Annotated in this window: 50 protein-coding genes (1 of these 50 running past the window's edge); 27 read left to right on the forward strand and 23 right to left on the reverse strand. The window is 44.9% G+C overall.

Translation table 11 applies throughout. The annotated features are described in order from the left end of the window. Nucleotides 1-133 precede the first annotated feature (133 nt). Entirely contained in the window at nt 134-994 is an 861-nt protein-coding gene (locus VGD82_RS10235) for an AraC family transcriptional regulator (protein ID WP_331020293.1), read from the forward strand. Nucleotides 995-1,301: 307 nt separating this feature from the next. Here VGD82_RS10235 and VGD82_RS10240 read toward each other — a convergent pair whose 3' ends face one another. From VGD82_RS10240 to VGD82_RS10255, 4 genes are all read right to left on the reverse strand, one after another. After that, nucleotides 1,302-1,820 carry an SRPBCC family protein gene (locus VGD82_RS10240; protein WP_331020294.1) on the reverse strand — a complete coding sequence of 173 codons (519 nt, stop codon included), beginning with the start codon at nt 1,818-1,820 and terminating at the stop codon, nt 1,302-1,304. Nucleotides 1,821-1,892: 72 nt separating this feature from the next. Beyond that, on the reverse strand, nt 1,893-2,612 hold the full coding sequence (locus tag VGD82_RS10245) for a GNAT family protein (RefSeq protein WP_331020295.1): 720 nt from the start codon (nt 2,610-2,612) through the stop codon (nt 1,893-1,895). A 117-nt stretch (nt 2,613-2,729) separates the two neighbouring features. Further along, entirely contained in the window at nt 2,730-3,770 is a 1,041-nt protein-coding gene (locus VGD82_RS10250) for an MBL fold metallo-hydrolase (protein ID WP_331020296.1), read from the reverse strand. Between the two features lie 8 nt (nt 3,771-3,778). Next, nucleotides 3,779-4,390: a TetR/AcrR family transcriptional regulator gene (locus tag VGD82_RS10255; RefSeq protein WP_331020297.1), complete on the reverse strand. Its 612-nt coding sequence runs from the start codon at nt 4,388-4,390 to the stop codon at nt 3,779-3,781. A 119-nt stretch (nt 4,391-4,509) separates the two neighbouring features. On the opposite strand from VGD82_RS10255, the gene VGD82_RS10260 reads away from it, so the two are divergent. The 5 genes from VGD82_RS10260 (at nt 4,510) to VGD82_RS10280 (ending at nt 9,863) form a co-directional block, all read left to right on the forward strand. After that, nucleotides 4,510-5,415 (forward strand): alpha/beta hydrolase, encoded by a 906-nt coding sequence (locus VGD82_RS10260; RefSeq protein ID WP_331020298.1) that lies wholly within the window; start codon nt 4,510-4,512, stop codon nt 5,413-5,415. Between the two features lie 71 nt (nt 5,416-5,486). Next, nucleotides 5,487-6,899 carry an MFS transporter gene (locus VGD82_RS10265; RefSeq protein WP_331020299.1) on the forward strand — a complete coding sequence of 471 codons (1,413 nt, stop codon included), beginning with the start codon at nt 5,487-5,489 and terminating at the stop codon, nt 6,897-6,899. Between the two features lie 22 nt (nt 6,900-6,921). Further along, complete coding sequence (fabF, locus tag VGD82_RS10270; protein WP_331020300.1) at nt 6,922-8,193, forward strand: beta-ketoacyl-ACP synthase II; 1,272 nt, start codon at nt 6,922-6,924, stop codon at nt 8,191-8,193. A gap of 84 nt (nt 8,194-8,277) precedes the next feature. After that, nucleotides 8,278-9,150, forward strand: coding sequence for an alpha/beta hydrolase (locus tag VGD82_RS10275; protein ID WP_331020301.1), 873 nt, complete (start codon nt 8,278-8,280; stop codon nt 9,148-9,150). 269 nt (nt 9,151-9,419) lie between these two features. Next, a complete protein-coding gene (locus tag VGD82_RS10280) occupies nt 9,420-9,863 on the forward strand; it encodes a YiiD C-terminal domain-containing protein (protein WP_331020302.1) in 444 nt (147 codons plus the stop codon). Nucleotides 9,864-10,020: 157 nt separating this feature from the next. Here VGD82_RS10280 and VGD82_RS10285 read toward each other — a convergent pair whose 3' ends face one another. From VGD82_RS10285 to VGD82_RS10310, 6 genes are all read right to left on the reverse strand, one after another. Then, complete coding sequence (locus tag VGD82_RS10285) at nt 10,021-10,644, reverse strand: tyrosine-type recombinase/integrase (protein WP_294838577.1); 624 nt, start codon at nt 10,642-10,644, stop codon at nt 10,021-10,023. 86 nt (nt 10,645-10,730) lie between these two features. Next, nucleotides 10,731-12,605, reverse strand: coding sequence for a potassium transporter Kup (locus tag VGD82_RS10290; protein ID WP_294838568.1), 1,875 nt, complete (start codon nt 12,603-12,605; stop codon nt 10,731-10,733). An 8-nt stretch (nt 12,606-12,613) separates the two neighbouring features. Then, nucleotides 12,614-13,297, reverse strand: a complete 684-nt coding sequence (gene kdpE / locus VGD82_RS10295) for a two-component system response regulator KdpE (protein WP_294838571.1) — start codon at nt 13,295-13,297, stop codon at nt 12,614-12,616. Next, entirely contained in the window at nt 13,294-14,787 is a 1,494-nt protein-coding gene (locus VGD82_RS10300) for a DUF4118 domain-containing protein (RefSeq protein ID WP_294838574.1), read from the reverse strand. Before VGD82_RS10300 ends, kdpE begins: the two co-directional genes overlap by 4 nt. Before the next feature lie 221 nt (nt 14,788-15,008). Beyond that, the gene (locus VGD82_RS10305; protein ID WP_331020303.1) at nt 15,009-15,464 is read right to left on the reverse strand and encodes a nuclear transport factor 2 family protein; all 456 of its coding nucleotides are present in this window, start codon (nt 15,462-15,464) and stop codon (nt 15,009-15,011) included. A gap of 151 nt (nt 15,465-15,615) precedes the next feature. After that, nucleotides 15,616-17,133: a TolC family protein gene (locus tag VGD82_RS10310; RefSeq protein ID WP_331020304.1), complete on the reverse strand. Its 1,518-nt coding sequence runs from the start codon at nt 17,131-17,133 to the stop codon at nt 15,616-15,618. A 92-nt stretch (nt 17,134-17,225) separates the two neighbouring features. On the opposite strand from VGD82_RS10310, the gene VGD82_RS10315 reads away from it, so the two are divergent. From VGD82_RS10315 to VGD82_RS10325, 3 genes are all read left to right on the forward strand, one after another. After that, nucleotides 17,226-17,837: a TetR/AcrR family transcriptional regulator gene (locus VGD82_RS10315; protein ID WP_331020305.1), complete on the forward strand. Its 612-nt coding sequence runs from the start codon at nt 17,226-17,228 to the stop codon at nt 17,835-17,837. 84 nt (nt 17,838-17,921) lie between these two features. After that, a complete protein-coding gene (locus tag VGD82_RS10320) occupies nt 17,922-19,043 on the forward strand; it encodes an efflux RND transporter periplasmic adaptor subunit (protein WP_331020306.1) in 1,122 nt (373 codons plus the stop codon). After that, nucleotides 19,040-22,135: an efflux RND transporter permease subunit gene (locus VGD82_RS10325; protein WP_331020307.1), complete on the forward strand. Its 3,096-nt coding sequence runs from the start codon at nt 19,040-19,042 to the stop codon at nt 22,133-22,135. Before VGD82_RS10320 ends, VGD82_RS10325 begins: the two co-directional genes overlap by 4 nt. A gap of 203 nt (nt 22,136-22,338) precedes the next feature. On the opposite strand, the gene VGD82_RS10330 is transcribed toward VGD82_RS10325, so the two are convergent. Beyond that, nucleotides 22,339-22,977 (reverse strand): FMN-binding negative transcriptional regulator, encoded by a 639-nt coding sequence (locus VGD82_RS10330; protein WP_331020308.1) that lies wholly within the window; start codon nt 22,975-22,977, stop codon nt 22,339-22,341. Nucleotides 22,978-23,027: 50 nt separating this feature from the next. Continuing rightward, nucleotides 23,028-23,261 (reverse strand): hypothetical protein, encoded by a 234-nt coding sequence (locus tag VGD82_RS10335; RefSeq protein WP_331020309.1) that lies wholly within the window; start codon nt 23,259-23,261, stop codon nt 23,028-23,030. Nucleotides 23,262-23,368: 107 nt separating this feature from the next. On the opposite strand from VGD82_RS10335, the gene VGD82_RS10340 reads away from it, so the two are divergent. From VGD82_RS10340 to VGD82_RS10360, 5 genes are all read left to right on the forward strand, one after another. Beyond that, the gene (locus VGD82_RS10340) at nt 23,369-24,784 is read left to right on the forward strand and encodes a PLP-dependent aminotransferase family protein (protein WP_331020310.1); all 1,416 of its coding nucleotides are present in this window, start codon (nt 23,369-23,371) and stop codon (nt 24,782-24,784) included. Between the two features lie 126 nt (nt 24,785-24,910). Then, nucleotides 24,911-25,600 carry a 2-C-methyl-D-erythritol 4-phosphate cytidylyltransferase gene (ispD, locus tag VGD82_RS10345; protein ID WP_331020311.1) on the forward strand — a complete coding sequence of 230 codons (690 nt, stop codon included), beginning with the start codon at nt 24,911-24,913 and terminating at the stop codon, nt 25,598-25,600. After that, complete coding sequence (ispF, locus tag VGD82_RS10350) at nt 25,600-26,073, forward strand: 2-C-methyl-D-erythritol 2,4-cyclodiphosphate synthase (protein ID WP_331020312.1); 474 nt, start codon at nt 25,600-25,602, stop codon at nt 26,071-26,073. Before ispD ends, ispF begins: the two co-directional genes overlap by 1 nt. Before the next feature lie 21 nt (nt 26,074-26,094). After that, nucleotides 26,095-27,918 (forward strand): ABC transporter ATP-binding protein, encoded by a 1,824-nt coding sequence (locus VGD82_RS10355; protein WP_331020313.1) that lies wholly within the window; start codon nt 26,095-26,097, stop codon nt 27,916-27,918. A 60-nt stretch (nt 27,919-27,978) separates the two neighbouring features. Then, on the forward strand, nt 27,979-28,458 hold the full coding sequence (locus tag VGD82_RS10360) for a nuclear transport factor 2 family protein (RefSeq protein WP_331020314.1): 480 nt from the start codon (nt 27,979-27,981) through the stop codon (nt 28,456-28,458). Between the two features lie 160 nt (nt 28,459-28,618). Here the strand turns inward: VGD82_RS10360 and VGD82_RS10365 are convergent, their stop codons facing one another. Next, the gene (locus VGD82_RS10365) at nt 28,619-28,999 is read right to left on the reverse strand and encodes a flagellar protein FlaG (protein WP_331020315.1); all 381 of its coding nucleotides are present in this window, start codon (nt 28,997-28,999) and stop codon (nt 28,619-28,621) included. A 382-nt stretch (nt 29,000-29,381) separates the two neighbouring features. Between VGD82_RS10365 and VGD82_RS10370 the strand changes: the two genes are divergently transcribed. The 4 genes from VGD82_RS10370 to ccoG all read left to right on the forward strand — a co-directional run bounded on the left by VGD82_RS10370 (nt 29,382) and on the right by ccoG (nt 34,710). Beyond that, nucleotides 29,382-30,812, forward strand: a complete 1,431-nt coding sequence (locus VGD82_RS10370; protein WP_331020316.1) for a PLP-dependent aminotransferase family protein — start codon at nt 29,382-29,384, stop codon at nt 30,810-30,812. A 130-nt stretch (nt 30,813-30,942) separates the two neighbouring features. Further along, the gene (locus VGD82_RS10375; protein WP_331020317.1) at nt 30,943-32,685 is read left to right on the forward strand and encodes a nitrite/sulfite reductase; all 1,743 of its coding nucleotides are present in this window, start codon (nt 30,943-30,945) and stop codon (nt 32,683-32,685) included. Beyond that, nucleotides 32,678-33,211 carry a DUF934 domain-containing protein gene (locus tag VGD82_RS10380; protein ID WP_331020318.1) on the forward strand — a complete coding sequence of 178 codons (534 nt, stop codon included), beginning with the start codon at nt 32,678-32,680 and terminating at the stop codon, nt 33,209-33,211. The genes VGD82_RS10375 and VGD82_RS10380 overlap by 8 nt, the downstream gene beginning before the upstream one ends. Nucleotides 33,212-33,279: 68 nt before the next feature. Further along, nucleotides 33,280-34,710 (forward strand): cytochrome c oxidase accessory protein CcoG, encoded by a 1,431-nt coding sequence (gene ccoG / locus VGD82_RS10385; RefSeq protein WP_331020319.1) that lies wholly within the window; start codon nt 33,280-33,282, stop codon nt 34,708-34,710. A 102-nt stretch (nt 34,711-34,812) separates the two neighbouring features. On the opposite strand, the gene VGD82_RS10390 is transcribed toward ccoG, so the two are convergent. The 3 genes from VGD82_RS10390 to VGD82_RS10400 all read right to left on the reverse strand — a co-directional run bounded on the left by VGD82_RS10390 (nt 34,813) and on the right by VGD82_RS10400 (nt 36,999). Further along, a complete protein-coding gene (locus VGD82_RS10390; RefSeq protein ID WP_135276343.1) occupies nt 34,813-35,346 on the reverse strand; it encodes a Smr/MutS family protein in 534 nt (177 codons plus the stop codon). A gap of 65 nt (nt 35,347-35,411) precedes the next feature. Beyond that, on the reverse strand, nt 35,412-36,362 hold the full coding sequence (gene trxB, locus VGD82_RS10395) for a thioredoxin-disulfide reductase (RefSeq protein WP_331020320.1): 951 nt from the start codon (nt 36,360-36,362) through the stop codon (nt 35,412-35,414). Nucleotides 36,363-36,534: 172 nt separating this feature from the next. Next, complete coding sequence (locus VGD82_RS10400) at nt 36,535-36,999, reverse strand: Dps family protein (protein ID WP_331020321.1); 465 nt, start codon at nt 36,997-36,999, stop codon at nt 36,535-36,537. Between the two features lie 138 nt (nt 37,000-37,137). Between VGD82_RS10400 and VGD82_RS10405 the strand changes: the two genes are divergently transcribed. From VGD82_RS10405 to VGD82_RS10425, 5 genes are all read left to right on the forward strand, one after another. Further along, nucleotides 37,138-39,453 (forward strand): DNA translocase FtsK, encoded by a 2,316-nt coding sequence (locus VGD82_RS10405; protein ID WP_414684500.1) that lies wholly within the window; start codon nt 37,138-37,140, stop codon nt 39,451-39,453. Nucleotides 39,454-39,479: 26 nt separating this feature from the next. Further along, a complete protein-coding gene (gene lolA / locus VGD82_RS10410; RefSeq protein WP_331020322.1) occupies nt 39,480-40,130 on the forward strand; it encodes an outer membrane lipoprotein chaperone LolA in 651 nt (216 codons plus the stop codon). 26 nt (nt 40,131-40,156) lie between these two features. Further along, nucleotides 40,157-41,479 (forward strand): replication-associated recombination protein A, encoded by a 1,323-nt coding sequence (locus tag VGD82_RS10415; protein WP_331020323.1) that lies wholly within the window; start codon nt 40,157-40,159, stop codon nt 41,477-41,479. Between the two features lie 107 nt (nt 41,480-41,586). Beyond that, nucleotides 41,587-42,861, forward strand: a complete 1,275-nt coding sequence (gene serS / locus VGD82_RS10420; protein WP_331020324.1) for a serine--tRNA ligase — start codon at nt 41,587-41,589, stop codon at nt 42,859-42,861. A gap of 40 nt (nt 42,862-42,901) precedes the next feature. Beyond that, the gene (locus VGD82_RS10425) at nt 42,902-43,771 is read left to right on the forward strand and encodes a DMT family transporter (RefSeq protein WP_331020325.1); all 870 of its coding nucleotides are present in this window, start codon (nt 42,902-42,904) and stop codon (nt 43,769-43,771) included. A gap of 92 nt (nt 43,772-43,863) precedes the next feature. Here the strand turns inward: VGD82_RS10425 and mltF are convergent, their stop codons facing one another. From mltF to VGD82_RS10460, 7 genes are all read right to left on the reverse strand, one after another. Beyond that, nucleotides 43,864-45,291: a membrane-bound lytic murein transglycosylase MltF gene (gene mltF, locus VGD82_RS10430; RefSeq protein WP_331020326.1), complete on the reverse strand. Its 1,428-nt coding sequence runs from the start codon at nt 45,289-45,291 to the stop codon at nt 43,864-43,866. 2 nt (nt 45,292-45,293) lie between these two features. After that, on the reverse strand, nt 45,294-45,965 hold the full coding sequence (gene rpiA / locus VGD82_RS10435) for a ribose-5-phosphate isomerase RpiA (RefSeq protein WP_331020327.1): 672 nt from the start codon (nt 45,963-45,965) through the stop codon (nt 45,294-45,296). Nucleotides 45,966-46,095: 130 nt separating this feature from the next. After that, nucleotides 46,096-46,656 (reverse strand): elongation factor P, encoded by a 561-nt coding sequence (gene efp, locus VGD82_RS10440; RefSeq protein WP_135276351.1) that lies wholly within the window; start codon nt 46,654-46,656, stop codon nt 46,096-46,098. A gap of 36 nt (nt 46,657-46,692) precedes the next feature. Beyond that, the gene (gene earP, locus VGD82_RS10445; RefSeq protein WP_331020328.1) at nt 46,693-47,841 is read right to left on the reverse strand and encodes an elongation factor P maturation arginine rhamnosyltransferase EarP; all 1,149 of its coding nucleotides are present in this window, start codon (nt 47,839-47,841) and stop codon (nt 46,693-46,695) included. 6 nt (nt 47,842-47,847) lie between these two features. After that, on the reverse strand, nt 47,848-48,198 hold the full coding sequence (locus tag VGD82_RS10450; protein ID WP_331020329.1) for a DUF3147 family protein: 351 nt from the start codon (nt 48,196-48,198) through the stop codon (nt 47,848-47,850). A gap of 5 nt (nt 48,199-48,203) precedes the next feature. Continuing rightward, a complete protein-coding gene (gene greB, locus VGD82_RS10455; protein WP_331020330.1) occupies nt 48,204-48,689 on the reverse strand; it encodes a transcription elongation factor GreB in 486 nt (161 codons plus the stop codon). Nucleotides 48,690-48,695: 6 nt separating this feature from the next. Beyond that, nucleotides 48,696-49,088, reverse strand: a complete 393-nt coding sequence (locus tag VGD82_RS10460; RefSeq protein WP_331020331.1) for a hypothetical protein — start codon at nt 49,086-49,088, stop codon at nt 48,696-48,698. A 75-nt stretch (nt 49,089-49,163) separates the two neighbouring features. Between VGD82_RS10460 and VGD82_RS10465 the strand changes: the two genes are divergently transcribed. The 4 genes from VGD82_RS10465 to hflX all read left to right on the forward strand — a co-directional run. After that, nucleotides 49,164-51,860, forward strand: coding sequence for a PD-(D/E)XK nuclease family protein (locus VGD82_RS10465; RefSeq protein WP_331020332.1), 2,697 nt, complete (start codon nt 49,164-49,166; stop codon nt 51,858-51,860). After that, a complete protein-coding gene (locus VGD82_RS10470; protein WP_331020333.1) occupies nt 51,857-55,219 on the forward strand; it encodes a UvrD-helicase domain-containing protein in 3,363 nt (1,120 codons plus the stop codon). The genes VGD82_RS10465 and VGD82_RS10470 overlap by 4 nt, the downstream gene beginning before the upstream one ends. A 90-nt stretch (nt 55,220-55,309) precedes the next feature. Continuing rightward, nucleotides 55,310-56,425, forward strand: coding sequence for an alanine dehydrogenase (gene ald / locus VGD82_RS10475; RefSeq protein ID WP_331020334.1), 1,116 nt, complete (start codon nt 55,310-55,312; stop codon nt 56,423-56,425). Nucleotides 56,426-56,573: 148 nt separating this feature from the next. After that, nucleotides 56,574-57,671, forward strand: the 5' portion of a protein-coding gene (gene hflX, locus VGD82_RS10480) for a GTPase HflX (RefSeq protein WP_331020335.1). Its footprint extends 246 nt past the window's final position; the window shows 1,098 of its 1,344 coding nt (coding positions 1-1,098); it begins with the start codon at nt 56,574-56,576; its stop codon lies off the right edge, out of view.

A 57,671-nucleotide genomic window follows, 5' to 3' on the forward strand; every position in this document is an offset into this window, starting at 1 on the left:
TCGGCCCTAACCGGTCATTCGTATCCTCAATCGAGGATTCAACGTAGGTAAAATAGAAAGCGCAATCTCAGTCAGGACATGCACTTTGCGACAGCGTATAGTTTCGTCTCATTCATGGATGCACGGAGAGAATATGTCGAAGGCAAGCGCTTACGAGACAAGGTTCAACAGGGTTTTCGATTACATCGACAAACACCTTGGTGAGGTACTGACCTTGGAGTCGGTGAGCCAAGTAGCGAGTTTCTCAAAATATCACTTTCACAGGCAGTTTTCCGAATACACCGGAATAAGCGTCTTTAGATATATCCAGTTGATGCGGCTCAAACGGGCGTCCTATCGACTTGCTTTCAACAAGATAGAGATGATTACTGACATTGCATTGGATGCCGGTTTTGAAAATCCAGAATCGTTTTCCCGCGCATTCAAGAACGCTTTTGGGCAAACCCCTTCTGGATTTCGACGAAGCCCTGCATGGGAGCCATGGAACGAACGATATCAATTACCCAATAGAGAAAGGAAACAAAACATGGAAGTCAATATCATCGAGTTTGAAGAAACCAAGGTGGCCGTTCTGGAGCATCGAGGCACTCCCGCATTGATCAATGATTCGGTCGGAATATTCATAGAGTGGCGCAAGGCAAGCGGTTTTTCTCCAGTTAAGTCCAGTGAGAATTTCGGAATTGCTTATGACAACCCCGACACGACGGATCCAGAGCAATTCCGTTTCGATATCTGTGGTTCGGTATCGGAAGATGTGCCTAACAACCCACAAGGAGTGGTCAACAAGATAATCCCGCGTGGCCGATGCGCGGTTATACGCTACCATGGCTCACACGACAGGATAGGGACCTGCGCCTATTACTTGTATCGGGACTGGTTGCCAGAGAGTGGGGAGGAGTTACGCGATTTCCCGCTGTATTTCCACTATCTGAACTTGCTACCAGATACCTCTGAACACGAGTTGATTACGGATATATATTTACCTTTGAAATAAAGGTTGAATGAGTGAATGGGAGATATGTCGCCATTGACAGGTTCTGGCATAGGGTACTCATTCATCTTTGCGATGTGCTTACTTAATAGCCGTCATACGCTCGGAGATAATGGTGATACATCTAAGCAGACGCTGACAATTGGGGCTTACGGCCCAAAGCAGCCATATGGAACACGATAAAGCTAGTTAACGAGCTTTAATGCAAATCTATTTATTCTTCCTCATCCATTCCACTAGTTATGGAACAAAAGTCGAACTTCTGTCTTGAATCTGCCAGTAGACCAGTCAGTATCGGCATTGTGCACTTCTAAAATTGCTTAGCTAAATCTTTTAATAAAAGCACATAAATGTTGTTCATAAATTCGACAGCTTCTGCTCCATTCGAGTCCCAAGATCCTGTCCATTCTACAAAGGTTTTTCCTTCTGAGGTTAGTGAAAGTAAATGTAAATCACCTACATAATTTTTGATTTCGGTAGGTGAAATTGGAGACGGTCCATCATCAATCGAATATTGAATACGATGCTCTGCAGCGCAATATCCTATTAAAATATCCAAAAATTGACCATTCAACAACCTCTTTGCTCCAATTGACTTACCATCTTTAGTTCCAACATTTTCATTCTTCTTGACTATGGTTGGTGCCCACGTGAAATCGTGAAAGTCCTTAATACGCTCCCAGACCACTTCAATCGGCGCATCAACAATTATTGAGCTGTAAACTCTATGATGTATATTCCCTTTAGAATTCATTTCGCTCCACACCAATTTACACTCAGCTACCGCCAATGAACTGAACAAAAAAAACATCAAACCAACTATTCCCATATTTTTTTCATACTATATCTTCTCCTGTATTTTTGAATTAGGTGTATTAATATCGACGCTTAGTACAGTTGGTTAACAGCTTAACGATTGCCTGATAGAAATAAGACTCTGGATTTGTGATTGATTTTCATCGAAATTACTTTTAGAAAGCCAGCTTTGGAAAGCTTGCTTTAGCACTGGCCACTCCTTATCTATAATTGAATGCCAAGCTGTATCACGACTGCGTCCCTTGTAAACGAGTGCTTGCCGAAAAATACCTTCAAAGCTAAACCCCAAACGCTCAGCGGCTTTACGCGAGGGGGCATTGAGGCTATCGCACTTCCATTCATAACGCCTATATTTAAGATCATCAAAAACGTATGCCATGAGCAGAAATTGGGCTTCAGTTGCAGCAGTTTGTTGTTTCAGTAATGGGGAGAATGCTACATGCCCAACTTCGATTACTCCATGTAAAGGTTCAACTCTCATCAAAGCTAAGATGCCTACAGCTTTACTAGAATGGTTTGATACAACAGCAAAATGTTTGGGATCAGAAGTTTTAGCAGCAGCTTCAATGTAGTGCCTGTATTCCAATTCATTAGTAAAAGGTCCATTAGGCAGATACGTCCAATCTCGAGAATCAGGGGCTGTTGCATATGCTGCATAGAGATCATCTGCATGACGATTGACACTCAATGGTTCAAGTGTGCAGAAATTACCCTTTAGAATCACATTTCCTGGCATCTCACGAGGCACCCAATCTTCAATTGAATAGCCTATAGGTTGGTCGAATTCATTTTTATTTATGATCATTTTTGAGAGTTTTCAGTTATCTTTAGTTGATAAGTATTGTAGTCAAATCAATGTAAACTTAAGTAGTTGAGCATATAGTAAAGGTTCATTGAAATACCGCTTGAAGTGCGTCAAGGCTTAATCCTGAACTTCAACACCAATCTCTTCCGTCTGCCCAATGGCTATTAATTTGAAATTTTCTACGCGTTGATTTGCAATAGCAGAGGTAAGGTCTGCGCGATTTTCATCTGAGGTCTCATCACCAAGTTGAAATGTCCCCCAATGTATTGCAATAGATTTCATTGGTTTTAGATCTAGATGAGCCTGTACAGCTTCGTCTGGGTTCATATGTTCGAAACGCATTAAATTTCGGGGTTTGTAAGCTCCTATAGGTAAAGCCGCAAAATCGATATGGCCAACTTTTTGTGAAATTTGTTTAAACAGTTCTTCTTCATAAGCTGTATCGCCAGCAAAATAGAATTTCTTATTAGCGTATTCAACTGTCCAGCCTCCCCATAATGTTTCGTTCTTATTTGTGAATGCTCTACCACTTGAATGTTGTGCTGGTACAAATACAAACTCTGCATTACCTAGTTTAATTTCGTCCCACCAATTCAGCTCTTCTACTTTTGCATCAGAAACATTGGCTTCAAACCAAGATTTCAAACCTAGCCCAGTTAAAAATAATGGGCTACCATTTTCTTGGTTGGCTAGTGTTCTTACAGTTTGTAAATCAAGATGATCATAATGATCATGCGATATCAACACAATATCAATATGAGGTAAATCCTTCATATCTAACGGAAGCTGAACTAAACGTTTAGGCCCTAGCGGTGGGGTTGGTGTGGCATATTGACTAAAAACTGGATCTGTTAATATCCACAGTTTTCCAGCTTTAATTAACATCGTAGCATGTCCAAGCCACGTTACAGAAAAGTCATCATGCTCCAATTTCGTCATAGAAACTGATGATTGTTTAATACTATTTTCATCTGCTTTCTTATTGGTTACCTGTACCCAGGCTCGGTGTAGCATATAGCCAACTGAGGCACGTGATTTCGTGTCACTTGGCTGCTCGAACAAATTTTTATAAGGTACTTGCTTCAGGCTTGTATTGTTATTGGCATATACAATCACACTAACTAATAAAATCGCTATAAATAAAATGTATTTGATCATAGAGCTTCTCAATTTGTCCTAGGCCAACTTTTTAAAGCGAACTCGACGATTTCCATGAGCTCTCCATTTGATGCACCGCTAGTTACTTGTACGGACATTCCTTGATGTAATGTGGATAGAAATTTAGCTAAAGTTTCGGCGTTAGCATCAGTAGGTAAGTCGCCTTCTTCTTTTGCTTTCTCAAAACGTTTTGCTAATTGTTGCTCATATGAATATCTATATTTGGTTAATAAATCTTGTACCAAAAGAGAATCTGCACTTACAGATAGTGCGGCTTGTACAATCAAACAGCCTTTTGGATGATTCGTGTCTGTGAAGAACTCTACTGCTTTAGTCAAAAAACTCTGAGCCACTTCATAAGCTGTGGGTTGATTTACTGCCTCTTGGATAAATGCAACTGGGCCAGCAACATATCTTGATAAAGCCTTTTTGAATATCTCTTCTTTATTGCCGAAGGCAGCATATAAACTTGGTTTGTTAATACCCAAAGCTTCTGTTAGCTCAGCTATAGAAGCACCCTCAAAGCCCCTTTTCCAAAAAATTTCCAAAGCTTTATCCAAAGCCTCACCCATATCAAAAACTCTAGGACGGCCCCGTAGTTTCTTAACTTTTTCTAACATAATCTATCTCTTTATTAATTAATATACCGATTGTTACAGAAATGTATTGACAATGCAATATGTAATGAGTTACATTTATGTAACGTTCGGTATTTTATTAATTAGATAAGGAGTTACAAATGAACAAATTCTTAAAATCTTTAGTTTTGATAGCAACAACATTTTCAATAGTTGAGTCAGGCTCGGCGTTAGCTGCAGACAAACTAGAAACAGCACCTACTAAATATGTAGAGGCTAATGGTGTGAAATTTTCATATCGCACATTAGGCCCTAAATCGGGTACACCTTTGATACTTCTGCAACACTTTACGGGCACTATGGATGCCTGGGACCCTGCAGTTGTGAATGCGTTAGCTAAATCTAGAACTGTTGTAGTGTTCAATAATCGTGGGGTTGGTGCTACCAATGGCGTTGTTGCAGACAATGTTTCTGACATGTCATCAGATGCCCATGCCTTCATTCAAGCATTAGGTTTCAAAAAAGTAGATTTGCTTGGGTTCTCAATGGGTGGATTTATTGCACAGCAATTAGCTGCTCAGCATCCGGACTTAGTCAACAAAGTAATTCTGGCTGGCACCACACATCAAGGCGGTGGTAATCATTTGATGCAAGTTTTAAGCGAGGCATTTTCTAGAACAACTGCACCTGACCCACGTGATTACTTATTCTTCTCGCAGTCTGACGCAGGTAAAAAAGCTGGCGGTGAATTTTTATCAAGAGTGTATGCAAGAACGAAAGATCGTGACCCGGAAAGCAGCAAAGAAATTGCCGATGCTCACGGTAAGGCGCTGATTGTGTTTACCAGCACACCAGACCCAGAATACAAAACCCTCAAAGCCATCCATCAACCTGTATTAGTTGTAACTGGTAACAATGACACCATGCTTCCTACTGAGGGTTCGATTACTTTATACAAGGAATTAAGCAACGCTCAATTGATTTTATATCCTGACTCAAATCATGGCTCAATTTTTCAATATCACGACTCATTTGTTAATTCGGCTAATTTCTTCTTAAGTCATTAAAGTTAAGTTAGCCACAACCTAAGGGCTGTGGCTAATACCAATTAATAAATAATCTGAAAGTGATAAACAAAATGAAATCACTAACCCAAACGTACGTACCAGTTGTAAAAATCGCCCCCAGTGCATGGCAAGTATTTGCAGTTGCCAGTATCGCTATTTTTATGGCATCTCTAGATAGCACCATTCTCTATGCAGGGTTCAATAATATTTTGAATAGCTTTCCAAATTCTAAGGCTACTGACTTATCTTGGGCTATGACTGGATATTCGATTGTATATGCTGCAATGCTAATTCCTGCTGGTGGAGTAGCAGACAAATATGGCAGAAAAAAGATCTTTATGCTGGGTACACTTTTGTTTATTTCAGCTTCATTTGCATGTGGAGCATCGCCCAGCGTTTTTTGGTTAATTGTAGCAAGAGTATTTCAATCAATTGGTGCTTGCTTGCTCACACCTGCGGCACTGGCCTTGGTGCTCGATGCATTCCCTAAAGAGAAGCGCATGATTGCAATGGGTGCATGGGGAGCCGTGGGCGCTTTAGCAGCTGCCTTAGGACCTGGCATCGGGTCATACATTATCGATGTCGGTGGTTGGGAGTGGGCATTTTTCATCAATGTTCCCATTGGATTACTTTGTATTTGGCAAAGCTCAAAAATATTACACGAATCAACTCAGCCCAGAGACAAAATGCGCATGGATTGGATTGGCATGTTCCAGCTGATTATCGGTGTTGGTGCTATTGCTTTTGGTATTGTTGAAATGAAGTCGGCAGATTGGGATCATTTAGAGCTCATTGGAATAATAGTTTTAGGATTTGCAATCATTTTAAGTTACATCCCTTGGGCAAAATTTAATCCTGAACCACTGTTCGAGCTCAGTCTGTTTAAAAACAAAACATTTATGTATGCAAACCTGGCTGGAATTACTTTTGCGATCGCATTTTCTATCATGTTCTTTTCATTCTTTTTTTGGATGAAAAATATATGGCATTTAAATCAGACTTTAGCTGGTGCAGCAATTATGCCAGGACCACTAACGGTTGTGCCTACAGCAATATTATCAGGAAGAATTGTTTCTAAAATAGGCCATCGACCACTATTGGTCACTGGTTCATTTTTATTTGCTTTGAGCGGTCTATGGTTTTTATTAATTCCTGATGCAAATCCTAATTATCTAAGAGACTGGTTGCCAGGATTACTTCTTAATGGCATTTCTATTGGATTGGTGATGCCATCATTATCTTCTGCGGCAGTATATGGTTTGCCTCCGAAAGACTATGCAGTTGGCTCAGCAATCAATCAAGCCATGCGGCAAATAGGAACAGTAATAGGTGTGTCAATAGCTGTACTTTTTCTAGCAAAGTCTCAACTCCAAATAGCAGACTTTAAACCAACGTATTTAATTCATATTGGATTAGCTTTAATGACTGCCATGCTGTGCATTCCAATTAACACACATCCTAAACAGTCATCCAAGGCTAAATAGCGCAATATAAAAGGTCAATCATATGAAAAGAATTGTTATCACTGGAATGGGTGTTGTAAGCCCGCTTGGGACTGGCGTTGCATTAGCGTGGAAACATCTATTAGAAGGTAAGTCTGGTATTTCAAAACTACCTAACACATTGGAGGAAGGCAGCCCTGTTAAATTTGCAGGTTGGATAAGGTCTAAAGAAGATGATCCTATCTTTGGCACCGATTTATTGAAAAGCATTAGCCAGAAGGAACTGCGGAGAATAGATAGATTTATACAATTTGCGTTGATTGCATCTGAAGAGGCCATCAATCAAGCAGGCTGGCAGCCCCAAAATGATAGGCAAAGAGAGCGCACTGCCACTATTATTGCTTCTGGCATAGGAGGTTTTCCAGCGATAGCTAATGCTGTTCGTAAAGGCGAGCTTGAGGGCGTTGATAGGCTATCACCTTTTACTATTCCATCATTTCTAGTCAATCTTGCTGCGGGCCAGGTTGCACTTAAACATCAATTTAAGGGGCCACTTGGAGCGCCTGTAACAGCATGTGCAGCAGGTGTTCAAGCAATTGGCGACGCTGCCAGACTAATACAGTCAGGTGAAGCTGATATTGCTATTTGCGGCGGTGCAGAGGCCTGTATTGACAAAGTAAGTCTAGGCGGCTTTGCTGCTGCTAAAGCACTCAGTACGAATTATTCAGATTCACCTGAATTAGCCTCAAGACCCTTTGATATTGGGCGTGATGGTTTTGTAATGGGAGAAGGCGCTGGCGTATTGGTAATTGAATCCTATGACCACGCTATGGCTAGAGGTGCTATTCCATTGGCAGAGTTAGTTGGCTACGGAACAACATCAGATGCCTACCATATTACATCAAGCCCAGAAGATGGTTCAGGTGCAGCGAGAGCGATGTCGATAGCACTGAATCAAGCTGGGTTAAATCCTGATGCGATTGACCATATTAACGCGCACGCAACCTCTACTCCAGTGGGCGATGCGGGGGAGCTGGCAGCAATTAAACGTGTTTTTGGCACTCAAAATTCTAAACTTGCTATAAGCGCGACTAAATCTTCAACAGGTCATCTGCTTGGCGCGGCTGGTGGGCTTGAAGCGATATTTACAATTATGGCTATTCAAGATCAATGTTGTCCGCCCACAATTAATCTAACGCAAGCGGATGAACGAGCAAATGGACTCATGATTGTGGGTAAAAATCCACTGCCCAAAAAGATTGAATATGCTTTATCTAATGGGTTTGGGTTTGGTGGGGTCAATGCTTCAGTAATTTTCAAACAATTCAAACCTTGAATGAAACGTAATAATGAAGTAGCAAAAAAGCAATCTGATTCGTCATTAAACAAATGTTATTAATAACCTGATTAGGAGAGTGAAATGGGAAATGCACCAAAAGATTTGAAATTTAATGGAAATGAGCTTTTTGTAAAGCTTACCGATGGAGAAACTGTTAGGGTGATTAAAACTGGGCAAGGCGACCCGCTTTTACTCATGCACACCATTAGAACGCAAATTGAGTTCTTTAGTGAAATGATTCCATTTTATGCAAAAAAATATACGGTTTATGCTGTCGATTTGCCTGGGCATGGGCAATCGTCTATCAACAAGAATATTAATTATGATGAACCGTATTTAAGAAAATCTATCATTGATTTGATTAATAAATTAGGACTAGAAAACATCACTTTAGTCGGCGAATCAATTGGTGCGACTCTCTCATTAACGATTGCAGCCACTATTCCAAATAAAATTAAACAGGTTATTGCTGTCAATACCTACGACTATGAAACCCGTTATGCTGACGGAATTAGAAGAGGTAATTTTATTGCTAACTTTATGATGTGGAATTATTCAATCCCATTTAATGGGGCCATATTCGCAGCTTTAGAAAATCGATTTTTCTTAAGCCTAGTAATGAATGGCGGAGTAACTAATATTAAAAAAATACCTACTTGGTTAATGAAACTTTTTGATCAAACAGGACATAGACCTGGATATGGCTATTTAGGAAGAAATATATTAAAAAATTGGAGAAGTTGGGCAAAAGCTTCTACTAATTATCAACAGATTGGTAGTCCTGTCACATTGGTATATGGCGAAAATGATTGGTCTACTAAAGAAGAAAGATCGCGTACTTTCAATAAAGTAGCGAATGCTAAATTTGAAACGATTGCTAACTCTGGTCACTTTCTAAGTGTGGATAATCCTAATGCACTAAAACAGGTTGTTAATAAGCACTTAATTGCCTAATGGAAGAAAACAAGATGAAGCAAACCTAGTTCATAATGACATTGATCAGCAAAAGAGGAAAGATTAAACACTTTAAGAATAATATCTAATGTCTAAATAGATAACATCCTAAACTCTGGCCACTTTCTTAGTTTTGATAATTCTAGTGAATTAAACAGATTATTAAATATATAAATATTTAAGTTATTAACATAGTCGACATAAAAGACCATTATGGTCTTTTATGTTTGTAAAATGTATTGTTTAAGAATGATTGAATTGGATACTTCATGAATGCAGCCGAATTCGAAAATTATTTATTTCATTATGTGCCAATTGCACAATCACTAGGTATTAAATTAACAGAAGTAAATTCAAATCATATAACAACATTAACTCCGATTGTGCTAAATAAAAACCATCTCAATACAGTGTTTGGCGGCAGTTCATCTATGGTTTGTATATTGACAGCTTGGTCATTACTACAAAATCGAGTTCTGTCTGAACATATAGATGGGAAGGTTGTGATTCGCAAGCAAACAGTAAATTACCTTAAACCCATTACTTCGGATTTTTTGTGTAAAGCTTATTTTCATGAAGACATAGATTGGAATTCGTTTTTAGATAAATTTTATAAAGTCGGTAAATCAAGGCTAAATATTTCAGCCAGTATTTATCAAGATGATGAACTTGCGGTGGAGTTTGAAGGAGTTTTTGTTTTACTTAAAAATTGAATGTTCCTCGCAATGTTAGAGAAAACCGAAATTAGTTTTAAAAATTCGATTTATACATTAGAGACGCTAATGAGTAATTAAAATTCAACGACTGCTTTGGGCCGTATATCGACCTTTCATATAAATCGAGGTATGAATACCTCGACCTATATTTTCATTAAACCTCCGTTTGCTCAGCAATTTCCAAAGCATCATCCACTTCAATACCAAGGTAACGCACTGTGCTTTCCAGTTTAGTATGTCCAAGTAATAACTGAACTGCTCGTAGGTTTTTTGTTCGTCGGTAGATTAATGATGCTTTAGTTCTTCGCATTGTATGAGTGCCATAATTGCTTGGATCTAGCCCAATCAGTTTTACCCATTTATGAACTATCCGAGCATATTGTCTGGTCGATAAATGTAGCGAATCATGAATTCGACTTGAGAATAAATAGCTATCACTACTAAGATGCGCATGATCAATCCACCGAGCTATTGAGTTACGAGTTTGCTCTGTGATTTCAAACTGTACTGGACGACTCGTTTTCTGCTGCATGACAATGGCTCTTGTATAGATGCGGTCGCCATGTGATATGTCACGGACCTTAAGTTTTAACAAATCACAACCTCGTAGCTTACTATCCAAAGCTAGATTGAAAAGTGCTAAGTCTCGTGTGCATTGAGATAACTCTAAACGAATTCTGATTGCCCAAATCTCCTTTAGCTTCAAAGGAGCCTTTTGTCCTACTAATTTACCTTTATTCCAGGACTGGGTTTTATGATTTCCCAAGAAGGATTCCATGATGATCTCCTATATGTATCAGGGATCAATAGTGTGCGCTTTATTGGATGAGCAGTTGTCGGCCCAAAGCAGTCATTGGACATATTTTACAACACAACCTGTGCCCCAAGTTCTACCACGCGATTAGGCGGCAATTTGAAGTAAGCAGCTGCGCTACCAGCATTTCTAAACATAGTCACAAATAACTTTCCTCTCCAAGAAGTCATAGCTGACCCAATTCTAGGAATAAGTGTTTCTCGACCAAGGAAAAAGGTAGTGCTCATTAAGTCTAATTCCATGCCTTGTAAATGGCATAGTTCTAAAGCTTTGGGTAAATCCGGCTGATCCATGAATCCATACTTAACTTTCATGCGATAAAACCTTTGATCTATTGTTTGAATCGCAATGTGTTGATCGTGTTCAACATACGGGACATCTAATGTTTCAACTGTCAGAATAATTACTCGTTCGTGAAGGCACTTGTAATGCTTCAAGCTATGCAATAGGGCATGAGGGATAACATTCGCATCCTGTGTCAGGAAAATAGCAGTGCCAGGTATCGTCACCATATCCAAATGCTCCAGACTTTTGACGAACGGATCAACAGAAATCGCCTCGGCAGATATACGGACGTGTAATAATTCGCGACCTTTCTTCCAAGTAGTCATCAACACAAAAATAGCAATACCAAATAACAGTGGGAACCAGCCACCTTCGTGAATTTTTAAGGCATTGGCAGCAAAGTAAAGCAGGTCTACAGCAAGAAATCCACCCACAACAATAAGGCTGAATGGAAGACTCCATTTCCAAATTTTGCGTACTACAATAAATGAAAGGAGAGTCGTGATGACCATTGTGCCAGTAACCGCAATACCATATGCTGCAGCTAGATTAGAGGATGAGCCAAACCCGATAATAAGCAAGGCAACGGCAATCATTAAACACCAGTTAATGACCGGAAGATAAATCTGTCCGATTTCTGCATGTGAAGTATGCTGGATCTCCATGCGAGGTGAATAACCAAGTTGCATCGCTTGCCGAGTAATTGAATATGTTCCGGATATGACTGCCTGTGAGGCAATAATGGTTGCTAAAGTAGCTAGGCCGACCATGGGCAACAGCATCCAGTCAGGTGCTAAGTGATAAAACGGATTTACGATAGCCTCAGGGTTCTTTAACAATAATGCACCTTGTCCATAATAATTAAGCACTAGTGCTGGAAGCACCAAGCCAAACCATGCTAGTTGTACAGGTTTGCGTCCAAAATGTCCCATATCGGCATAAAGCGCTTCGCCACCGGTTAATGCCAATACAGCAGCGCCTAGTGAAAAGAATCCAAGCACGGGGTCTATCAGGAAATAATGAAAGGCATGCGAAGGATTCAATGCCGACAGAACGCTAAGGTTTTGGCTGATACTCAAAATGCCAAGAGCGCCGAGGGTAATAAACCACAGCACCATAATAGGTCCGAATAGACTGCCAATTCTGGATGTGCCATGCTTTTGTACTACGAACAATCCAACAATCACGGCTAATGAGATTGGAAGGATATAGGGCTTGAATGCAGGAGTGACTATTTCAAGACCTTCTACGGCAGACAGCACTGAAATTGCTGGCGTGATTACACTGTCACCATAAAAAAGTGCTGCGCCGAATAAGCCTAGAAGCATTACTCCATTGGCATATGGCTTATCAGCAATGCCTCTAAGTACTAGCGCCATGAGTGCCATGATACCTCCTTCGCCACGGTTATCTGCACGCATTACAAAAACGACGTATTTTAGTGCCACAACAATTACCAGTGACCAAAAGATGACTGAGAGTACGCCTAGAATATGCTCTGGCGTAATGGGCACAGCATGATGCGCACCATTGAATACCTCTTTCATGGTATATAAAGGACTAGTGCCAATATCTCCGTAAACTACCCCCAGAGCTGCAAGCGCTAGAGTTGAAGTCTTGGTTTTTATTTTTTCTGACATGTTAATTCCTAAGGCTCGAAACGGTAACCAACGCCTATTTCGGTGAGTAAATGTTCTGGTTGTGCAGGATCGTTTTCAAGTTTCCGTCTGAGATGGCTCATATATATACGCAGATAATGGCTGCTCTCGGTGTGATTGGGTCCCCAAACCTCTTTCATCAAGCGACTTTGGCTGAGAATTTTGCTAGGGTTGGAAAGTAGAATAACTAGTAAACGATATTCGATTGGAGTGAGGTGTACAACTTGCCCTTCGCGATGCACTGAATGTTGAGATAAATCAATTTCTACGCTGCCAAAACTAACAATTGCAGGCATGTCTGCTGCTTGAAACCTTCTTCTGGTGACAGCACGTACACGGGCCAAGAGCTCACCAATACCAAATGGCTTGGTAAGATAATCGTCGGCGCCTGCATCTAAAGCTATTATTTTCGTTGCTTCTTCAGTTCTAGCAGACAGAATTAGTATCGGAACTGTAGACCAATTACGGAACTCTTGGATTACGTTGACGCCATCTATATCCGGTAACCCCAAATCTACTATAAGTAAATCTGGCTTGCGACATCCAGACTCAATGAGCCCTCGTTTTCCATTCTCTGCTTCAAATACAACCCAACCCTCAGCCTCCAATGCCTCTTTCACGAAATGTCGAATCTGAGGCTCATCTTCAACGATGACGACATTTTTGCTATTCATTCTTCGCTCTCTGTCTCTGGCTTGAATTCAGGCGGGGTACCAATCGGAAAGGTAATGGTGACAATAGCACCATCATCCTTTGATGAGTTTATTTCAACGGTCCCTTGGTGTGCATCCATGATGGCCTTACATATAGCCAACCCCATGCCAACGCCAGGCAAATTCGACTCTGTATCGCCCCGAGTGAACATCTGTAACAATGTATTTTGGTCGTCTGGGAAGCCTGCTCCGTGGTCACTTACTGAAATACAAGCGGCTCCAGAATCTACAAAACAACGAATTTCAATGATTGTTCCTGCAGGTGAGTATTTGGACGCATTTTCTATTAAGTTACACAATACGCGCTCAATTAAAACCGCATCAAAATTAACTAATGGTAAATTTGGCTCTAGCTGAACAGCAATACGATGATTTGTTAATGCCGGTTTTAATAATTGAATGGATGCACCAATAACGTCTTCGAACAACTGCCATTCTTTTTGTAGCTCTATTTTCCCTGCATGTAGCCTTGCCATATCTAGTAAATTACTAAGCAAGTTATTCATCGTTCGCGCCTGATCACATATTGCAGAAGCCGCGTCATGGATTTTTATATCTTTTGCTTTTGTTAGTATTGCGAGCGAATCAGACATGCCCACCAGTCCAGTCAATGGAGTTCTGAGATCATGTGATAACGCTGAGAGAATGGAGCCTCTTAGCCTTTCTGAGGCTGCTTCAAGTTGAGTTTCTTGGACCAGTTCAACATAGTGGAGACGTTCCATCGTAATTGAAACCAGATCGGATATGGCTACTAACAGTCGAATATTCACTTGCTCACTGTTTTCAGACATATCGCCTTGTACCATTAATACCCCAAATGCTTTTTGCGTAGATTTGATAGGCACAATAAAACCTTGGGTGTTATTGCTGGATAGCTGGCTGATATTAACGGTTGAGGATTGCTGAATGGCAGATAGCGCCAGATCATGCACCAAAACTTCATATTTCAATGATGGGAAGTTGCCGTGAATATCTATTGCATGCAAGGCAGACTGAAATCCTATGCCTGATAAGTATTTTTTTACCGCTTCAGATATAAATTTATGTGTAGTTGCACCTGCTAATTCTCTGGCCAATTTGTATAGGCTATTTGTATCGTGTTCTCTTTTGATAGCCTCTTCAGATTTCTGTTGCAGCATCGCAGTAAGATGGGCGGTGATCAAGCTTACGCAGAGCATTACCAGAAATGTCACTACGTATTGCAGATCATGAACTTGAAAGGAGAATCTTGGCGGTACAAAGAAAAAGTCAAACAAAGCTACAGCAAATATTGCTGACAGAATTGCTGGGCCGCGACCAAGCTTAAAGGCAATCAGAAAAACTGCCAGCAAGAAGATCATCACTATGTTCGCAAGATCCAGAAGCTGATATAGAGGCGCGGAGCCCAACGCTATTAGCGTAAGTATCAGTATTGCTAAAATATAAGAGCCGAATTTATTATTGTTTTGCATCACATCAACAATTTGGATTACCGGAATTAATTAATGACAATAATGCGCTTTTTGATGTAAAAAAAGTGTAAAAACTTCGAATGGCTGCTATGGGCCGTTTAGTGTCGCAGTATTCGGCCCAAAGCCGATGTTAACTACTAATCTGAGGAATCGCTTGATAGCGCGTATACCTCAAAATGATTTGTTAAAAATGTAAAGCAATCGCCATCACTATTGTTCAGCTAGCTTACAATTTGGTCGGCGACAGCTTCCTTTAGTCCAGCTGTCGCTTGTACAGACAAAGCATTAGCAGTTGATTGTGAATCTTGAAATTCTTCAAGCGCATGAACTTTACCCCACTTAAGTGTGAACACATGTAGACCACGGTTAATATATGCATCCCCGTTCAGCAAAGTTGAGGTGCCATCCCACTCGACAAATACATTAGTATTCCACGGCCAACCCACTACCCAAACGTTATTGACCTTGATATGGAGTTTAGGCTGAACACGACCGAGGCGTTCAAACCATTGGCGTACTGATGCTTTATCGTGGCGCTCACCGCCAAGCGCGTGCGTACCTGAAACGCGATGATGAACATTTGGCACGACTGCTTCTACTGCCTCATCAATGCGATGATTATTAACGTGGTCGAAAGTTTGACGGATTTTTTTCTCAACAATGTAACTGTATAACATGAGTGCTTCTCCTATTATTTGGTCTTACATTACCAGTGGCTCTCCTTGACCTGTTTTAATCACTCTTACTGATTGCCCATCAGCAATATTGATAAAATATTCAGTGCCGCTAATTTTTATATCTTTTGAACTCATATTGCTCTTCTTGTAATTATTGCTGCTTAGTTAATGTGTCTGAATTCGCTATGCTTAATACCTTAGAAAAGTGCAAAGTCACGTTACTCTCTTCCCAGCCACCGCCCAGTGTCTTAAATGCAGCAACAGCAGATCGGGCAGATTCGGTTTGTGCTTGCGCTTTTGCATCAGACGTTTTCAACAGATTTTCGTCTGCGTGTAATACCTCAATTAAGCTAACGACGCCTTTTTGATAAGCCATAAAAGAAGATTTTCGCGCCTGGGTAAGTGATTGCTCGCCTTGTAACAATGCATTTGTCTGCTCTTCACGTTTAACCAAGGCAGAAATGGCATTTTCCACATCTTCTGTCGCACGCAGCGCTGATTGTCGATAGGCTGCCAAAGCTTCTGCTTCCTGACCTTTTGCTTGATCAATCTGTGCATTAATGCGTGCGAAGTCAAACAAGCGCCAGCGTAAACCTACTACGCCCGCTGCCTGGTTCGCAGCACTGCTGAATAGATTTCCCCCTGATATGGCTGTAGCACTACCAATCAATAGGCTCAGAGCGAGCTTTGGATAATATTCAGAAACTGCCACGCCAATTTTTGCATTTGCTACAGCTAGTCGACGTTCCGCCACGATTAGGTCTGGCCTGCGACGCAGTAAATCTGCAGGGGATCCGATTGAAGATATTTGCGGCGCAACAGGAATTGGGCTGACTTTACCCAGTTCGGCTCTGTAAGTGCCAGGTGCAGCTCCAAGCATCACATCAAGTCCGTTCATGGAAATATCAAGTGCACTTTCTAGCACAGGTATAACCGCTTTAACCTGCGCAACAGCGCCTTCTACTTGCTGCACTTGAAGTCGAGGAGCTAGACCTTTGGAATACAGTAAATTTACTTTTGATAGAAGATGCTGTTGCGTCTCAAGTTGTTTTCTTGAAATATCAAGCCGAGACTGTAAACCACGAATGGTGATATAAATATCTGAGGTTTGTGCAGCAACAGCTAGACGAGTGGCAATCGCTCCCGCTTTGGCCGCTTGGTATTCCGCCACTGCAGCTTCTTGATCGCGGCGCAATCCTCCAAATATATCCAGCTCCCAACTTGCGTTTAGATTGGCTTCATAAAGATTTGCATTCCTGTCATAGCTAGGTACCGAGTTAAGAACTTGTCCAAGAGGCGATTCCAGCGACTGGTGATTTCTTATCGCTTGCACATTTACATTAGCTGAAGGCAATAATGCAGCTTGTGCAGATCCAAGACCTGATTTAGCTTGTGCGATGCGTGCAGTAGCTTGCGCTATATCCAAATTTTGCTCTAACGCTAATCGCACGTACCGACTTAATAGCGCATCTCCAAATCCATCCCACCAAGTTGCAAGATCAGCATTCGCAAAGTCAGGATTAGATAGTTCATTGCGTTTTTCAAGTTGAGCTTCGCCAAAATATTTATTGGAGAATGCTAGGTCTGGCTTTCTGTAATCTGGGCCAACGGCACAGCCGGCTATTAACCCTGCACTTAAAAAAACAACGATAGGACGAGAAATTAACATGACGTTCCTTGAACTTATTTAATTTAATAAGTGACTATATTACAATATGGTCACCATTTGTCAATCCCCCAAAGTCAAGGTATGCTATTAGAATGATTAAGAAACCACAACCCATCCCAAGAGGCCCTTCTGAGCACAATGTTCGTGATCAGATCGTAGAAGCAGCAGCTGAATATTTCAGTCGTTATGGCTACGAGAAAACAACCGTTTCCGACCTGGCTAAAGAAATTGGCTTTTCCAAAGCCTACATCTATAAATTCTTTGCTACAAAGCAGGCGATTGGTGAGGTGATCTGCTCCAATACTTTAAGCGCTATATTGAATGCGATTAATAAAGGGATGGTAGACGCTCCCACAGCTTCAGAACGATTTCGGCGTATGTTTAAAGCCGCTGTAGCAGAAAGCTCAAATCTTTTTTTTCAAGATCGTAAGCTCTATGATATTGCATCGTCTGCCGCGAGTGAGCAATGGCAATCTACGGTAAATTATCAAATTGAAATCAAAAAAATCATCTTGCAGATTATTCTCGAAGGGCGCGATACAGGGGAGTTTGAACGGAAAACACCAATAGATGAAACGGTCAATGCCATCTATTTGGTGATGCAACCTTATACCAATCCGTTGTTGCTTCAGCACAATCTTAACCTTGCTGAACAGGCGCCCATGATTCTTTCTAGTCTTATATTGCGAAGTTTAGCTCCATAAACAACTAATATATTGTAGTGACTATTGACTTAATTGGTCACTAGATGTGAGAATGCAGGTTACTACTTTAAAAAGGTGACCTTCATGTTTAGTCGTAAACTTAGTTCAACGATTGTTATTGGCCTTTTCCCACTGGCATTTGTTGCATGCACTGAAAAAGCGTCAATTGACCCCCGTACACAAATTCCACTTGTTAAAACTGGAGGTGTTCAAGCAGCTTCTGATTCATCACGTTCATTCACTGGAACCGTCGCTGCTAGGGTTCAAAGTGACCTTGGGTTTCGTGTTTCAGGCAAAGTGCTTGAGCGTTTAGTCGATACAGGCCAAATCGTCAAACATGGTCAACCACTCATGCGCATCGACCCTATCGATCTGAAGTTGGCTGCAAATGGACAGCATGAAGCAGTAATGGCCGCAAAGGCCCGTGCCAATCAAACAGCAGAAGATGAAATTAGGCATCGTGGGCTAGTTGAGGCTGGTGCTATTTCCGCTTCAACTTATGATCAAATCAAAGCGGCAGCTGATTCAGCCAAAGCGCAACTCAAAGCAGCTGAAGCTCAAGCTGATGTGGCAAAGAATGCATCCAGCTATGCGGTATTACTCGCTGATGCGGATGGTGTAGTAGTAGATACGCTGGCCGAACCAGGTCAAGTCGTCAGCGCTGGTCAGACGGTCTTGCGAATAGCACACTCAGGAAAGCGCGAAGCTATCGTACATCTACCGGAAACCTTGCGCCCTTCGCTAGGTTCTATTGCACAGGCTAATCTTTTCGGAAAAGATAATGTGGCCGTGCCTGCAAAATTGAGGCAGCTTTCGGAGTCAGCTGATGGGGTGTCTCGCACGTTTGAAGCAAGATATGTATTAGGTCAAGCTTTAGCTAATGCTCCTCTTGGCGCGACTGTTACTATTCAAATCAAGCAAAGCGGCTCTTCGACTAAATCTAGTTTAGAAGTGCCGCTTGGAGCAATTTTCGACTCCGGCAAAGGTTCAGGAGTTTGGGTGCTTGAGGGAAGTCCAATATACGTAACTTGGCGCCCAGTAAAAATTATAAGTCTAAGTGATGATGCCGCACGTGTAGAAGGCAATCTCAAGGTGAATGATCAAATCATCACGCTTGGTGCTCACCTTCTTCACGAAGGCGAAAAAGTCAAAGTCGCTAATAATGACTCAAGTACCTCAGTTTTAAACAATGGGGAAGTAAAATGAGCGGCTTTAATCTTTCTGCGCTTGCAGTTCGTGAGCGCTCAATCACCCTGTTTCTAATCCTTCTGATCACCATTGCTGGCACCATCGCCTTTTTCAAGATGGGCAGGGCCGAAGATCCTCCATTTACCATAAAGATAATGACTGTGATTACAGCTTGGCCAGGGGCGACAGCTCAGGAAATGCAGGATCAAGTTGCGGAGAAAATAGAAAAGCGCATGCAGGAATTGCGCTGGTACGACCGTACGGAAACCTTCACCCGTCCTGGTCTGGCTTTTACCACAGTGACCTTGCTCGACAGCACGCCACCATCGGAAGTTAAAGAAGAGTTCTACCAAGCGCGAAAGAAAATAAGCGACGAATCAAAAAATCTACCGGCTGGGGTCATCGGCCCTATGGTGAATGACGAATATGCGGACGTTACCTTTGCTCTATTTGCATTAAAAGCAAAAGGAGAGCCTCAAAGACTATTGGTTAGAGATGCCGAAAAAATGCGTCAGCGTCTGCTGCATGTGGCTGGCGTTAAAAAAGTGAATATAATCGGCGAGCAACCAGAGCGCATTTACGTAGGTTTTTCCCATGACCGTCTCGCGACACTGGGTATTTCACCGCAGGAAATTTTTTCCGCACTAAATAACCAAAATGTATTAACGCCAGCAGGCTCGATTGACACCAAAGGTACAAAAGTATTTATACGAATTGAAGGCGCTTTTGACCAACTGCAGAAAATCCGTGACACACCGATATCGGCTAAAGGTCGAATACTGAAGCTATCGGATGTGGCGACAGTAGAACGTGGTTACGAAGACCCATCGACATTTTTCGTCCGCAATAATGGCGAACCAGCACTACTGCTCGGCATAGTAATGCGTGAGGGGTGGAATGGCCTAGATCTGGGAACAGCATTAGATACGGAAGTCGCATCTATAAGTGCTGATTTACCATTGGGTATGAGCTTAACTAAAGTAACTGACCAAGCTGTAAATATCGATACATCGGTCGATGAATTCATGGTTAAATTCTTCGTTGCTCTTCTCGTGGTTATGCTGGTGAGCTTCCTGAGCATGGGTTGGCGCGTCGGTCTTGTCGTTGCGGCGGCTGTGCCACTGACACTGGCCATCGTGTTTGTAGTCATGACAGCCACAGGCAAAAATTTCGATCGCATCACATTAGGGTCTCTGATTCTAGCGCTTGGTCTACTGGTTGACGATGCAATTATCGCAATCGAAATGATGGTTGTGAAAATGGAGGAAGGCTACAGTCGCATAGCTGCATCAGCTTATGCCTGGAGCCATACAGCAGCACCAATGTTATCCGGCACTCTAGTAACTGCCATCGGTTTTATGCCCAATGGTTTTGCACAGTCCACTGCTGGGGAATACACCAGTAATATGTTCTGGGTCGTTGGCACTGCGTTAATTGCATCCTGGATCGTTGCCGTAGTATTCACCCCCTATTTAGGTGTAAAGATGCTTCCGGAGCTCAAGAAGATCGAGGGTGGTCACGATGCAATCTATAGTAGCCCTAATTACAAACGTTTTCGCTCGTTGTTGGGAAAAGTCATTCAACATAAGTGGATTGTTGCTGCCATTGTTATAGGCGCTTTTGTAGTGTCTATTCTTGGCATGGCTATTGTGAAGAAGCAGTTTTTCCCAACCTCTGACCGCCCTGAGGTGTTGGTCGAGGTTCAAATGCCTTACGGAACCTCTATTGCGCAGACTAGTGCCGCCACGGCCAAGCTTGAAGCTTGGCTGGCGAGACAAAAGGAAGCGAAAATTGTGACGTCCTATATTGGCCAAGGTGCTCCACGCTTCTATCTCGCCATGTCGCCCGAACTGCCTGATCCGTCCTTTGCTAAACTTGTAGTGCGAACAGACAATCAAGAGGAGCGTGAGGTTCTGAAACTAAGATTACGTCAGGCCATTGCAGATGGATTGGCTCCGGAAGCCCGCGTACGTGTTACACAACTGGTATTCGGACCGTATTCCCCCTATCCAGTGGCTTTTCGAGTTGCTGGGCAGGACCCAGAAAAACTACGCACAATTGCAGCCGAAGTACGTCAAGTGATAGACGCAAGTCCGATGATGCGAACCGTCAATGCTGATTGGGATGCACGGGTTCCAGCACTGCATTTCACTATTCAGCAGGACAGGCTTCAGGCTGTAGGACTCACTTCCAACAGTGTCGCACAGCAACTTCAGTTTCTGCTGAGCGGCGTGCCAGTCACGGAAGTTCGTGAGGATATTCGCTCGGTACAGGTTGTTGGTCGGGCAGCAGAAAACATGCGCCTAGATCCTGAGAAAATATCCGGGTTTACACTAATCGGTTCAACAGGGCAACGTGTCCCATTGTCACAGATTGGTTTCGTTGATATCCGTATGGAAGAGCCAACTCTCCGTCGACGCGATCGTAGCCCGACGATTACCGTACGTGGTGACATTGCTGAAGACTTGCAGCCGCCAGAGGTGTCGGCCTCAATCCTGAAACAATTGCAACCCATTATCGCCAAACTTCCAGCTGGTTACAGAATCGAAGAAGCCGGGGCTACTGAGGAGTCGGGTAAGGCAACCAAAGCACTATTGCCTTTGTTCCCGATTATGATTGCGCTTACATTGTTAATCATTATCCTTCAGGTGCGTTCGATAGCATCCATGGTCATGGTGTTTGCTACCAGTCCGTTAGGGCTAATCGGTGTCGTCCCAACGTTGCTAATATTCCAGCAGCCCTTTGGTATCAATGCATTGGTTGGTCTGATATCTCTGTCTGGCATCTTAATGCGCAATACGCTGATCCTCATTGGGCAGATAGAGCATAACCTAAAAGAAGGATTAAACCCTTTTGACGCAGTCGTCGAAGCTACTGTTCAGCGTGCCAGACCAGTGATCCTTACCGCCTTGGCTGCGATTCTGGCGTTTATTCCGCTCACGCATTCAGTATTTTGGGGAACGCTGGCATATACCCTGATTGGCGGCACTTTTGCTGGCACAATATTGACGCTAGTGTTTCTTCCCGCGATGTATGCCATCTGGTTCAAAATTAGGTACCCAGATAATGCAACGGAGAGATCCTCAACAGCTCTAGGTACCACTACTTAACCTACAGATTGCTAATATCCATATTACGCTTAGAGCACTCTTATTCCCATGAGTGCTCTAACAAAGAGCTTTTTGATTAACTATCTGAATGTCTGCTCTAAGGGCCGAAACGAGACATTAGTTTTTTAATTCTTGTTCTTAGTAAGAGACTTTTTTATTTTAAGTGTTTATTTGCTTATTTAGGTTGATACTTCGTGAGTTTTCTATACAGATGGTATGCTTTTGAGTGTAGCCTCGGCGATTGCAGTGTGCCCGTGGCGCTCTAGTTCTGCTGCTAGGTTGGTTCTGTCTTGCACATGCTTGTTTTGGCTGAGCTTTGATTTACCTATCATTTTGGTGATGGTAATTTCAATGCCTACTATAGACTTGAGCATGGCATCTATATAGTCTGGCGGGGCATCTGACATGCACCAGGGAGATTCTTGCTGTACTTTATGTTCGTGCGTATGGGTGAGGCGCTCAAGCATTGAGCGCAATTGGTGCGCATCTTCTATAAACCTGATTTTTCCATACACATGCACTGCCTGGTAGTTCCAGGTGGGCACTTGCTGGTGAGTTTCGTGTTTGCTTGGGTACCAGTTAGGCGACACATATGCATCTAAGCCTTTAAATATCACCAGTACCTCATCGTTGCTAGCGGTTTCACTCCAAATTGGATTAGCTTTTGCTGCATGCGCGCGCAGTGTGCCGAACTCTCCCGTGTCTTTATCCAGCTCAAATGGAAAGTGGTTAGCATCCAGGCCATTAGCGCCTTGCGTTACTAGCGTACCAAGTGGGTGGGATGTCATGATGTCAAAAAGTGCTTGCGGGCGATTTTCTGCAAAATGTGGCGGAATATACATAGCTAAGGTTTACTGGGTATTGAACGTGTTGCTTTGTAAGCAATGGCTTGCTAATTTTCAGGAATAGCGACCGAGCGCACCAATACAAAGCGCGTTTGCTTAGAGGTGCTAGGTTCGCATCCGGCTAGGCTTCCAGGAAAATTGGTCAGGCATGCTTTCTCATCTTTAGCTGTTAGTAGAGAGTGTGCGGCGGTATTGGTTGAGTTGCTTGCTTGTTCCACCTTAGACTGGCAGCCTGTTATCGCTAATAAAATTAAGCTGGCTGCTAGCAGAATGCGATTCATGATGAGGTTGTTCCGTGTGTTGACTGATAACACTATAACTTTCTATACCATGACACTACATGTACAATTTGTTATTCACTAGATAGAACTGTACAGGTCAAAACACCATGCCAGATGCATCGCCTTTACTTACATTAAACCCTGAAGACTCCGTGCCACTAGTAGAGCAAATAGTTTTAGGTGTGAAGCGCTTAACTGAAGAACGTGTGCTGCGGGCTGGCACGCGCCTGCCTTCTATACGTAACTTTGCCAGCCAACATAATGTCAGTCGGTTTACTGTGGTTGATGCTTATGATCGCTTAGTTGCATTAGGGTATTTGGGGTCACGTCGCGGCTCTGGCTTTTATGTTGCGGCACGGCAGCAGATTGAAATCTCTACGGCTAGTACTTGCCGCCTGGAGCAAGCCGATGATGTGTTATGGCTGCTACATAATACCTTTCAGGATATATCAGGTGCAGTGCGGCCCGGTTGTGGATGGCTGCCTAGTGATTGGTTAAGTGCAAATGTAATACAGAAAAGTTTGCATGAGCTATCACGCAAGCCGGGTGAGTTTTTAACGGGTTATGGTGATGTAAGTGGCTATCTGCCATTACGCCAGCATCTGTTACAAAAGCATTTGTCTGATATAGGCATTAGTGCCGAAGTGAATCAAGTCATCATGACCAATGGCGCTACGCATGGCCTAGACTTGGCTGCGCGCCTGTTGATTAGACCAGGCGATGCTGTTTTGATTGATGACCCTGGCTATTACACACTGTTTGGCTATTTGAAAACACTGGGTGCTAAATTAATTGGCGTTCCGCGCAATATAGATGGGCCAGATGCAGCGCGCATGGAGCAGTTGATTCAGGAGTTTAAGCCTAAATTATTTTTTACCAATACGGTGCTGCATAACCCAACCGGTACCAGCACCAGCTTGGCGGTGGCGCATCAAATTTTACAGTTGGCAGAAAAGCACCAACTGTACATTGTGGAGGACGATATCTATGGCGATTTGCACCCAAGTAACGCGCCTAGATTGGCAACTTTGGATCAGCTTAAACGCGTAATCTACATCAGCAGTTTCTCCAAGACTATCTCGGCCAGCCTGCGCGTAGGTTTTATCGCCTGTGCTCCAGAGCTGGCGGCAAGGTTGCTGGATCTAAAGTTGCTTTCAGGTCTGACTACCTCTGAAATTAACCAAAGGATTATGTACCAAATATTAATAGAGGGGCGTTATCGCAAACATGTAGAGCGTGTGCGCTCGCGTTTGCAGGAGGTGCGCAGTCAGGTAATTGGGCAGCTAGAGCAAAGTGGCCTCACATTACATGCAGACCCTGTCGGCGGCATGTTCGTGTGGGCGGAGTTGCCGGAGGGAAAAAATGCCGCAGAAGTTGCCACGTTGGCAACAAGAGAAAACATCATGCTCGCGCCAGGAAACTTGTTCCGCCCTTATCAGGAGCCGTCATCATGGCTGCGTTTTAATGTGGCACATTGCAATGATGATAGGATTTTTGATTTCCTAAATCGGCAGCTAGCTTGAAAACGACAAGCCAGTTCAATGTTACTGGCGCAGCCTATGCTGCTGGCTGTACATGGTAATTTTTAAAACCATCAGGGTGGCTATGTTAGAATCCAAGCATGATTTTTAATTTATTGATGGCTTAGTATGGCGCGTTTTCACATTGTTATCCCCGCAGCAGGCATTGGTAATCGGATGGAAACTGCTATTCCCAAACAGTATTTGCCGTTGTCTGGCAAGCCGATGATTTCTTACAGTGTCCAGACGTTTTTTGCCTCGCCACGCATTGCCAGTATTAATTTGGCATTAAGCCCTGAGGATTATTTCTGGCGTAATCTCGAGTTGGATGCCAATAGCAGGTTGCAGCTGCATTACACCGGTGGTGAAACGCGCGCACAGACAGTGTTAAACACTTTGCTAACTTTGCAGCCGCAGATGGATGAGGACGACTGGATATTGGTGCATGATGCTGCGCGTCCAGGTTTAACATTGGCTCTACTCAATACCTTATTAGATAGCTTGGAGCATGATGCAGTTGGTGGGCTACTGGCGCTGCCGTTGGCTGATACCTTAAAGCAGTCTAATACGGATTCTCGGGTTAAAAGTACGATTCCACGTGATGGCCTATGGCAAGCGCAAACCCCGCAAATGTTCCGTTATAGCCTGCTGAAACGCGCTTTAGAGAGCTTTGACGGCGCGCCTACGGATGAGGCGCAAGCCATAGAAGCGCTCGGTTTGGAACCAAAGTTGGTAGTGGGCTCACTAAGAAACATGAAAATTACCTACCCACAAGATATGACATTGATGGAAGTGTTGATACAAAAGGAAATCGCATAATGAGAATTGGTCATGGCTTTGATGTGCATGCTTTAGTGGTTGGTCGCAAGTGCATTATTGGCGGTGTGGATATTCCGTACGAAAAAGGGCTGGATGGCCATTCGGATGCAGATGTATTGCTGCATGCAATTTGTGATGCATTGCTGGGTGCGGTGGCGCAAGGTGATATCGGTAAACATTTCCCTCCAAGCGATATGCGCTACAAAGGTATAGATTCGCGTCAGTTGCTACGGCATGTGGTGAATTTGGTGCGGGAGCATGGCTATGTTGTGGGCAATATTGATGCCACGGTGATGTGCGAGGCGCCTAAATTAGGGCCACATACGGCTGCCATGTGTGTACATATCGCTGCAGATTGTGGTGTTGAGGTAACGCAAATCAACGTCAAAGCAACCACCACTGAAAAGCTTGGCTTTACCGGCCGCGGTGAAGGTATTGCAGCAGAAGCTGTATGCTTGTTGCAACCTATCTAATCACATCTACCAAAGGCCACTATGCTGCGCTGGTTTGAAAACCTGTTAAATCCTTTTCCTGCAAAAGAAATCGTACCACCACCTAATGCGTTATGGCCATTTTTATGGTCTTGCACCAAAGGCTCACGCCTATTTATTTTAGTGATGACATTCTTTACTGCCATGATTGGCGGCTTTGAAGCCATGTTGTTTGCAGTGATGGGCAAGGTGGTGGATTGGTTAAGCAAAACCTCGCCTGCACTGCTATGGCAAACAGAAAAAAATCATTTATTGATTCTGGCTGGGTTACTCATTTTCAGCGGTATTTTGATTGCCGTGCAAACCTTGATTAAGCATCAAACCTTGGCTGGTAATTTTCCTATGCGCTTACGCTGGAACTTTCACCGTTTAATGCTTGGGCAAAGCATGAGCTTTTATCAGGATGAATTTGCCGGCCGCGTTTCTGCCAAGGTGATGCAAACTGCGCTAGCCGTGCGTGATGTGTGGTTTATTGTGGCGGATATCCTAGTGTTTGTAGTAATTTACTTTGTCACTATGGTGGCTGTGGTTGGGCATTTTAATGCCATAGTGGTACTACCTTTTTTGGTCTGGGTCGTATGTTATGTGATTTCGCTTAGCTACTTTGTACCAAGGCTGGCTAAAGTTTCACAAAATCAAGCGGATGCCCGCTCCTTAATGACGGGGCGCATTACAGATGCCTATACCAATATCAGCACGGTGAAATTGTTTTCACATGCTGGTCGTGAGGCTTATTATGCAAAGTCTGCCATGAGTGAGTTTTTAGGTACTGTGCATAAGCAAATGCGTTATGTGTCAGGTGTAGAATTTACCAATCATATTCTTAATATGCTATTAGTGATTGCAACCTCTGGTGTTGCCCTGTGGTTATGGACGCATAATGAGGTGAGCGTTGGTGGTGTGGCTGCTGCTACCGCTATGGCACTGCGTCTTAATGGTATTTCGCATTGGGTAATGTGGGAGCTTACCTCGCTTTATGAGCATATAGGCACCGCGCAAGATGGGGTAAATACGCTTTCTTTAACACAGCAGATTATCGACAAACCTGACGCACCGGCATTAAAAGTCAGTACTGGTGAAATCATATTTGATCAGGTAGATTTTGCCTACGGCATGCAGACCTCAGTATTAAGAGCCTTGAGTTTGAATATTCGACCAGGTGAAAAAGTTGGCTTGGTAGGGCGCTCTGGCGCTGGGAAATCCACTATTGTGAATTTGCTGCTACGCTTTTATGATGTAGAGAGTGGCCGTGTGTTAATCGACGGCCAGGATGTACGCGATGTGACGCAAAACAGTTTACGCAGCCAGATTGCAATGGTGACACAAGATACATCGTTGCTGCACCGCAGCGTGCGTGACAATATTCTGTACGGGCGGCCAAGCGCCACAGAGCAAGAGATGATTGATGCGGCAAAGCGTGCAGAAGCCCATGAGTTTATTTTAGGCTTGCGTGATGCCAAAGGCCGTACCGGTTATGATGCACATGTGGGCGAACGTGGCGTGAAGTTGTCTGGCGGCCAGCGTCAGCGTATCGCGATTGCACGTGTTATTTTAAAAGACGCTCCCATCTTGCTGCTAGATGAAGCCACCAGCGCGCTGGATTCGGAAGTGGAGCAAGCAATACAAGCTAGCCTGTATGATTTGATGCAGGGTAAAACTGTGGTGGCAATTGCGCATAGGCTCTCCACTATTGCCGCGATGGATCGCTTAATCGTGCTGGATGATGGCAGAATTGTAGAAGAGGGTGACCACCAAGCCTTGATTAAACAAGGCGGTATCTATGCAACGTTATGGGCGCACCAAAGCGGCGGCTTTTTGGGGGAATAGCGTTACTAGTTTTTTCTCGGGTTTGTCAGTTAAATATGTTCATACTTTAGGAGTGAAGAAATGTCTGCAGCCAATGAAGTAAAGCCACCGTTACCACCCTTTACGCGTGAAACTGCTATGCAGAAAGTACGCATGGCTGAAGATGGCTGGAATAGCCGAGACCCGCAGCGTGTATCACTTGTATATACGCCAGATAGCCAGTGGCGTAATCGTGCAGAGTTTTTAACCGGGCGTGAGCAAATTGTTGCGTTCTTAACCCGTAAATGGGTGCGTGAATTAGAGTACCGCTTAATTAAAGAGCTGTGGGCGTATGACCACAACCGTATTGCGGTGCGCTTTGCCTATGAGTGGCATGATGATTCTGGGCAGTGGTACCGTTCTTATGGCAATGAGAACTGGCAGTTTGATGCTAATGGTTTAATGGAGTTACGTTATGCCAGTATTAACGATTTACCAATCAAAGAGACTGAGCGTAAGTTTTTATGGCCGATAGGGCGTAGACCTGATGATTATGCCAGCTTGAGCGAGTTAGGTTTATAGGGTTTGGGCGTTATCAGCTTGGGTGCTGAATGCGCCGGTTTAGGCTTGGTATTGGGGTGAAATAGTTCGTATGAAGCATTTGCGGTAACATGAAAACCGCAAATGCTTATTTTGTAGGTGATGCAGCTAAAGTATTTTTAGCAGACAAGAAGCAGCCTGATTAAGCGCGTTCTCTTACCACTAGGCCTTGTAGTCTACCCAGTGTTTTTGAAAAGGCTAACACCTCTTCATTAGGAATTTGCCTGATAGTTTTTTGCGTTGCCGTATCGATGACTTTTACAATCATGCGACCAGCCTCTTCATCCATCGAGAATTGTACCGTTTGCAGCGCTGGCGCTACCAGTTCATTCAGTTTGTTGACGGCTGCCGTCAACATGTCTTTATTCGCTTCAGTGGATGTTCTATTATCAGACGTATCTACTGACTTTAATGCTGCACGATTCGCGCTATTGGCTTGGGCAGTAGCTTTCGCGTCTGTAGTTTGTTGCGTGCTGATTGGCATTTTTATGCCGCCGTAACCATCTATTGAAGAATTAAACATGTTAGCCCTTAAAATCGTGTCTTAAATTGTTATTAGGTTGATAAATTAAGTTTAAATTTTGCCGTATCTTATGATTCTTTAACGGCAGCAAATTTAGATTATTTAGGGTAAAAGCAAAAAATATTTAAAATAATTTCAATATTTATTTAATTGTTAATATATTCATATAGTTATAAGTTAAATTATTTTATGATTTGCACCAGTATTTATGTATTTTCTGCCATTTATCTATAAAAATTTTAATGATTCAGTATGGTTTTGACATTGTTTTAGCTAGAAGCCAGCATTGGTTTTTATATAAGCTAGTGCCATGGCTTGGGTAGTAATTTCTGGCGTATAAGGTAGCATGCCATTTGTACACACTTAATATCACAGGAAAGCTATGAAGCTTTACGAGCAGCTTGCTAACTCTATTGCCCAGTCTATTCAAGAGGGGGTTTTGTGCCGTGGAGACAAGCTGCCTTCTGTACGTCAAGCTAGTGTTAGCCGTGATGTAAGTGCTGCAACTGTACTAGAGGCATATTACCTGTTGGAGGCGAGAGGCCTAATTACCGCGCGTGAACGCTCCGGATATTTTGTCACTGGCGGTGCGCTGAGTATGCCATCTTCACCTGCGCCTGTTATTGAGAGCCAATTAGAATCTACACAGGTAGATGTGAGTGAACTGGTGTTTGAGGTGCTGGAGTCAATTCGGCTCAAAAGCGTCGTGCCTTTAGGCTCTGCGTTTCCTAGTCCGCTGTTGTTTCCGCGGGCGAATCTAGCCAAGACTATGGCGTCTAGCGTTCAGATTATGGACCCTTGGGCCAGTGTAGATAATCTAAGCGCAGGGGACATTAACCTTAGGCGGCAGATTGCCTTACGTTACATGGTTGATGGCTTGCATGTGACGGCAGATGAAATTGTAGTGACAAATGGTGCGTTAGAGGCATTGAATTTATGCCTGATGGCAGTTGCCCGCCCTGGGGATACTGTACTTATCGAGTCACCAACCTTTTATGCGGCATTGCAATCCATAGAGCGCATTGGCTTACGAGCGGTTGAGATTCCTAGCCACCCTAAAGACGGGGTAGACTTAGCGGCAATGGAGCGTGCCATTGTGCAGCATCAGCCTAAAGCTTGCTGGTTAATGACTAACTTTCAGAATCCTTTGGGTAGCTTGCTTTCGAACGAGAAGAAGCAAGCGTTGGTAGCACTGATTACCAAGTATCAATTGCCGTTGATTGAAGATGATGTTTACGGCGAGTTATATTTTGGTGATAAGCGGCCAGTACCAGCCAAGGCTTTTGATACCGAAGGCCTGGTGATGCATTGTTCGTCATTTTCTAAATGCCTTGCTCCTGGCTACCGCGTGGGCTGGGTTGCACCGGGGCGATTTGCCAAAGCGGTAGCACGGCTTAAATTAACCACCACTATTTCTGCATCAGTTCCAGCGCAGGTGGGAATTGCTAAGTATTTGCAAAAAGGCGGTTATGACAAGCATCTGCGCAATTTGCGCCATGCTTTATTAGTAAATCAAATTAAGTTCGTAGAAGCCATTGAGCGCTATTTTCCTGCCGGCACCTGCTTAACCTTACCGCAAGGCGGCTACTTTTTATGGGTTAAGTTACCAGATGGCGTCAATGCACTTGAGTTGCATAAGCTTGCTCTCAATAATGGCATTAGCATTGCGCCTGGACCGATATTTTCTGCGCAGCGCCACTTTACCAGCTATGTCCGTTTGAACTACGGGCATATTTGGGATGCACGCATTGAAGCTGCGCTGTCCACATTGGCTACGCTAGTATTAGGATTAATGCCGCAGCCTTTACCGTAAGAATTTTCTATCTGTTATGCTTTTTTCGTAAGCATCTGTCTCTGTTATTCATTAGCACCAAGCCTTAAGCTTTAGTCACTGTAAAAAATAACTTGGCTGTTGTAGCAAAGCCAATTTTTAAGGTGATTAAATGTATATCTATGATGAAATAGATCAGAAGTTGGTAGAGCAGCGGGTTGCCCAGTTCAGAGGGCAGACGCAGCGTTTTCTCAACGGTCAGCTCTCTGAAGATGATTTTCGAGTGCTGCGTTTGCAAAATGGATTGTATATTCAGCGGCATGCTCCCATGCTACGCGTGGCAATCCCTTACGGGATGTTAACCTCTAACCAACTGCGTACCTTGGCTTATGTTGCGCGGCGTTGGGATAAAGGCTACGCCCACCTTACTACGCGGCAAAATATTCAGTTTAATTGGCCGCGTTTGGAAGACGCGCCTGATATTTTAGCTAAGCTTGCCACCGTGCAAATGCATGCGATTCAAACTAGCGGTAATTGTATCCGCAACACCACCACTGACCATTTTGCCGGAGTGGCGTACGACGAAATCATTAACCCCTTGGTCTGGTGCGAAATTATTCGGCAGTGGTCTATGCTGCATCCTGAGTTTGCATTTTTGCCACGTAAATTCAAAATCGCCGTGAGCGGTTCTGTTACAGACCGAGCTGCCATCGGCGTGCATGACATCGGCTTGCAGGCGATTGAGCACAACGGTGAGTTTGGCTTTAGAGTGTTTGTAGGCGGTGGCTTAGGCAGAACACCGCTTGTAGGCAAGCTGATTAATCCTTTTGTGGCTTGGTATGACTTGCTGACTTACTTGCAGGCAACACTGCGAGTTTATAACCTACATGGTAGGCGCGACAACAAATACAAGGCCCGCATCAAGATTTTGGTCAAAGACCTCACGCCCGAAGTGTTTGCCAATCAGGTAAGCGAACAATGGGCGCGCATTAAGGGTGGCGCCGACACAGTGACCGCAGAATTTGTCAGCACGATTGCAGATAAATTCACCTGGCCCAGCTATAAGCAGTTGCAAGACGATGATGGCACTAGCATTGCGCACCACTTAGAAGGCAACCCGGCTTTTGCACGCTGGTTCCGCACCAATATCCACCGTCATAAAATTGCCGGTTACTCATCGGTGACTGTGTCACTAAAGGCGACAGGTTCCCCTCCAGGCGATATTACTGCAGACCAGATGGATGTACTGGCCGAAATGGCTGACAACTACGGCTTTGGTGAGCTACGTGTTTCGCATGAGCAAAATATCATTTTGCCTGATGTTAAAACCAAGTCGCTTTATGCCTTATGGCAAGAACTGAGCGTGCTTAATCTGGCAACTCCTAATATTGGGCTAATTACCAACATCATTGCTTGCCCGGGCGGAGATTACTGCAGCTTAGCAAATGCCGTTTCTATCCCAGTGGCAGAGGCTATCCAGCAAAAATTTGACGATTTAGATTATGTGCACGAGATAGGTGAGCTTGACCTTAATTTATCTGGCTGCATGAACTCTTGCGGCCATCATCATGTAGGCCATATCGGCATTTTGGGCGTGGATAAAGCGGGTGAGGAGTGGTACCAAATCACCTTGGGCGGCAGGCAGTCTGGCGCGCTTAAAACTGATGCCAAATTAAGTGGAGATAGTAACGCCAGTGCAGCAATTGGGCGAGTGATTGGTCCATCGTTTGCGCGTGAGCAAGTGCCAGATGTCATTGCACGATTAATTCAAACATATTTATCAATCCGAGAGAGTGATGTAGAGCGGTTTATTGATGTGGTTGATCGTGTCGGGATTGAGCCGTTCAAGAAAGATGTCTATATGGACCCGTTATTAGCAAAGACTTCAAACTTAGTGAGGGAAGCCAATGTCTGAATCTAAGCAAAACTTAATTCGTGGCGGTCAGCTTACTGTGAACGAGATGCAATGCTTTGATGTAAATAACGAGCAAGCATTGTTGATTCCTCCCGATGATGCAGTCTGGATGGTGACTTTTGATACTTGGGTTGCACATCGTTTGTTATTGGAAGGCAGGCAATTTCCAGTGGCTGTATTTATTCCTTCAGATGCTGATTTTGATGACGCTATCAGCACCCAGCTACATGCATTGTGTCAGGCCGATATTGCATTGATCGCGATAGATTTCCCAAATTATACGGATGGCAGGGGGTATTCACTGGCGCAATTATTAAGAAATGTCTACCAATGGCATGGGGAGCTCAGAGCTGTGGGGGATGTGATGATTGATACGGTGTATTACTTGGCTAGATGTGGCTTTGATAGCTTTCTGATTAAACCGGGTCATGATGCGCAGTTGGCATTAGATGCCTTGCATACCTTTAGCGATACCTACCAAAAATCTTATCGACAGCCGATTAAAACTAACACGCCAAACCATTAATCGCTGTATAAAACCAAAGATTTACATCAGTTTAACTTAAGTTATTTTATTGTAAGCAAGGACTGCAAATGAAAGATGCTAAAACCACATCGAAGAAAGTCATTCCGATAGCGCCTGCACCGGGTGGCTTTATGCCAATGTACGAGGCTCAGGCCAAGATATACCCACGCAATACCTTCGGTTTTTTCAAAAACTGGCGTTGGGTGATGATATGGATCACGCAAATTGTGTTTTACGGTGTGCCTTGGCTGCAGTGGGGCGAGCGGCAGGCGATGTTGCTAGATATCAGTACCCACCGTTTCTATATTTTTGGCTTGGTACTTTACCCGCAAGACTTAATTTATCTGGTGATTATTCTCATCATTGCAGCGTTAGCTTTGTTCCTGTTTACAGCGGTTGCCGGTAGGCTGTGGTGTGGTTTTTCTTGCCCACAATCGGTCTACACCGAAATATTTTTATGGATGGAACGTAAAATTGAGGGGGATAGAGCGGCACGTATCCGTCTGGATGGGTCTAAGTTTGGTGTTAAAAAGCTATATATAAAATCGTTGAAACATCTGGCTTGGATTAGTTTCTCAATTTTTACAGGGTTCACTTTCTTAGGGTATTTTTCACCGATACGTGAGCTATTAGATAGCATTATTCAGGTTAGACTCAGCCCTTGGGAGACTTTCTGGATCTGTTTTTATGGCCTAGCTACTTATGGCAATGCAGGTTTTTTACGTGAGCAAGTGTGCAAACACATGTGTCCTTATGCGCGTTTTCAAAGTGCTATGTTTGATAACGACACGCTAATTGTGACTTACGATCAAGAGCGTGGCGAACCACGTAGTGGCCGCTCCAGAAAAGTGGATGCTAAGCAGGAAGGCTTAGGCGACTGTATTGATTGCAACTTCTGTGTGCAGGTTTGCCCGGTTGGTATTGATATCCGTAATGGCTTGCAATATGAATGTATCAGTTGCGGCTTATGTGTAGACGCATGTAACAGCATTATGGATAAAATGAGTTATCCGCGCGGCTTAATCCGCTTTACAACGCAAAATGGCCTGGCCCAGCATTGGACTAAGCATCAAGTGATTCAAAAAATATTGCGTCCGCGTGTATTGATTTATAGTGCTCTACTGTTGCTTCTTTCGCTCGGCTTGGTTGCTTCTTTGGCAATGCGCCCTGCATTTAAAGTGGATGTGAATCGTGACCGCGGTGTGATGTCCAGATTGGTTTCAGGTGGTAAGGTAGAAAATGTCTATCAATTGCAAATTACCAATGTGACTGAAGCTAAAGAGGCTTATCGCGTATCAGTGACTGGCATCGATGGCTTGTCGATGGCATCTAAAACCGAGTTCACGGTAGAGCCTGCCAATGAGCGATTAGTTGCTGTAAGCCTGCAAATTGCTGATGGTGCAGTACGCAGCGGTACGCATCCAATCATGTTTGAGGTCGAGGCATTAGGGACTAAAGAACGTATTACCCAAAAGTCTATCTTTTATATGTCCCGCTAATATTCTGATAGATAAGGATCGTAACAAGAGGCGTCATTGGGCGCCTCTTAGTCTATGTAGGCTATGGTTTTATTGCTTAATCTGTTCTGACAGCTGTGTGGCTTAGGCTTTTAACAGCACAATCACCGCGCCGCTGCCACCATCTTGCCGGCGCGCTTCTGCGTAGGCAATCACTTCATCACGCTGAATTAACCAGCCACGCAATTTGTGTTTAAGTACCGGCTCGCGGTTACGTGAGCCTAAGCCTTTGCCATGCACAATACGTACGCAGCGTATACCACGTTTTTTGCAGTCGTTTAAAAAGGTTGCTACGTAAAGTCTCGCTTCATCACTGATTAAACCGTGCAAGTCAATGGCAGCCTGTATCACCCAGTGGCCGCGCCTTAACTTGCTTAAAATATCGGGGGAGTGCCCCTCGCGCAGGTAAAGCAGTTCTTCACCGGTTTCTATGTCATGTGCCGGTATATAGTAATCGCTCAGCGAGTCAGCTAGGGCTTGTTGCTCATCGCGAATAAATTGTTTGGGGATTGGTTTGGGGCGCAGTGGTGCGTGATGCACTCGCTTGGGTTTGAGTGGCCGCGCGTCCTTAACTGCTTCTAAAAACAGTTCAGATTCGTTGTCTTTTGCGTCTTCCACAATGTGAATGCCTGGATTTTAACTCGGGTAAGTGAGGGCAATGCGGGCATTGCCCTCATTCTTACTTATTTCAAGTGATCTAAATAACGCTCTGCATCTAGTGCGGCCATACAGCCTGTGCCTGCACTAGTGACGGCTTGGCGGTAAATATGATCTTGCACATCGCCTGCTGCAAATACACCTAGTACGCTAGTGGCAGTTGCATTGCCTGCACGACCCATTTGCGTCACGATGTAGCCGCCTTCCATTTCAAGCTGGCCTTCAAAAATGTCTGTATTTGGTTTGTGGCCAATCGCAATAAACACGCCTTGTAATGCAACGTCTTTGGTGCTGCCGTCAGTTACATTCTTAATGCGCATGCCAGTCACGCCAGTGTTATCACCCAGCACTTCATCCAAGGTGGCAAATGTTTCCAGTACGATTTTGCCTTCAGCTACGCGCGCCATCAGTTTGTCTACCAAAATCGCTTCTGCCTTAAATTTATCACGGCGGTGCACCAGTGTAACTTTACTTGCGATATTGGCTAAATATAAAGCCTCTTCAACCGCAGTGTTGCCGCCACCAATCACAGCAACCTCTTGATTTCTATAGAAGAAGCCATCACAAGTTGCGCAGGCGGACACACCCTTACCTGAGAATGCCTCTTCACTTGGCAGACCTAAATACTTGGCCGATGCTCCGGTGGCAATAATCAAGGCATCACATGTGTACTCGCCACTATCGCCCACTAAACGAATCGGCTTTTCTTTGAGGTGTGTGGTATGAATGTGGTCAAAAATCATTTCAGTGTTAAAGCGTTCTGCATGCTTTTGAAAACGTGCCATCAACTCCGGACCTTGCACGCCATCTGCATCTGCAGGCCAGTTATCAACCTCGGTTGTCGTCATTAACTGACCACCTTGTGCAATACCGGTAATTAATACAGGTTTGAGGTTTGCGCGTGCAGCATAAACTGCAGCTGAATAACCAGCAGGGCCTGAGCCCAAAATAAGTAATTTGGCGTGACGTGTTGCCATAATGATTGCTTTCTTAAATTAAGGTTGTATCTAGTACGTTGGGTATGTTGCTTTGTTTTTCAAGTTTAAGTGATGGCGATTGCAATCGCTTTTGCCTAGGTCTGCAATCGCCAAGCGCATGCTCGTGCGCTTAAGTAATTTGCGGGACTGTCATCTTGGCTTGAAGGTCGTATTATTTTTCTAGCAGACTCCGTAGCATCCATGCGGTTTTTTCATGGGTTTGTAAACGCTGTGTGAGTAAGTCTGCGGTTGCTTCATCCGAGGCAGCGTCCGCACTTGGGAATACGCTACGTGCTGTGCGGCATACTGCCTCATGACCAGCTACCAGCTCGGCAATCATGTCTTGTGCTTTAGGCACAGATTCAGACTCTTTAATTGAACTTAATTTGGCAAAATCGCGATAAGTGCCCGGTGCGTAAACATCTAATGCACGAATACGCTCAGCTACTAAGTCAACGGCCAGTGCCAGTTCGTTGTATTGTGTTTCGAACATCAAGTGCAGTGTGTTGAACATTGGGCCTGTGACGTTCCAATGAAAGTAATGTGTTTTCAAATATAACGTGTAGGTATCCGCTAATAGATGTGAAAGACCCTGAGCAATATTTTTTCTATCTTGTTCTTTAATGCCAATATCCATTTGAACTCCTCATGAGACTCTGATTAAGGGTTTACGACGTTTTATGATTCGAATTGAGAATGATATTCTAATCGCTACGCAGCGACTTTGATACTGCTATAATTAAATCCGACACTTAAAATACGTTAAAGGTTTATCTTGTTTTTCAAAAAATCTAAACCAGTTAATGCTCGCCGTGAAGCTGAAGTAATTAAATCTAATGCCCTCGCTAATACGCTCATTAAAGAAGCTTGGTGGCTGGGTTTAGTGCTCATCGGGCTGTATATTACGGTCATTCTTTTTACTTATAACCCTAACGATTCCTCTTGGTCACACATTGCACCTGATAGTGCTGTGATTCAGAACGGTGGCGGCAGTGTCGGTGCCTGGATTTCTGATTTATTACTGTATGTATTTGGCTTTTCTGCATGGTGGTGGGTGGTATTAGCCTTTTATGCCATGTGGTTTGTGTATTTAACCTTAGAGGTTGTCGATCAGAGCGAAAAGCCGTTCTTACTATTTAACTTCTTTGGCTTTGCTTTACTGCTGGTCTCCTCAAGCGCTTTGGAAGCCGGGCACCTGATAGACTTGCCAGCGGTGCTGCCCGATAGCGCGGGCGGTATGTTGGGTAATGCTGTGGACGCAGGTTTACGTAGCCTGTTTGGCTATACAGGCTCTAGCATGCTGCTGCTGTTGCTATTTGTTGTTGGTTTTAGCTTGTTTACAGGTTGGTCATGGATCATGATCACCGAAAAATTTGGCGCATTTTTAATTGCCAGCTATGCATTCATTACGCTTAAATGGCAAGACTGGCAGGACAGAAAAGCCGGTAAAGCCGTTGAGCAAGAGCGTATCGAGTACGTTAAAAGTGAACGTAAGCGTGTGGTGGATCGTGAGCCGGTGCAAATTGAAGCCCCTGTGCTTGAAATCGCACAAAGTGTTCGCGTGCAAAAAGAAAAACAAGTGCCATTGTTTGATACGCATCCTGATACACCATTGCCGCCTATCCACTTATTGGATGAGCCTTCAGGCACCGTGGAGTTACCTTCTGCTGAAACTCTGGATTTCACCTCGCGTTTGATAGAACGCAAACTGATGGACTTTGGTATTGAAGTCAAAGTGCTAACGGCGTTGCCTGGCCCTGTGATTACACGTTATGAGCTAGAGCCAGCGGCTGGGGTTAAAGGCAGCCAGGTTACTAATCTGGTAAAAGACTTAGCACGCGCTTTATCTGTAGTTAGCGTGCGTGTAGTGGAAACAATACCTGGAAAAACCTGCATGGGTTTAGAGATTCCTAACCCTAAACGCCAGATTGTACATTTATCAGAAATCATGGGCAGCCAGGCGTATGCAGATATACATTCGCCCCTGGCTATTTCTTTAGGTAAAGATATCGGCGGTAAACCTGCGGTTGCTGATTTAGCTAAAATGCCGCACGTACTGGTTGCCGGTACCACTGGCTCAGGTAAGTCTGTTGCCATTAACGCGCTGATTCTAAGCGTGCTTTATAAAGCAGACGCCAGCCAGGTGCGTATGATTCTAATTGACCCTAAAATGCTGGAGCTATCAGTCTACGAGGGGATTCCACATCTGTTAGCGCCAGTAGTGACCGATATGCGCCAAGCTGCCAATGCCTTGAATTGGTGCGTAGCGGAGATGGAGCGCCGCTATAAATTGATGTCTATGTTAGGCGTGCGTAATCTTGCGGGCTATAACCAAAAAATTAAAGACGCAGATAAAGCCGGAGAGAAAATCCCACATCCATTCAGCTTAACGCCAGACGAGCCGGAACCGTTGGAAGAAATGCCATTAATCGTTGTAGTGATAGACGAGTTGGCAGACTTGATGATGGTCGTAGGTAAAAAGGTGGAGGAGCTGATTGCACGTTTAGCGCAAAAGGCGCGTGCTTCTGGCATACACTTGGTATTGGCAACGCAGCGTCCGTCGGTGGATGTGATTACTGGCTTGATTAAAGCCAACGTGCCAACCCGTATTTCGTTCCAGGTTTCCAGCAAGATCGACTCACGTACCATTTTGGACCAAATGGGCGCGGAAGCCTTGCTGGGACAGGGTGATATGCTCTATATGCCGCCAGGCACCGGTTACCCGCTGCGTATTCACGGCGCTTTTGTGTCAGACCAGGAAGTACACAAGGTTGTAGATTATCTTAAAGCCCAAGGTGAACCGAATTACATCGACGGTATTCTAACCAACGAAACCGAAGAAGCCGGCAGTGCAGATTTTGCGGCTGGTAGCTCAAGCAATGGCGGCTCAGAGGTTGATCCGCTTTATGACGAGGCGGTGGGTATTGTGCTTAAATCACGCCGCGCCAGTATTTCATCAGTACAACGCCAGCTGCGTATAGGCTATAACCGTGCCGCACGTTTGATTGAAGATATGGAGCGTGCAGGTTTGGTTTCTGCGATGCAAAGCAACGGTAACCGTGAAGTATTAGCGCCGCATCATGAGCCTTAATTTTTAAAGAAAAACATACTGACTTAATGAATATTATTAAAAAACTGCAAAACACTCGTTTGCATTTCATCAACGGTTTACTGGTATTGCCCGTACTTTTCTTGGCGCAAACTGCACATGCAGATGGCATGGATAGCGTAAAAGCGTTCTATGAAAAAACGCAGGCGGTACGTGCCAATTTTCACCAAGTGGTCACCGATAAGCAAGGGCGTAAAGTGCAAGAGGTGCAAGGCACTATGCAGCTCAAGCGCCCTAATAAGTTTAGGTGGGATTACAACAAGCCATATGAGCAGCAAATCATTAGTGATGGTAAGCAGGTGTGGTTATATGACACCGAGCTGGCTCAGGTGACTGTGCGTGATATCGGTAAGGCGTTGGGCTCCAGCCCTGCTGCATTGTTGGCTGGTGGTAAGGCCATAGAAGAGACTTTTACGCTGGCTAATGCAGGCAATCGTGATAATTTAAATTGGGTGAGTGCGCATCCTAAGGATAAAGAGTCTGGTTTTGAAAAGATATTGCTGGGTTTCAAAGATAACCAGATTCAAGAAATGGCGTTGTTAGATAGTTTTGGGCACTACACTAAAATTGTATTTAACAACGTAGAGGTAAACCCTAAGCTGGATGAAAAGTCATTTTTATTCAAGCCACCAAAAGGTGTGGATGTGGTGGGCGAGTAACAAGTGGCGAAAGATACCTATTTATTTTGAACAGTCTATTTGAACCCAACACCCCACAAGCACCACTCGCTGAGCGATTACGCCCTAAGGCGTTAGACGAGGTCGTCGGCCAGTCGCATCTGCTAGGCGTGGGCAAGCCGTTGCGCTTGGCTTTTCAGTCTGGTAAGTTACCTTCTATGATTTTATGGGGTCCGCCCGGTGTAGGTAAAACTACCTTGGCTCGCCTCATCGCCAATACGGCCGATGCTGAGTTTATCCCTATTTCTGCGGTGCTATCTGGCATTAAAGATATCCGTGAGGCAGTAGAGCGTGCAGAGCATACTTTGCAGCAGCACGGACGTAAAACTATACTGTTTGTGGATGAGGTGCACCGCTTTAACAAAGGTCAGCAAGATGCATTTTTGCCATTTGTAGAAAGTGGTTTGATTACCTTTATCGGTGCCACAACCGAAAACCCCTCTTTTGAGGTAAACAGTGCGTTGTTAAGCCGTGCGCAGGTGTTTGTGCTTAACTCACTGTCAGAAGCTGAGCTATCGCTATTGCTCGATCGCGCACAGCAGCTAGTGGCGGCAGAGTTAACCATTACGCCAGAAGTACGTGAGCAAGTGTTGGCTTATGCCGATGGCGATGCACGACGCTTGCTTAACTTTGCCGAGGGCTTGTTTAACGCTGCACAAGGTGCAGGCATCTCTGAAATTGATGAGGCGTTCTTGCAGACCACAATGGCGAGTAAGCTACGCCGCTTTGATAAGGGTGGCGAAGCATTTTATGATCAAATCTCAGCTTTGCATAAATCAGTACGCGGCTCTAATCCCGATGCTGCTTTATACTGGTTTTTACGCATGATAGATGGTGGGGCAGACCCGCTTTATCTGGGGCGCCGTATTGTGCGGATGGCGGTTGAAGATATTGGCATTGCAGACCCACGTGCGCAGACCATGGCACTGGAAGCCTGTCAGATTTATGAGCGGCTAGGCTCACCTGAGGGTGAGTTGGCGTTATCCAATGCCGTGATATATCTGGCAGTAGCCGCCAAGAGTAATGCAGCTTACATGGCATACAATCAGGCTAAGGCCTTTGTTGCACAAGATAAATCACGTACCGTGCCATTACATTTACGCAATGCGCCAACTAAGCTCATGAAAGCGCTGGATTACGGTAAAGAGTATCGTTATGCGCACAATGAGCCAGATGCCTATGCCGCAGGCGAGAACTACTTTCCAGATGATTTGCCACCGCAACAATTTTACTCCCCCACGCCACGTGGTCTTGAGGGTAAAATAGCGGAAAAATTAGCGCATTTGCGTGAGCTAGATAAACGTGAAATAAATAAAAAAGCAAAAAAATAAGCAGTCAGCCGCTTTCTCTATGCCTAACTCTTGCAGGATTGGCTGCCCTATGCGGGCAATGTATAGTGCTGGCGTGCATGCAACAGAATAAAAATTAAGGGATTTAAATGTTAGACATTCAAGCATTAAGAAATGATTTAGATGGCGTAGTGAGCCAATTACAGGCACGTGGTTTTGAGTTTGATGCGACTAAATTCAGTGCCTTAGAGCAAGAGCGTAAAACCGTGCAAACTAACACGCAGGATTTACAGGCTAAGCGCAATAATGCATCTAAACAAATTGGTATTGCTAAGTCTAAAGGTGAGGATGTGAGCGCCATTATGGCCGAAGTAGCTGGCTTGGGTGAGCAGTTAAAAGCGGGTGAAGTGCGCTTGGCTGAGTTGCAAGCTGACTTGCAAAGCTTATTGCTCAATGTACCTAACTTGCCGCATGTTAGCGTGCCGCAGGGTAAGTCTGAGGCAGATAACGTAGAAGTGCGTAAAGTGGGTACACCGCGTACGTTTGATTTTGAAGTGAAAGACCATACTGATGTTGGTACGCCACTGGGTTTAGATTTTGATACCGGTACTAAATTATCCGGCACACGCTTTACGCTGATGCGTGGACAGATTGCAAAGATGCATCGTGCGCTTGCGCAGTTTATGTTGGATACACAAACCGAACAGCATGGCTACGAAGAATGCTATACCCCGTATTTGGTGAACGCAGAAACATTGACCGGTACCGGTCAATTGCCAAAGTTTGAAGAGGATTTATTTTCATTAGCGCACAACGACAGTAAGCTATATTTAATCCCTACATCTGAGGTGACCCTCACCAATACCGTGCGTGATGAAATCGTGCCTTTAGAGTCTCTGCCGATTAAGCTAACCGCACATACGCCTTGCTTCCGTTCTGAGGCTGGTTCTTATGGCCGTGATACCAAAGGCATGATACGTCAGCACCAGTTTGATAAAGTGGAAATGGTGCAGATTGTTCACCCTGAAAAAAGCTACCAAGCATTAGAAGAAATGGTGGGTCACGCTGAGAATATTCTTAAAGCATTAGGTTTGCCTTACCGTGTAGTGTCACTATGCACAGGCGACATGGGCTTCGGTGCAGCTAAAACTTATGACTTGGAAGTTTGGTTGCCAGCACAAAATACTTACCGTGAGATTTCCTCTGTATCAAACTGCGAAGCATTTCAGGCGCGCAGATTGCAGGCACGCTTCCGTAACGAGAGCGGCAAGCCTGAACTGGTGCACACCTTGAATGGCTCTGGATTAGCGGTAGGGCGTACATTGGTTGCCGTGCTGGAAAACTACCAAAACGCAGATGGCAGCGTAACCGTGCCAGAAGTATTAAGACCATATATGAATAATCTGGCAGTAATTACAGCTTAGATTTTTTAGCTATTCTAGATAATTTGGTTGTTGTAGTTTAGTGGAACTCGTCTATGTATTTGGGCGCCTGATGTTTTCTCTGGCGTCCACTGTCTATCAAAAGAAATTGGCGCAACATGGTTTGCACCCATTCTATATCGTAGCAGCTACCTATCTTGTACTTGGTTTTCTCGCGGCCCCTTTACTTTACGCGATTAACTTTGCCAGCCTGAACCATGATTTTTGGTTAAATGTATTGCTGGCATCGTTATTTGACGTTGCTGGCTGGATGTTTCTAGTGCTGTCACTTTCTAAAACTGATTTGTCCGTGTTTGGCCCATTAAACGCGTACAAAGTGGTGGCGTCTATGTTGTTAGCCATCGTGTTTCTGAACGAGGTACCCAGTGCACAGGGCTTGCTAGGGGTGTTGTTTATCATTGCAGGCAGTTTCTTCTTGATGCCGCCAGCTGCCACATCTCAATCTGGCATGGTGGCTGCGTTACTGCGCGATAAAGGCGTACAGGCGCGTTTTTTATCTATTTTCCTGTTTTCTGTGGGTACGGTTTTCCTTAAAAAATCAGTGGCTGGCGGAGTGCTGGAAACCATGGTTTTTTGGTCGCTAATCGGGCTGCCACTGGTGTTATTAAGTAATTATTTCTTTCTGCCCAATAGCGTTAAAGAGCAAATTAGTGCGACTAAACAGCATCTATACAGCATTACGCTGATAGGGGGTATGGTGTTTGCCATGCAGTACTTTACCTTGCTGTTGCTTGCCAACATGCTGGTGGCTTATGCGCTAGCCTTGTTTCAATTAGGTATGGTGCTACAGGTGCTGATTGGTTATCGTGTATTTAACGAGAAAGATATCGCCAGAAAGTTGCTGGCGAGTTTAGTGATGATGGCAGGCAGTCTATTGGTTTTGATGCGCTAGCTTTTTAATCCGCTTTGACTGTAGATTCTATACAGTCAATCCTGACTGCACCGCTACATATAACGCTTTGCATCACATTTTTCAAACTATGCTTAATTGCGTGCTATTTTGAATGCATCAAACTCTGGGTTATGGCTAGGTTGGTGTTTTTCTAATATGCGTTGATAACTGCGCACCGACTCCACAAAAATAACAGGTGCACCGCCACTAGCGTAGCCGTATTTTAGCGTGGTGTAATACTCAGGGTTTTTGAGTAATACCAGTGTCTTTTTAATATCTGCCCAGCTGTCAGGGTTCAGTTTTAATCTTTTCGCCAGCACTCTGGCATCTTCAACATGGGCATAGCCTATATTGTAAGAAGCAAGCGCCATATAGGTTCTGTCTGGTTCTGGAATGCGCTCAGGCACAGTGTCTATAAGTTTAAGCAAGTACTTAGCACCAGCCGGTATGCTTTGCTTGGGGTCTAGCCTGTCGGTCACGCCCATCAGGTCTGCCGTGCCTTCCGTTAGCATCATCAGGCCACGTACATTGGTAGGCGAGGTGTTATAGGTATCCCAGTGTGATTCTCTGTAGCTCACGGCGGCCAGCAAACGCCAATCTATGCCCGTAATATCCTGCGCCTGTTTAAATAGGTGCACGTATTTAGGCAGCAGGCTATTACTGCGCTCAAGAAATGTGGTGATGTCCGATGAGTTGAGACGTTTGTTATGACCGTAATAGCGATCTAGCAAATTACGTAATGTGCCGTCTTTTTTGATTTTTTCAAAAAATTTATTGATGTTGGCTAGCATTTGCCGGTCAGAGTTTTTAGACATAGCCCAAGCAATTTTTTCGGCAGGCCCAATGGGCATGGCAATGCTGAGGTTGGGGTGGTAGTTTTGCATGAGTGCGGCTAGGTGGCTGTCTGCAACGGTATAGTCAAGCAAACCATCTGCTACTTCTTCTATCAGTGATTCAGTATTGGTGCGTTTGATACTTTGCCATTTGAGCGCATTATACTTTTTTTGTAAAACGGCTAAGTGTTCTTCGTAGCTTGTGCCCTCGGGTACTGCCAATGTTTTGCCAATAATATCGGTGATGTTACCCGGCTCTTTGTTGATTTCATTGTTAAAAATGAGCTGTTGCTGTGTTTCTTGGTAAGGCGTTGAGAATAAAACCAGATGTTCACGCAAATGAGTGATGCTCAGGCTGGCAGCTGCAATATGCGCTTTACCTTTTAGTAGAGTTGGAATTACCTCACTAATGCTGTTGACTAGTACAAAACGGATTTTGTAGTCAGGATAGTAGTCATTCACAAACTGCGTGGCTAAGTCGTATTCAATACCTGCTGGCTGGTTATCATTGTTTAAATAATAGGTGGTGGGGCCATTGTGCGTAACAAACACAATTTCCTTTTTCTTGGCGTCTATAGGTGGCGTGTGGTCAACTTCACTCTTAGGCTTACAGCCAACAAAACACACACATAGCAATGCCAGTGTGAATAAACGTATCCACTGTTTATTTTGTAAGAGGGCTATCAAACTTAGCGCTCGCTCACCACGCCGTCTTGGGCGATTAAAATAACATCGGCTAGCTGGTGGAAAATACCATGCTCTACAACACCCGGGGTATTGTTAAGTAGGGCGTTAAGGGCGCTAGCGTCGATGCTTGCATCAAACTTCATATCCAGTACATAGCTGCCGTGCGAGGTGATCCAGAAGCCATCTTTTGCAGCATTCGAGCGCAGGTCACCCACGCCGCCTAGCGCTTCTAAGCTCTTTTTTGCCATTTGCCAGGCAAAGGGGATGACTTCAATCGGGATAGTGAAGTTTTGTCCAATATGGTTAACCAGTTTGCTTGCATCGGCCACTGCAATAAACTTAGTAGCAGCTTTGGCAAGCAGTTTTTCTTTGACTAAATCGCTACCACGGCCTTTTAGCAAAGTTTTGTCGGGGGTGATCTCATCTGCGCCATCAACATAGAGGTCTATGCTTGCCACATGCTCTAGTGCCACGATAGGTAATTGTAGTGACTGCGCTTTTTGCGCGCTGATAGTGGAGCTTGCAATGGTGGTACATCGTAAGCCTTGTTCATGTGTTAGTCTGGCGAGTTCTTCAATGAAATAGTTTGCAGTTGAGCCGGTACCTAAGCCAACCAGCATGCCGTTTTGTACATACTGCGCAGCACGTAGTGCGACTAATTGTTTGTCATTCATTATTGTATCCCCATGACTTTTTACTTATTGTGATTACTATATTAACGCTATTTACTTTGCTTAGTCATAAAAAAAGGGAGCGAGTTGCTCCCTTTTTAAATTTTTTTGCTATCTGGAGATAGCTGAAAAATTATTTCATTACACGGTTACGGTATTCACCAGTACGTGTATCGATCTCGATTTTGTCGCCTTGCGCACAGAATAAAGGTACTGAAATCTCAAAACCTGATGCGATTTTAGCTGGTTTCATTACTTTACCTGATGTGTCGCCTTTAACTGCTGGCTCAGTGTAGGTGATTTCACGTACCACTGTAGTTGGCAATTCAACAGTAATTGCTTTGCCATCGTAGAAACGCAAGTCAGCAGGCATGCCGTCTTCAATGTATGGTAATGCGTCTTCCATGAACTCTGCGTCAACATCGTATTGGTTGTAATCTGCATCCATGAATACATAAGTTGGATCAGCAAAGTATGAGTAAGTCACTTCTTTTTTCTCAAGTACGATCACATCAAACTTATCGCCAGCGCCGTAGATGCTTTCGCTAGGTGCTTCTGTCAGTAAGTTTTTGAATTTCATTTTTACAACAGCAGTGCTACGGCCTGACTTGTTGTATTCTGCTTTTACTACGACCAGTGGAACGTTATCCACCATAATCACGTTACCGGCGCGGAGTTCTTGTGCTGTTTTCATAGGGTGCCTTAGATTCTAAATGCGTAAAATCGCGCATTATACCTTATTTCCAAATATATTTTTTATGATCTTTTCACTAAAAATCACCAACTTAGTGGATAGATCAGTTTGCTGCGCAAGTGCATTAGATTGCTGCCTGTTGTAGGCGTTGAGCGGATTGAGCTGGCTTAAATAATCCTGCCATATTCCCGCTGGTATTTGCTCTGATAGCCATGCATTGTGCAAGTTAAATGTAGCTGCTTTTGTGGTTGCTGCACAATCTGCATAAAATAAATCTAAGAATGCATGCAGTTTTTTAATATGTGTTTGTTCTGTTTGGAGGTAAGGTTGCCAGATAAACGGTTTGCCTGCCCAGATGGCACGTATCCAGCTATCTTCACCGCGTACAAAGTTAATGTCACAGCAGCCTAGTAGTTTGTCGTAGTCACTTTGGCTTAGAAATGGAATCACATGCAACGTAAGGTTTTGCTTGGTAAGTGTATCGCCAATTTGCAGTGTGCTTTGGCCAAAAAATTCAGCAACGCTAGACAAAATGCTGCTGGCAGGCACGTAGCAACTGATTGGCAGGCTGGATTGTGCCATAGCCGATAATAAGGCAGAGATCGGTGCATGCGGGTAACAGAATAAAGAGACTTTTACGTTGGGGCTGGGCGCCAAGCCTAAGCTTTGCCAGAAGTCTTGCTGATGAGCAGCTGCTTTATCGAGTGATTGTTGCTCCTTAACAATGTCGTACTCTCTTAGCAAGCCGCCGGTGCTGGGGGTAAAACCGGGAAAGAAGAAGTGACGCGTTAATGCGCCGCGTTTCGAGCTTTTTGCATGAAAGTCATCCACCCAGCTTTCAGCCGATAAATAGTCTAGGTTAATCCACACCGTACTGGGCTGCATGGTGTTTAGATAGTTTGGCGGTAGCTCACAGGCAAAGCTTTCAATCACCACAGGAGCGGCAGGCTGAAACTTGGTATCCGCATGCCAAGCAATGATGCTAATGCCTTCAATGGATTGTTGCTCTAACGAGGTGTCGATGGCTGGAATTAGTTGGTTGGCAATATGTAGGTCATCAATATATAGGCGGATTGTTAACTGGTGCTCACTGCGTAATTGTTTGGCCAAGCGCCAGCAGATGCCTATGTCGCCGAAGTTATCGACTATTTTGCAGAATATATCCCAAGTTTTATCTATTGCCATATGAATTTACAGCAAATGAATATTGAAGATTTTTAGTAATTGCGCGTAGCCATAAAACAGCAGTGCGGTGACGAATATACAGCTGAGTAGTGTAGGCCAGAACCCAAATCTTGGCAGCATCCATGCAAATAGCGGGAACATAGGTAGAGTTGGGATGACATACCAAAATGTGTAATAGGCATGATTGGCAATTTTAGCGGTAGGTTGCTGCTCAATGTAGAGCCAAATCAGGCTGATGATGGTGATTAAAGGCAGTGCGGCAACTAAGCCACCCAGTTTGTCGCTAGCTTTAGCCGTTTCTGAAATAACAACAATCGCTAATGCCGTTAGCAGATATTTAATAATGAGGTAGATCATGGCGGCTAGTATTTAATCTCGACGATTTCGAAGCTTGCTTCACCTTTGGGCGTGGCGGCGCGCACGGTATCACCGATAGACTTACCCAATAGTGACTTTGCCAAAGGCGATATCCAGCTGATATAGCCTTTGCTTGGCTCTAGCTCGTCTTTACCTACAATGCGATAAGTGTGTTCGGTATCGTCGTCCAAGTTGTATAAGCTGACCCAAGCGCCAAAATATACTTTTTCTAGATGCTGCTGTTGGCTAGCATCTACGATTTCGGCTAAATCCATGCGCCGCATTAAATGACGGCAGCGGCTGTCAATTTGGCGCAGGCGTCGTTTGCCGTATATGTAGTCGCCATTCTCACTGCGGTCTCCATTACCGGCAGCCCATGAAACCGTGCGTACCACTTCTGGGCGTTCTATTTTATACAGCTGATGAAACTCTGCCTTAAGCGCTTCAAAGCCTTCAGGGGTGATGTAATTCTTTTCGTCGGTAGCGGCCATGAGTAACTATTTGTTCGCTTTAGTTTCGTCTAGTAGCTGCACATCTTTGACATAAAAGCTGGTTTCGCCAAAGCAGGTAGTGGGCACGCCTTTATGTTCTTCGTAAATTAGACGCACACGTTCGCCAACAGTTGTGTTGATTTTTTTTGCCACGCTGGCATCTCTGACGGTAAAAAAGAACTTCTCCGCTTGTGTGCCGGGCATGGAAACTAAAATGAGCTCGCCTTCAAAAGTTTTGCATATCCAACCTTTTTGCGAGAGCTTTTGTACATAGCCCGCCCGTTCGCCAGAGGAGTAAACCCAGCTTAATGATGCCCAGGTGTAAAGCGCAAACAGCGCGCAAGGAACCAGTACCAGCAAGGTGAAGTAAGTCAATATTTTTTGCAGTCGAGTTAACATGGTTCGTTTCAGGCTTTAGGTTGTGAGTGCACCTATTTTATTTGCCTATTACAAATAATCCAATAGAATTGTGAAATGACTTTAAAGACGCTAATCCTTTGCCCATCCGCCCGATTGGCGCGCAGTATTCAAACCGACATCGCACAGCAGCACTTGCAGGCAGAGCAAAGACAGTGGCATAGCCCTAAGGTGCAGACTTTATCGCAATGGCTGGAGCATATCATTGAAGAAAGTTTGCTCACTGGCGCGATTGCAGCGCAGCGATCACCCTATGCATTAAGTGGCTTTAATGAGCAGTTGTTGTGGGAAGAGGTGATTACGCAATCACTGAAAAGAAACGCCTTTGGTGAGTTGTTTGATGTTTCAGGCCTAGCTAAAGCCGCGATGGAGGCCAACCGCTATGTGGTGGCTTGGCATTTGCATGTGCCAACTGAGCATCAGGCAGACGAATGCCGCCAGTTTTTATTGTGGCAGCAGGCGTTTCAGGCGCGATGCAGTGAGTTAAATGCTCTTGAAAGTGTGCGTTATTTAGATTGGCAATTATCCCAGTTGGCTGACGCAAGCAGTGTACTGCCATCTAGAATTTCGTTTGCGGGGTTTGACCAAACTGCGCCACAAGAGAAGCGCTTGCGTGAGATTCTAATGCAATGCGGTGTGCAGGTTGAAGATTACGTTACCATTGCCAGCGAGGCTGCGCAGGCACAGCATGTGTGCCTAGAGCACGACGATGCCGAGTGCCGTGCTGCGGTGGCATGGGCGGCACAATATTTGGCAGCACATCCCAATGCAGTGATTGCGATAGTGACACCACGCTTGAGCGAGGTGAGGAATCAGCTGGCGGATTTGCTGGATGATGTGTTTTACCCTGAAAGTGTGCGTCCAAGCTTGGCTGCGCTACCTCGCCACTATAACTTTTCTTTAGGTACGCCGTTGGCGCAGCAGCCTGTTGTGCAGGCTGCATTACAATTGTTGCGGTTGGTGACATCGTACCAATTAGCCTATGCAGATGTTTCTGCCATGTTGCTTTCTCCATTTTGGTCTGCCAGCCAGCAAGAAGCAGATGCACGTGCGTTGCTTGACGCAAGAATGCGTGAAAAGCTGCCTGCGCAGTTCACACTGGCTAGTTTTATTACATTTGCACAAAAGCAGCAGGACGATGGCTTGAACCTGCCGCAGTTGTTGCATGACCTCAACGCTGTGATAACCGCAGTGCCTAGCAAGTTGGCGCGCGCTGCGCAATGGGGCGAGGTGTTGGATGCGTTGCTTGAGCATTTAGGTTGGCCTGGTGAGCGCACTATCAGCAGTTTGGAGTATCAGGCGATTAATGCATGGCAGAAGGCATTGCAGCAACTTGCACAACTTGACGTGTTGGGACGACGTATTTCTGCCAATCAGGCTGTGGCTTATTTGCAGCAAATCTGTACCAGCCAAGTGTTTCAGCCAGAAACTGAACAAACGCCTACGATTCAGATATTGGGGATTATGGAGGGGCTGAGTGCGCCCGTCGATGCGATTTGGTGCATGCATATGAATGACCATATCTGGCCGCCTCCTGCGCGCCCGAATCCATTGTTGCCAGCGTTTATTCAGCGCTTAGCAGGTTTGCCCAATGCGGATGACAGTATTCAGGCAACCTTTGCGGCAACGATACATCAGCGCTTATTGCATTCCGCACGGCAGATTACTTTCTCAAGCAGTCGTACATCAGGCGAAAGCCAACTACGCGCATCTCCATTGATGCAAAATATACCAATGCCAGATGCTGACGTACGCTTGGCTGAAACCTTAGCAGAACAGTTAAGCGTGAAAGCACATGAAACCCTAGTGCATATGGATGACCGCATGGCGCCAATTGTGCAAGAGGGCGATCACGTTTCGGGAGGCACAGGCTTGCTGAAAGCACAGGCAATTTGTCCTGCATGGGCTTTTTATCAGTATAGGCTAGGGGCGAAAGCACTCAAAGTACCCACCAGCGGTTTAGATAGCATCATGCGCGGCTCATTGGTGCATGACGTACTGGAGCGGTTTTGGGTTAAGCGCCACTTTGCCGATTTACGCGATATGAGTGCCGATGATTTCGCTTTGGCGTTAAAACAGGCGGTGAGCTTAACTTTAAAAGAGTTTGCCGCTAGCACTGATATTGCCTCTGCTGCCATACTTGAGCTGGAGCATGAGCGGCTGTTTAATCTGGTTGGTGACTGGCTGCAGTTTGAAAAAGATCGTGGCGTAGTGTTTAAGATGGTCGGTTGTGAAGTGACCAAAATCGTGCAGATTTGCGGGATTGAAGTGACCTTGAAAATTGACCGGGTGCACCAGCTGGAAAATGGTGGTTTGGAATTTATTGATTATAAAACCGGGCAAACACCTAAAACCAAAAACTGGGGCGAAGACCGCATTACTGAGCCGCAGTTACCCATCTATGCCAGTTTTTATGCTGATAACACTAATCCTGTTGCGGGTATCTACTTTGGTATGGTGAAAACTGCTGATCATGCGTTTACCGGGGTGGGCGAGGTTAACTTTGAGGCTGAGCAAGCTAAGCGTAAACCTGCTTTTACCCAAAATTTTGTAGATTGGCCACATTTGTTAAACCATTGGAAAGCGTCTATTGAGGACATTGCGCTGGAGCTTAAAGCCGGTGAAGCGGCAACGCATTTTAGTGATGCGTCTGATCTGATGTATTGCGAAGTAACAACACTGCTAAGGCTACCTGAGCGTCAATTGCAATTTGAACGGTTTCAGGCTGCAGATGCACAAGGTGGTGTTGAATGAGCGTAAACCAAGCCAACCATAACGCGGCAGAAGTGCTGGAACTTGACGCGCAAAACCGTTTACGCGCGCTGGATTTATCTTCTTTTATTGTAGAGGCACCAGCGGGCGCGGGGAAAACGGAACTGCTTACCCAGCGCTATTTAAAGTTATTGCAAACAGTCAATGCGCCGGAAGAGATTATTGCAATCACCTTTACCAATAAGGCAGCGGCAGAAATGCGCTTGCGTATTTTGGATAGCCTATTGAAAGCTGACAGCAAAGAAATGCCCACGCAGCCACATAAGCAAATTACTTATGATTTGAGCTTAAAAGCGCTACAGCAATCTAGCCAAAAAAACTGGCAGTTGATTGAAAATCCGTCGCGTTTACGTATTTTTACGATTGATAGCTTATGCGCCCATTTGGCGCGGCAGATGCCACTAATGAGCCGCTTTGGCGCGCAGACACAGGTAACAACCGATGCCGGCGTGTTGTATGGGCAAGCCGCTGAGCAGGCGCTTGCCTTGGTGAACGGCACCGAGCATGGCGATTTAGTGAAAACAGCGTTACGTTATGTTGATAACGATATGAATCAGCTTAAAAATCTGCTGATTAAAATGCTGGAAAAGCGCGATCAGTGGTTGCATCATGCCCAGCATGAAGTGGATGCAGAGCAATTGCAGCAAACTTTACGTTACCTGGTAGAGCAGGAACTGGAAGTCGCAGCACAAGCCGTACCATTTAGATTGCAGCATTTGTTAATGCCCACCGCACGTTTTGCTGCGTCAAATTTGCCTTGCGATCATTCCATCGCCTTACTGGTGGATTGGGAAACGCCACTAGCACAAAAGCAAGAGGCATTACCAATGTGGTGTGCTGTAGCCGATTTATTACTGACCGCGACCGGGGAGCCACGTAAAGAAGGTGGTTTGAATGTAAAAATTGGTTTCCCAGCCACAGATGAAGGCCGTGCGCAGAAAAGCGCATTGATGGAGATTATTCACGCTGTTGAGGATACTTCTGCTTTATATCGTGTTAAATCCTTACCTGATTTAAGTAACGAAAATGCAAGCTGGCAAATTATTACTACGCTATCTAAACTACTCACGCTAGCGGTTGCTGAGTTGTGGCTGGTGTTTCAGCGTGCAGGCGAGGTGGATTTTGTAGAGATTGCACAGCGTGCCACTCATGCATTGTCGGACCATTTTGGTGAGCCTACAGAGCTGGCGCTAAAGCTGGATTATCAAATTCAGCATTTATTAGTAGATGAGTTTCAAGACACAAGCCCTAGCCAAGTAGCATTGATAGAGCAGTTAACGCTGGGCTGGCAGTTTGATGATGGGCGTACTTTGTTTGCCGTGGGTGACCCGATGCAGTCCATCTACCGTTTTCGTAAAGCCAACGTGGGCTTGTTTATTGATGCGGCACTGAACGGTATAGGCAATATCTACTTAGAACGATTGCAGTTGTACCGTAATAATCGCTCATGCCCGGCCATTATTGGTTGGATCAATCAGACCTTTGCGCCGATATTCCCTATGCAAGATGAAGTGACAAAGGGAGCGATTCAATACCGCTCATTTATCGCTACCAAGCAGGAGATGCCTGAGGCTGGCGTGGTGGTGCATCCGCTGATTAAGCAGGCGGACGAAAGCTACGAAGCCGCAGCGCAGCGCGAGGCAGAGGCCGTGATCCGTATTATTCAACAGGAACGCAGCCAACATCCAGAGCAAAAAATTGCGGTACTAGTCAGGTCCAAAAAACACTTATCACATCTGGTGAGCCAGCTACGACGTGATCACAAAGATATTCCGTTTCAGGCTGTAGATATTGAGGCTTTAGAAGGCAGGCAGATTGTGCAAGACCTGCTCTCCCTTATGCATGCATTGCACCATCGCGCAGATCGCGTGCATTGGCTGGCTATTTTGCGAGCACCCTGGTGTGGCTTAACTTTGAATGATTTATATGAGCTGGCTGGGCGAGACCATCAGCGTACTATTTGGTCTCTGATGCAAGATAATGACGTTGTCAGCGGTTTATCTACAGACGGGCAAGTGCGCCTGCTACATATACGTGAGGTATTGGCTGAGTCTTATGCAAGTCAGGGTCGTATGAGCGTGAGCCGCTGGATTAGAGGCATTTGGTTGATGCTAAACGGTACGGATTGCTTGTGGGATGCGGCAGATGTGGTAGATGTGCAGGCATTTTTTGCATGTTTAGATGGCCTGGACCGTAGTAACCAGTTTTCACCAGAACGCATGGAAAGTGAAATTACCAAGCTGTTTGCCGCACCAGATAGCCACGGCGAGCACCTGCAAATGATGACGATACATAAGTCTAAAGGGCTGGAGTTTGATACCGTGATTCTTTTAGGATTAGGTGCACCAACCGGTGGCAATAATACCGACAAACCTTTAGTACTGTGGGAAGAGGTGAAAACAGATGACAGCCATGAGCTACTCGCTGCACCTTATATTCCTAAAGGTGCGCGCGATAAAGATAAAGTGAGCCCATATGATTATTTAGAGTCACGTGAAAAGGCGCGTGATGCTAATGAGTCAGCACGTGTACTTTATGTGGCGGCAACGCGGGTAGAGCGCAAGCTACACCTGTTTGGAATTGCCAACCAGAACGCCAAGGGGGAAATTAGCCCGACTAAAAATACATATTTGGATTTGCTATGGGCGAGCGTTGCCCCAGTGTTTGAGTCTGACCCGCAATTGGCAACTCAGCAGCAAGTACAAGATGATATTGCAAACTTTACGCCACAGTTGGTAAGGTTGCTACAGCCGGCCGTGCCCTCAGTGCTACAGGCAAACAAAGCACAGCCTAGCTATGCTAAAGCTAATGTAAAGCCTAGCTATCATAGTAGTTTGGATGCAGACACAGGCACCTTGGCGCACCGTTATATGGAGATGATTACGCAGCAAGGCGTATCACACTGGACGACAGCACGTCTTGCAACGCTTGAACCTGCTATGCAGCATTGGTTGCGTCAGCGGGGTCACGCAGTAGCGGCGGCTAGTGATGCTACTGCGGCGGTACAGCGCATATTGCAGCAAACACTAAACAGTGCGGATGGTCAGTGGGTACTGCAAGCCAGACCAGATGCCGAGTCCGAGCTAGGCATTACGCATAGTCAGCAAGATGCAGTGAAAAGTTATGTGATAGACCGAACCTTTGTAGAGGATGGTATCCGTTGGATTATTGATTACAAATCAGTGAGTTTAGCGCCGGATATCGCAGAGATTGAGCTTCAGGCGGTAGCTTCGCAATATAAAACTCAGCTAGAGAATTACGCCATGCTATTTGCACATGAAGCTTACCCGATTAAGAAAGCGATTTTATTTTTAAGTATAGGTAAGCTGGTTATTATATAAATAATCACCCATAATCAGTTCATTAGCACTTAATCCGTGCGTTTTGACTGTTGGTCGTGTCATTAAAAAAGTGATTGGGAGTGTTAGCTCATGCTGATTGGCGTACCGAAAGAAATCAAAGCCCAAGAATACCGCGTAGGCTTGGTGCCAGAAAACGTACGTGAGCTAGTCTCGCGCGGCCACGAGGTGGTGGTGGAGGCTGGCGCAGGTATCGGTATCAGTGCCTCAGATGCGCATTATGTAGCGGCTGGCGCCACCATCATACCTACTGCGCAAGAGCTGTTTAAAAGCGCTGAGTTAATTGTTAAAGTCAAAGAGCCGCAAGCTGTGGAGCGGCAATGGCTGCAGGCTGGGCAGATGCTTTTTACTTACTTACATCTCGCGCCAGACCCACAACAGGCGAGCGATCTCATCGACTCTGGCGCAACCTGCATTGCTTACGAAACGGTGACTGGCAAAGGTGGGCTGCCATTATTGGCTCCAATGTCTGAAGTGGCAGGCAGGCTGGCGGTGCAGGCCGGTGCATATTTCCTTGAAAAAACGCATGGTGGCTTGGGTGTATTGCTGGGTGGCATACCCGGTGTGGCGCCAGCGCAAGTAATCGTGCTCGGTGGCGGGGTAGTGGGGCTGCATGCGATTGATGTGGCACTGGGTATGGGCGCTAATGTAACGGTGCTAGACCGTAATATTGAGGTGCTGCGTAAGTTGCAAAAACAATTCGGACATCGCTTGCACACGGTATGTTCAACCGCAGCTGCGATTGAACAACACTGCATGATGGCTGATTTATTAATCGGTGCAGTTTTGATTCCGGGTGCATCCGCACCTAAACTGGTTACTCGAGAAATGGTAGCGCGCATGAAGACCGGCAGTGTAATTGTTGATGTAGCCATTGATCAGGGTGGCTGCTGTGAAACAGCTCATCCCACCACACATGATGCACCTACTTATATCGTTGATGGAGTGATTCATTATTGTGTAGCAAACATGCCGGGCTCTGTGCCGCGCACTTCTGCTTATGCGCTGAATAATGCCACCTTGCCTTATGTGATTGCATTGGCGGACAATGGTTTACAGGCGTTGCGCGATGATGCAGATTTAAGAAACGGCTTGAATATTCATCAAGGCAAAGTGACGAATCTCCCAGTGGCCAGCGCCTTAGGTTTTGCCTTTACTGAGCCAACCGAGGCCTTGGGGATGCGCTAGGCAGATAGTTGACAAATAAATGAGCGTAACTGCTCTTAACCATTCTGTTTTGATTACGATTTTTAGCACCCAACTGCAAACTCAACAAGGATAAATTATACTTTTCAGGTACTATCTGTCCTCAATCAATTAATACCCCTACCGTCTAATGCAAAAAGAAGTTAAAGAGCGCTCAAATCTCGCGCTGGTCGCCGCTGTTCAATTACCTAACGTGAGTGATGCTGAGTTTGAAGCCTCGTTAACCGAGCTGCGCGAGCTTGCAAAAACCTTGGGCTATGATGTCGTGAAAACCTTTGTGCAAAAGCGTGCCGGGTTTGATATCAAAGCCTATCTTGGTGAAGGCAAGCGAGAAGAAATACGCACTTTTGTGAATCATGAGTCATATGAGGTTGAGTTTGATAAAGCACCAGCCGACCTTAATGACTGGGAAATTGACACGGTACTGGTAGACCATGAGATCTCGCCATCACAGGCACGTAATCTTGAAAAAGAAGTAGGCTGTGAGGTGATGGATCGCACCATGGTGATTCTGGAGATTTTTCACCGTAATGCACGCTCGCGTGCAGCATGTGCACAAGTTGAAATTGCGCGTTTGGGTTATATGGCGCCGCGTCTGCGTGAAGCGGCAAAACTGGCTGGCCCGCAGGGCAGGCAGCGCAGTGGTGAGGGTGGGCGTGGTGCGGGTGAGTCACATACTGAACTGGATAGACGTAAAATCCGTGACCGCATTGCTGAACTACAGCAGGATATTCTGGCGATGGAAGCAGAGCGTAAAACGCAGCGTGCGCGCAGGCAAGGGCGCCAAGGCATGGCAGGCGTTGCACTGGTTGGCTATACCAACGCAGGTAAATCTACCTTGATGCGAGCACTAACCGGCAGTGAAGTGCTGGTTGCTAATAAACTATTTGCAACTCTGGATACCACAGTGCGTGCGCTCTACCCGGAAAGCATCCCGCGGATTCTAGTGAGCGATACGGTGGGCTTTATTAAAAACTTGCCGCATGGCTTGGTTGCGTCATTTAAATCGACCTTAGATGAAGCATTGGATGCATCGTTATTGCTACACGTGATTGATGCCAGTGACTCAGGATTCGAGCGCCAGCTTGAAGTTACCAATGAGGTGCTGAACGAGATTGGTGCTGATGATGTGCCGCGTATCCGCGTTTTTAATAAAATTGATTTTGTTGGCGATGATGCCGCTCAGGCAGAATTAACACTTACGCTGCAAAGCCGCTATCCTGATTGT

It is taken from the genome of Methylotenera sp. (assembly GCF_036401095.1).
Taxonomy (GTDB): domain Bacteria; phylum Pseudomonadota; class Gammaproteobacteria; order Burkholderiales; family Methylophilaceae; genus Methylotenera.

What these genes read in the sequence shown, in the direction of transcription:
- VGD82_RS10235 (WP_331020293.1), top strand. Translation starts at nt 134, where the DNA reads ATGTCGAAGGCAAGCGCTTACGAGACAAGGTTCAACAGGGTTTTCGAT.
- VGD82_RS10240 (WP_331020294.1), bottom strand. Translation starts at nt 1,820, where the DNA reads ATGGGAATAGTTGGTTTGATGTTTTTTTTGTTCAGTTCATTGGCGGTA.
- VGD82_RS10245 (WP_331020295.1), bottom strand. Translation starts at nt 2,612, where the DNA reads ATGATCATAAATAAAAATGAATTCGACCAACCTATAGGCTATTCAATT.
- VGD82_RS10250 (WP_331020296.1), bottom strand. Translation starts at nt 3,770, where the DNA reads ATGATCAAATACATTTTATTTATAGCGATTTTATTAGTTAGTGTGATT.
- VGD82_RS10255 (WP_331020297.1), bottom strand. Translation starts at nt 4,390, where the DNA reads ATGTTAGAAAAAGTTAAGAAACTACGGGGCCGTCCTAGAGTTTTTGAT.
- VGD82_RS10260 (WP_331020298.1), top strand. Translation starts at nt 4,510, where the DNA reads ATGAACAAATTCTTAAAATCTTTAGTTTTGATAGCAACAACATTTTCA.
- VGD82_RS10265 (WP_331020299.1), top strand. Translation starts at nt 5,487, where the DNA reads ATGAAATCACTAACCCAAACGTACGTACCAGTTGTAAAAATCGCCCCC.
- fabF (WP_331020300.1), top strand. Translation starts at nt 6,922, where the DNA reads ATGAAAAGAATTGTTATCACTGGAATGGGTGTTGTAAGCCCGCTTGGG.
- VGD82_RS10275 (WP_331020301.1), top strand. Translation starts at nt 8,278, where the DNA reads ATGGGAAATGCACCAAAAGATTTGAAATTTAATGGAAATGAGCTTTTT.
- VGD82_RS10280 (WP_331020302.1), top strand. Translation starts at nt 9,420, where the DNA reads ATGAATGCAGCCGAATTCGAAAATTATTTATTTCATTATGTGCCAATT.
- VGD82_RS10285 (WP_294838577.1), bottom strand. Translation starts at nt 10,644, where the DNA reads ATGGAATCCTTCTTGGGAAATCATAAAACCCAGTCCTGGAATAAAGGT.
- VGD82_RS10290 (WP_294838568.1), bottom strand. Translation starts at nt 12,605, where the DNA reads ATGTCAGAAAAAATAAAAACCAAGACTTCAACTCTAGCGCTTGCAGCT.
- kdpE (WP_294838571.1), bottom strand. Translation starts at nt 13,297, where the DNA reads ATGAATAGCAAAAATGTCGTCATCGTTGAAGATGAGCCTCAGATTCGA.
- VGD82_RS10300 (WP_294838574.1), bottom strand. Translation starts at nt 14,787, where the DNA reads ATGCAAAACAATAATAAATTCGGCTCTTATATTTTAGCAATACTGATA.
- VGD82_RS10305 (WP_331020303.1), bottom strand. Translation starts at nt 15,464, where the DNA reads ATGTTATACAGTTACATTGTTGAGAAAAAAATCCGTCAAACTTTCGAC.
- VGD82_RS10310 (WP_331020304.1), bottom strand. Translation starts at nt 17,133, where the DNA reads ATGTTAATTTCTCGTCCTATCGTTGTTTTTTTAAGTGCAGGGTTAATA.
- VGD82_RS10315 (WP_331020305.1), top strand. Translation starts at nt 17,226, where the DNA reads ATGATTAAGAAACCACAACCCATCCCAAGAGGCCCTTCTGAGCACAAT.
- VGD82_RS10320 (WP_331020306.1), top strand. Translation starts at nt 17,922, where the DNA reads ATGTTTAGTCGTAAACTTAGTTCAACGATTGTTATTGGCCTTTTCCCA.
- VGD82_RS10325 (WP_331020307.1), top strand. Translation starts at nt 19,040, where the DNA reads ATGAGCGGCTTTAATCTTTCTGCGCTTGCAGTTCGTGAGCGCTCAATC.
- VGD82_RS10330 (WP_331020308.1), bottom strand. Translation starts at nt 22,977, where the DNA reads ATGTATATTCCGCCACATTTTGCAGAAAATCGCCCGCAAGCACTTTTT.
- VGD82_RS10335 (WP_331020309.1), bottom strand. Translation starts at nt 23,261, where the DNA reads ATGAATCGCATTCTGCTAGCAGCCAGCTTAATTTTATTAGCGATAACA.
- VGD82_RS10340 (WP_331020310.1), top strand. Translation starts at nt 23,369, where the DNA reads ATGCCAGATGCATCGCCTTTACTTACATTAAACCCTGAAGACTCCGTG.
- ispD (WP_331020311.1), top strand. Translation starts at nt 24,911, where the DNA reads ATGGCGCGTTTTCACATTGTTATCCCCGCAGCAGGCATTGGTAATCGG.
- ispF (WP_331020312.1), top strand. Translation starts at nt 25,600, where the DNA reads ATGAGAATTGGTCATGGCTTTGATGTGCATGCTTTAGTGGTTGGTCGC.
- VGD82_RS10355 (WP_331020313.1), top strand. Translation starts at nt 26,095, where the DNA reads ATGCTGCGCTGGTTTGAAAACCTGTTAAATCCTTTTCCTGCAAAAGAA.
- VGD82_RS10360 (WP_331020314.1), top strand. Translation starts at nt 27,979, where the DNA reads ATGTCTGCAGCCAATGAAGTAAAGCCACCGTTACCACCCTTTACGCGT.
- VGD82_RS10365 (WP_331020315.1), bottom strand. Translation starts at nt 28,999, where the DNA reads ATGTTTAATTCTTCAATAGATGGTTACGGCGGCATAAAAATGCCAATC.
- VGD82_RS10370 (WP_331020316.1), top strand. Translation starts at nt 29,382, where the DNA reads ATGAAGCTTTACGAGCAGCTTGCTAACTCTATTGCCCAGTCTATTCAA.
- VGD82_RS10375 (WP_331020317.1), top strand. Translation starts at nt 30,943, where the DNA reads ATGTATATCTATGATGAAATAGATCAGAAGTTGGTAGAGCAGCGGGTT.
- VGD82_RS10380 (WP_331020318.1), top strand. Translation starts at nt 32,678, where the DNA reads ATGTCTGAATCTAAGCAAAACTTAATTCGTGGCGGTCAGCTTACTGTG.
- ccoG (WP_331020319.1), top strand. Translation starts at nt 33,280, where the DNA reads ATGAAAGATGCTAAAACCACATCGAAGAAAGTCATTCCGATAGCGCCT.
- trxB (WP_331020320.1), bottom strand. Translation starts at nt 36,362, where the DNA reads ATGGCAACACGTCACGCCAAATTACTTATTTTGGGCTCAGGCCCTGCT.
- VGD82_RS10400 (WP_331020321.1), bottom strand. Translation starts at nt 36,999, where the DNA reads ATGGATATTGGCATTAAAGAACAAGATAGAAAAAATATTGCTCAGGGT.
- lolA (WP_331020322.1), top strand. Translation starts at nt 39,480, where the DNA reads ATGAATATTATTAAAAAACTGCAAAACACTCGTTTGCATTTCATCAAC.
- serS (WP_331020324.1), top strand. Translation starts at nt 41,587, where the DNA reads ATGTTAGACATTCAAGCATTAAGAAATGATTTAGATGGCGTAGTGAGC.
- rpiA (WP_331020327.1), bottom strand. Translation starts at nt 45,965, where the DNA reads ATGAATGACAAACAATTAGTCGCACTACGTGCTGCGCAGTATGTACAA.
- efp (WP_135276351.1), bottom strand. Translation starts at nt 46,656, where the DNA reads ATGAAAACAGCACAAGAACTCCGCGCCGGTAACGTGATTATGGTGGAT.
- earP (WP_331020328.1), bottom strand. Translation starts at nt 47,841, where the DNA reads ATGGCAATAGATAAAACTTGGGATATATTCTGCAAAATAGTCGATAAC.
- VGD82_RS10450 (WP_331020329.1), bottom strand. Translation starts at nt 48,198, where the DNA reads ATGATCTACCTCATTATTAAATATCTGCTAACGGCATTAGCGATTGTT.
- greB (WP_331020330.1), bottom strand. Translation starts at nt 48,689, where the DNA reads ATGGCCGCTACCGACGAAAAGAATTACATCACCCCTGAAGGCTTTGAA.
- VGD82_RS10460 (WP_331020331.1), bottom strand. Translation starts at nt 49,088, where the DNA reads ATGTTAACTCGACTGCAAAAAATATTGACTTACTTCACCTTGCTGGTA.
- VGD82_RS10465 (WP_331020332.1), top strand. Translation starts at nt 49,164, where the DNA reads ATGACTTTAAAGACGCTAATCCTTTGCCCATCCGCCCGATTGGCGCGC.
- VGD82_RS10470 (WP_331020333.1), top strand. Translation starts at nt 51,857, where the DNA reads ATGAGCGTAAACCAAGCCAACCATAACGCGGCAGAAGTGCTGGAACTT.
- ald (WP_331020334.1), top strand. Translation starts at nt 55,310, where the DNA reads ATGCTGATTGGCGTACCGAAAGAAATCAAAGCCCAAGAATACCGCGTA.